At 66.1% G+C, this 55,634-nt stretch carries 53 protein-coding genes and 3 riboswitches (2 of these 56 only partly in view); of the genes, 37 read left to right on the forward strand and 16 right to left on the reverse strand.

Going from position 1 to position 55,634, the window contains the following annotated elements; genetic code table 11:
* Together I6F09_RS13705 and I6F09_RS13710 are read left to right on the forward strand one after the other, a co-directional pair.
* A protein-coding gene (locus tag I6F09_RS13705; protein ID WP_225188268.1) for an amidase family protein crosses the window boundary here: on the forward strand, window positions 1-199 show its 3' portion. 1,457 nt of this gene lie to the left of the window's left edge; 199 of the gene's 1,656 nt are visible here — the last part of the coding sequence; its start codon lies off the left edge, out of view; its stop codon occupies window positions 197-199.
* 210 nt (window positions 200-409) lie between these two features.
* Window positions 410-796 (forward strand): nuclear transport factor 2 family protein, encoded by a 387-nt coding sequence (locus I6F09_RS13710; protein ID WP_036035076.1) that lies wholly within the window; start codon window positions 410-412, stop codon window positions 794-796.
* Between the two features lie 137 nt (window positions 797-933).
* Here the strand turns inward: I6F09_RS13710 and I6F09_RS13715 are convergent, their stop codons facing one another.
* Window positions 934-1,176, reverse strand: coding sequence for a hypothetical protein (locus I6F09_RS13715; RefSeq protein ID WP_225128883.1), 243 nt, complete (start codon window positions 1,174-1,176; stop codon window positions 934-936).
* A 552-nt stretch (window positions 1,177-1,728) separates the two neighbouring features.
* On the opposite strand from I6F09_RS13715, the gene I6F09_RS13720 reads away from it, so the two are divergent.
* The gene (locus I6F09_RS13720; RefSeq protein WP_225128885.1) at window positions 1,729-2,049 is read left to right on the forward strand and encodes a hypothetical protein; all 321 of its coding nucleotides are present in this window, start codon (window positions 1,729-1,731) and stop codon (window positions 2,047-2,049) included.
* A 408-nt stretch (window positions 2,050-2,457) separates the two neighbouring features.
* On the opposite strand, the gene I6F09_RS13725 is transcribed toward I6F09_RS13720, so the two are convergent.
* Together I6F09_RS13725 and I6F09_RS13730 are read right to left on the reverse strand one after the other, a co-directional pair.
* Window positions 2,458-3,045, reverse strand: coding sequence for a hypothetical protein (locus I6F09_RS13725; RefSeq protein WP_225128887.1), 588 nt, complete (start codon window positions 3,043-3,045; stop codon window positions 2,458-2,460).
* 210 nt (window positions 3,046-3,255) lie between these two features.
* Window positions 3,256-4,212 (reverse strand): LysR family transcriptional regulator, encoded by a 957-nt coding sequence (locus I6F09_RS13730; RefSeq protein ID WP_225133545.1) that lies wholly within the window; start codon window positions 4,210-4,212, stop codon window positions 3,256-3,258.
* A 92-nt stretch (window positions 4,213-4,304) separates the two neighbouring features.
* On the opposite strand from I6F09_RS13730, the gene styA reads away from it, so the two are divergent.
* The 3 genes from styA (at window position 4,305) to I6F09_RS13745 (ending at window position 6,454) form a co-directional block, all read left to right on the forward strand.
* The gene (gene styA / locus I6F09_RS13735) at window positions 4,305-5,555 is read left to right on the forward strand and encodes a styrene monooxygenase subunit StyA (protein ID WP_225143945.1); all 1,251 of its coding nucleotides are present in this window, start codon (window positions 4,305-4,307) and stop codon (window positions 5,553-5,555) included.
* A 69-nt stretch (window positions 5,556-5,624) separates the two neighbouring features.
* Window positions 5,625-5,927, forward strand: a complete 303-nt coding sequence (locus I6F09_RS13740) for an EthD family reductase (protein ID WP_225143943.1) — start codon at window positions 5,625-5,627, stop codon at window positions 5,925-5,927.
* Window positions 5,927-6,454 (forward strand): flavin reductase family protein, encoded by a 528-nt coding sequence (locus I6F09_RS13745; RefSeq protein WP_225188269.1) that lies wholly within the window; start codon window positions 5,927-5,929, stop codon window positions 6,452-6,454. Before I6F09_RS13740 ends, I6F09_RS13745 begins: the two co-directional genes overlap by 1 nt.
* 27 nt (window positions 6,455-6,481) lie before the next feature.
* Here I6F09_RS13745 and I6F09_RS13750 read toward each other — a convergent pair whose 3' ends face one another.
* Complete coding sequence (locus I6F09_RS13750; RefSeq protein WP_225188270.1) at window positions 6,482-7,393, reverse strand: arginase family protein; 912 nt, start codon at window positions 7,391-7,393, stop codon at window positions 6,482-6,484.
* Between the two features lie 193 nt (window positions 7,394-7,586).
* Here I6F09_RS13750 and I6F09_RS13755 point away from each other — a divergent pair, with 193 nt between their 5' ends.
* Window positions 7,587-8,561, forward strand: coding sequence for a magnesium transporter CorA family protein (locus I6F09_RS13755; RefSeq protein WP_036005440.1), 975 nt, complete (start codon window positions 7,587-7,589; stop codon window positions 8,559-8,561).
* A gap of 40 nt (window positions 8,562-8,601) precedes the next feature.
* Here I6F09_RS13755 and I6F09_RS13760 read toward each other — a convergent pair whose 3' ends face one another.
* Together I6F09_RS13760 and I6F09_RS13765 are read right to left on the reverse strand one after the other, a co-directional pair.
* Entirely contained in the window at window positions 8,602-9,228 is a 627-nt protein-coding gene (locus I6F09_RS13760) for an alpha/beta hydrolase (protein WP_036005438.1), read from the reverse strand.
* Window positions 9,225-10,163: a ring-cleaving dioxygenase gene (locus I6F09_RS13765; RefSeq protein WP_225188271.1), complete on the reverse strand. Its 939-nt coding sequence runs from the start codon at window positions 10,161-10,163 to the stop codon at window positions 9,225-9,227. Before I6F09_RS13765 ends, I6F09_RS13760 begins: the two co-directional genes overlap by 4 nt.
* Window positions 10,164-10,291: 128 nt before the next feature.
* Here I6F09_RS13765 and I6F09_RS13770 point away from each other — a divergent pair, with 128 nt between their 5' ends.
* Both I6F09_RS13770 and I6F09_RS13775 read left to right on the forward strand, forming a co-directional pair.
* On the forward strand, window positions 10,292-11,221 hold the full coding sequence (locus I6F09_RS13770; protein ID WP_225188272.1) for a LysR family transcriptional regulator: 930 nt from the start codon (window positions 10,292-10,294) through the stop codon (window positions 11,219-11,221).
* Window positions 11,222-11,630: 409 nt separating this feature from the next.
* A complete protein-coding gene (locus I6F09_RS13775; protein WP_036005431.1) occupies window positions 11,631-12,107 on the forward strand; it encodes a hypothetical protein in 477 nt (158 codons plus the stop codon).
* Window positions 12,108-12,295: 188 nt separating this feature from the next.
* Here I6F09_RS13775 and I6F09_RS13780 read toward each other — a convergent pair whose 3' ends face one another.
* The 5 genes from I6F09_RS13780 to cobU all read right to left on the reverse strand — a co-directional run bounded on the left by I6F09_RS13780 (window position 12,296) and on the right by cobU (window position 18,068).
* Window positions 12,296-14,989, reverse strand: coding sequence for a hybrid sensor histidine kinase/response regulator (locus I6F09_RS13780; RefSeq protein WP_225188273.1), 2,694 nt, complete (start codon window positions 14,987-14,989; stop codon window positions 12,296-12,298).
* Window positions 14,986-16,020, reverse strand: a complete 1,035-nt coding sequence (locus I6F09_RS13785; RefSeq protein WP_036023477.1) for an ABC transporter substrate-binding protein — start codon at window positions 16,018-16,020, stop codon at window positions 14,986-14,988. The genes I6F09_RS13780 and I6F09_RS13785 overlap by 4 nt, the downstream gene beginning before the upstream one ends.
* A gap of 128 nt (window positions 16,021-16,148) precedes the next feature.
* Window positions 16,149-16,781: a 5,6-dimethylbenzimidazole synthase gene (gene bluB / locus I6F09_RS13790; protein ID WP_036034966.1), complete on the reverse strand. Its 633-nt coding sequence runs from the start codon at window positions 16,779-16,781 to the stop codon at window positions 16,149-16,151.
* 4 nt (window positions 16,782-16,785) lie between these two features.
* A complete protein-coding gene (gene cobS / locus I6F09_RS13795; protein ID WP_036023483.1) occupies window positions 16,786-17,568 on the reverse strand; it encodes an adenosylcobinamide-GDP ribazoletransferase in 783 nt (260 codons plus the stop codon).
* On the reverse strand, window positions 17,565-18,068 hold the full coding sequence (cobU, locus tag I6F09_RS13800) for a bifunctional adenosylcobinamide kinase/adenosylcobinamide-phosphate guanylyltransferase (RefSeq protein ID WP_225188274.1): 504 nt from the start codon (window positions 18,066-18,068) through the stop codon (window positions 17,565-17,567). The genes cobS and cobU overlap by 4 nt, the downstream gene beginning before the upstream one ends.
* 120 nt (window positions 18,069-18,188) lie before the next feature.
* Here cobU and cbiB point away from each other — a divergent pair, with 120 nt between their 5' ends.
* On the forward strand, window positions 18,189-19,130 hold the full coding sequence (cbiB, locus tag I6F09_RS13805; RefSeq protein WP_036023485.1) for an adenosylcobinamide-phosphate synthase CbiB: 942 nt from the start codon (window positions 18,189-18,191) through the stop codon (window positions 19,128-19,130).
* An 11-nt stretch (window positions 19,131-19,141) separates the two neighbouring features.
* On the forward strand, window positions 19,142-20,107 hold the full coding sequence (cobD, locus tag I6F09_RS13810; RefSeq protein ID WP_074448202.1) for a threonine-phosphate decarboxylase CobD: 966 nt from the start codon (window positions 19,142-19,144) through the stop codon (window positions 20,105-20,107).
* Here cobD and I6F09_RS13815 read toward each other — a convergent pair.
* Window positions 20,096-21,544 (reverse strand): cobyric acid synthase, encoded by a 1,449-nt coding sequence (locus tag I6F09_RS13815; protein WP_225188275.1) that lies wholly within the window; start codon window positions 21,542-21,544, stop codon window positions 20,096-20,098. The genes cobD and I6F09_RS13815 overlap by 12 nt on opposite strands.
* 5 nt (window positions 21,545-21,549) lie before the next feature.
* A complete protein-coding gene (gene cobO, locus I6F09_RS13820; RefSeq protein WP_225188276.1) occupies window positions 21,550-22,185 on the reverse strand; it encodes a cob(I)yrinic acid a,c-diamide adenosyltransferase in 636 nt (211 codons plus the stop codon).
* Between the two features lie 40 nt (window positions 22,186-22,225).
* A riboswitch (cobalamin riboswitch) is annotated at window positions 22,226-22,448 on the forward strand.
* Between the two features lie 93 nt (window positions 22,449-22,541).
* Between cobO and I6F09_RS13825 the strand changes: the two genes are divergently transcribed.
* From I6F09_RS13825 to cobJ, 7 genes are read left to right on the forward strand one after another with little or no spacing between them, the layout of a single operon-like run.
* Window positions 22,542-22,916 (forward strand): DUF1636 domain-containing protein, encoded by a 375-nt coding sequence (locus tag I6F09_RS13825; protein ID WP_225188277.1) that lies wholly within the window; start codon window positions 22,542-22,544, stop codon window positions 22,914-22,916.
* The gene (gene cobW / locus I6F09_RS13830) at window positions 22,913-23,962 is read left to right on the forward strand and encodes a cobalamin biosynthesis protein CobW (RefSeq protein WP_109144295.1); all 1,050 of its coding nucleotides are present in this window, start codon (window positions 22,913-22,915) and stop codon (window positions 23,960-23,962) included. Before I6F09_RS13825 ends, cobW begins: the two co-directional genes overlap by 4 nt.
* A complete protein-coding gene (gene cobN / locus I6F09_RS13835) occupies window positions 23,962-27,210 on the forward strand; it encodes a cobaltochelatase subunit CobN (protein ID WP_225188278.1) in 3,249 nt (1,082 codons plus the stop codon). The genes cobW and cobN overlap by 1 nt, the downstream gene beginning before the upstream one ends.
* Window positions 27,207-28,370 carry a precorrin-3B synthase gene (cobG, locus tag I6F09_RS13840; RefSeq protein WP_225188279.1) on the forward strand — a complete coding sequence of 388 codons (1,164 nt, stop codon included), beginning with the start codon at window positions 27,207-27,209 and terminating at the stop codon, window positions 28,368-28,370. The genes cobN and cobG overlap by 4 nt, the downstream gene beginning before the upstream one ends.
* Window positions 28,370-28,999, forward strand: coding sequence for a precorrin-8X methylmutase (locus I6F09_RS13845; RefSeq protein WP_225188280.1), 630 nt, complete (start codon window positions 28,370-28,372; stop codon window positions 28,997-28,999). Before cobG ends, I6F09_RS13845 begins: the two co-directional genes overlap by 1 nt.
* Window positions 29,000-29,001: 2 nt before the next feature.
* A complete protein-coding gene (locus I6F09_RS13850) occupies window positions 29,002-29,733 on the forward strand; it encodes a precorrin-2 C(20)-methyltransferase (RefSeq protein ID WP_036023524.1) in 732 nt (243 codons plus the stop codon).
* Window positions 29,730-30,464 (forward strand): precorrin-3B C(17)-methyltransferase, encoded by a 735-nt coding sequence (cobJ, locus tag I6F09_RS13855; protein ID WP_225188281.1) that lies wholly within the window; start codon window positions 29,730-29,732, stop codon window positions 30,462-30,464. Before I6F09_RS13850 ends, cobJ begins: the two co-directional genes overlap by 4 nt.
* On the opposite strand, the gene I6F09_RS13860 is transcribed toward cobJ, so the two are convergent.
* On the reverse strand, window positions 30,440-31,186 hold the full coding sequence (locus I6F09_RS13860; RefSeq protein WP_225188282.1) for a cobalt-precorrin-6A reductase: 747 nt from the start codon (window positions 31,184-31,186) through the stop codon (window positions 30,440-30,442). The genes cobJ and I6F09_RS13860 overlap by 25 nt on opposite strands.
* Between I6F09_RS13860 and cbiE the strand changes: the two genes are divergently transcribed.
* The 8 genes from cbiE to cobT all read left to right on the forward strand — a co-directional run bounded on the left by cbiE (window position 31,185) and on the right by cobT (window position 38,380).
* Window positions 31,185-32,366 carry a precorrin-6y C5,15-methyltransferase (decarboxylating) subunit CbiE gene (gene cbiE / locus I6F09_RS13865; RefSeq protein WP_225188283.1) on the forward strand — a complete coding sequence of 394 codons (1,182 nt, stop codon included), beginning with the start codon at window positions 31,185-31,187 and terminating at the stop codon, window positions 32,364-32,366. The genes I6F09_RS13860 and cbiE overlap by 2 nt on opposite strands.
* Window positions 32,363-32,731, forward strand: a complete 369-nt coding sequence (locus I6F09_RS13870) for a cobalamin biosynthesis protein (protein WP_036023534.1) — start codon at window positions 32,363-32,365, stop codon at window positions 32,729-32,731. Before cbiE ends, I6F09_RS13870 begins: the two co-directional genes overlap by 4 nt.
* The gene (gene cobM, locus I6F09_RS13875; RefSeq protein WP_036023536.1) at window positions 32,728-33,510 is read left to right on the forward strand and encodes a precorrin-4 C(11)-methyltransferase; all 783 of its coding nucleotides are present in this window, start codon (window positions 32,728-32,730) and stop codon (window positions 33,508-33,510) included. The genes I6F09_RS13870 and cobM overlap by 4 nt, the downstream gene beginning before the upstream one ends.
* On the forward strand, window positions 33,510-34,820 hold the full coding sequence (locus tag I6F09_RS13880; protein ID WP_225188284.1) for a cobyrinate a,c-diamide synthase: 1,311 nt from the start codon (window positions 33,510-33,512) through the stop codon (window positions 34,818-34,820). The genes cobM and I6F09_RS13880 overlap by 1 nt, the downstream gene beginning before the upstream one ends.
* Complete coding sequence (gene cobA / locus I6F09_RS13885; protein WP_036005341.1) at window positions 34,817-35,548, forward strand: uroporphyrinogen-III C-methyltransferase; 732 nt, start codon at window positions 34,817-34,819, stop codon at window positions 35,546-35,548. The genes I6F09_RS13880 and cobA overlap by 4 nt, the downstream gene beginning before the upstream one ends.
* Before the next feature lie 45 nt (window positions 35,549-35,593).
* Window positions 35,594-35,813, forward strand: a riboswitch (cobalamin riboswitch).
* 36 nt (window positions 35,814-35,849) lie between these two features.
* Window positions 35,850-36,527, forward strand: a complete 678-nt coding sequence (locus I6F09_RS13890) for an energy-coupling factor ABC transporter permease (RefSeq protein ID WP_225188285.1) — start codon at window positions 35,850-35,852, stop codon at window positions 36,525-36,527.
* A 45-nt stretch (window positions 36,528-36,572) separates the two neighbouring features.
* Window positions 36,573-37,322: a precorrin-6A synthase (deacetylating) gene (gene cobF / locus I6F09_RS13895; protein ID WP_225188286.1), complete on the forward strand. Its 750-nt coding sequence runs from the start codon at window positions 36,573-36,575 to the stop codon at window positions 37,320-37,322.
* A gap of 5 nt (window positions 37,323-37,327) precedes the next feature.
* The gene (cobT, locus tag I6F09_RS13900) at window positions 37,328-38,380 is read left to right on the forward strand and encodes a nicotinate-nucleotide--dimethylbenzimidazole phosphoribosyltransferase (protein WP_225188287.1); all 1,053 of its coding nucleotides are present in this window, start codon (window positions 37,328-37,330) and stop codon (window positions 38,378-38,380) included.
* Here cobT and I6F09_RS13905 read toward each other — a convergent pair.
* A complete protein-coding gene (locus tag I6F09_RS13905) occupies window positions 38,373-38,945 on the reverse strand; it encodes a histidine phosphatase family protein (RefSeq protein ID WP_225188288.1) in 573 nt (190 codons plus the stop codon). The genes cobT and I6F09_RS13905 overlap by 8 nt on opposite strands.
* Before the next feature lie 73 nt (window positions 38,946-39,018).
* Window positions 39,019-39,222: riboswitch (cobalamin riboswitch) on the forward strand.
* Window positions 39,223-39,336: 114 nt separating this feature from the next.
* Between I6F09_RS13905 and I6F09_RS13910 the strand changes: the two genes are divergently transcribed.
* From I6F09_RS13910 to I6F09_RS13945, 8 genes are all read left to right on the forward strand, one after another.
* The gene (locus I6F09_RS13910) at window positions 39,337-41,694 is read left to right on the forward strand and encodes a TonB-dependent receptor (protein WP_225188289.1); all 2,358 of its coding nucleotides are present in this window, start codon (window positions 39,337-39,339) and stop codon (window positions 41,692-41,694) included.
* 12 nt (window positions 41,695-41,706) lie between these two features.
* Entirely contained in the window at window positions 41,707-43,143 is a 1,437-nt protein-coding gene (locus I6F09_RS13915; protein ID WP_225188290.1) for a PepSY domain-containing protein, read from the forward strand.
* Window positions 43,144-43,606: 463 nt separating this feature from the next.
* Window positions 43,607-45,616 carry a hydantoinase/oxoprolinase family protein gene (locus I6F09_RS13920; RefSeq protein ID WP_225188291.1) on the forward strand — a complete coding sequence of 670 codons (2,010 nt, stop codon included), beginning with the start codon at window positions 43,607-43,609 and terminating at the stop codon, window positions 45,614-45,616.
* Window positions 45,613-47,193 carry a hydantoinase B/oxoprolinase family protein gene (locus I6F09_RS13925; protein ID WP_225188292.1) on the forward strand — a complete coding sequence of 527 codons (1,581 nt, stop codon included), beginning with the start codon at window positions 45,613-45,615 and terminating at the stop codon, window positions 47,191-47,193. Before I6F09_RS13920 ends, I6F09_RS13925 begins: the two co-directional genes overlap by 4 nt.
* Window positions 47,194-47,203: 10 nt before the next feature.
* Window positions 47,204-48,499 (forward strand): aminotransferase class III-fold pyridoxal phosphate-dependent enzyme, encoded by a 1,296-nt coding sequence (locus I6F09_RS13930; RefSeq protein WP_225188293.1) that lies wholly within the window; start codon window positions 47,204-47,206, stop codon window positions 48,497-48,499.
* Window positions 48,496-50,178, forward strand: a complete 1,683-nt coding sequence (locus tag I6F09_RS13935; RefSeq protein ID WP_225141396.1) for a long-chain-fatty-acid--CoA ligase — start codon at window positions 48,496-48,498, stop codon at window positions 50,176-50,178. The genes I6F09_RS13930 and I6F09_RS13935 overlap by 4 nt, the downstream gene beginning before the upstream one ends.
* Window positions 50,179-50,281: 103 nt before the next feature.
* The gene (locus I6F09_RS13940) at window positions 50,282-51,214 is read left to right on the forward strand and encodes an N-carbamoyl-D-amino-acid hydrolase (RefSeq protein ID WP_225155684.1); all 933 of its coding nucleotides are present in this window, start codon (window positions 50,282-50,284) and stop codon (window positions 51,212-51,214) included.
* 5 nt (window positions 51,215-51,219) lie between these two features.
* Window positions 51,220-51,879, forward strand: a complete 660-nt coding sequence (locus I6F09_RS13945) for a flavin reductase family protein (RefSeq protein WP_225188294.1) — start codon at window positions 51,220-51,222, stop codon at window positions 51,877-51,879.
* Here the strand turns inward: I6F09_RS13945 and I6F09_RS13950 are convergent.
* Window positions 51,876-52,538: an aspartate/glutamate racemase family protein gene (locus I6F09_RS13950; protein WP_225145911.1), complete on the reverse strand. Its 663-nt coding sequence runs from the start codon at window positions 52,536-52,538 to the stop codon at window positions 51,876-51,878. The two genes, I6F09_RS13945 and I6F09_RS13950, sit on opposite strands and share 4 nt — an antisense overlap.
* 56 nt (window positions 52,539-52,594) lie before the next feature.
* Between I6F09_RS13950 and hydA the strand changes: the two genes are divergently transcribed.
* The 3 genes in view from hydA to I6F09_RS13965 are tightly spaced (at most 16 nt apart) and all read left to right on the forward strand, a layout consistent with a single transcriptional unit that may run on beyond the window.
* On the forward strand, window positions 52,595-54,064 hold the full coding sequence (gene hydA / locus I6F09_RS13955) for a dihydropyrimidinase (RefSeq protein WP_225188295.1): 1,470 nt from the start codon (window positions 52,595-52,597) through the stop codon (window positions 54,062-54,064).
* 16 nt (window positions 54,065-54,080) lie between these two features.
* Window positions 54,081-55,055: an NAD(P)-dependent oxidoreductase gene (locus tag I6F09_RS13960; protein WP_225188296.1), complete on the forward strand. Its 975-nt coding sequence runs from the start codon at window positions 54,081-54,083 to the stop codon at window positions 55,053-55,055.
* A gap of 1 nt (window position 55,056) precedes the next feature.
* Window positions 55,057-55,634 carry the 5' portion of an SDR family oxidoreductase gene (locus I6F09_RS13965; protein ID WP_225188297.1) on the forward strand. Its footprint extends 172 nt past the window's final position, so only the first 578 of its 750 coding nucleotides appear in the window; its start codon is at window positions 55,057-55,059; its stop codon lies off the right edge, out of view.

A 55,634-nucleotide genomic window follows, 5' to 3' on the forward strand; every position in this document is an offset into this window, starting at 1 on the left:
CGCCAGGGCGGGCTATCCCAGTGTCCTCGTGCCGTGCGGCTTCGTCGCCGGCGTCGACGGCAAGGACACGCCCGATTATCCGTTCGGCGTTACCTTCGCAGGCCGCGCCTGGAGCGAACACAAGCTGCTGCGTCTGGCCTACGCGTATGAGCAGGCCTCCGCCAAGCGCAAGCCGCCACCCGGCTTGCCGGCGCTTTAGAGTGCACTGTGCATGTGCCGGTTGGTGGTGGTGGCATGCGCTGACAAATCCGTTGTCTGTTCTCACCGATATGGCGGACGTGCCGTCCTGCCCTGGGGAGGGCGCTTTGTGACCCGAAGGCGCCATCGACCAGACGTCTAATCGGCCCTTCAACTCACCTGTGTGCCCTTGTGTTATTGTATCCCTTCCGGGAACTCGATGGAGGGAAGGATGGACATTCGATCGAAATTGACGGCGCTGTGTGAAGCGTTCAACGCGCACGACTTGGATTCCATCATGGAGTTCTTTGCTGACGATTGTGTCTTGGAGATGCCGAGGGGAAGCAAGCCTTGGGGCTCCCGCTTCGAGGGCAAACGCAACGTACGAGACGGGCTCGCGACGCGCTTTGAAGGCTTACCGGATGTTCACTACGGCGACGCCGAGCATTTTGTGGATACGATGGCAAACACGGGCATTTCAAAATGGACGCTAACGGGCACGACCGGCGAAGGAAAAAAGATCGAGGTCCGAGGATGTGACTTTTACACTTTTCGCGCGGACGAGGTGATCCGCAAGGACTCGTATTGGAAGATTGTTGAAGGACCTTCGTCAGCCTAACGACGCGCATGTCCGAATGTGGCCCAGAGGTGCGGGTCCAGGCAGCGTCTCTGTTGTCGGCTCATCGGGGGAAATCGGAAGTAACCTGCGTGCCGACAATTGGCGCGCGGACGGCAAAGCGCGCAGGCAGAACGCTTTCATACATTTCCTTTCCAGATCAGCCATCGGTAGACGCCGAACACGTTGATAAGTGTCACCACCACGTTTTGCACCATCAGCGCATATTCCGCTGTTAGATAGCCGACGACGATCCAGATCACCGATGCACCGCTCAGTACGACGAAGGCCCAGCCGGTAACGAGTGGCCGCGCCCGCGCAGCTAGGATCAGCCCGGCCCCGATCGTGCCGACTGTCGCCACCCAACGCAGGATTTCATCCATGACCCGTGTGCTCCCCGAAAGCCGACGTCGGAGCGTCGCTCCGCGATTTGCCTATACGGACGCAGTCACAGGCAGGCCGCCGGAGTGGAACTTTCCGTCTCGTGCCGACCACCATGCGACCCCCGCCCGAGCGACTTGGCTCCACAGTGGCGGCGGAAGGTCAGGGCACCACTGTGGTGATCCCGTGCGGTATCAACTCCGCTGCGCCGAAATCGGAAGCTCCTTTTTTCTCATCCCCGAACCGCGTTTCCATCAACCGGCGTGCGGCACATTGCCCCGGGCTGCCGAAATGAAGTCTGAGCCAAGGACTTATCTGCGCAACGAGCTGATCGAATGAGCGCGACTTCCGCTGTTGGCCCATCTTCCGTTAGGGCGTAGCGACGAGTTGTCCGGAGCGGGGTAAACCGGAAGCGCCCCGACTGCTGGGCAAACCGGCGGCTTTTGACCCGAAGCGGACCTCGCTAGATTTCTCTCAACTGCGAGCAAAGCTGCTAACTCAACGGAAGGTTTGCCGGGTGAATGATCCACCGGCCGGATCGGATGAGTAGCAGGATGATAGATCGCGCAGCACGCGACCAGCTTTCACGAAACCTTAGACACCTGATTGCCAACTCGATTACCAACGATCAGTTTGAACGAACTATGCCGGTGAACGACGGGGACCCAGCGATCTGGGCGATTACAGACATGTCGTGGCTCCTCTACAGCGATATGAAGGAGCATCGCTTGGTCGGACGTCACAGCCTCGATCCGGTCTGGAAACGCGAAGTGCTGCGCTGGATATTGTTTCTCGACGGCGACTTTGAGTACCGTTGGCGGAAGATTTCATTGCCCGGCCTCCACCCGATGCGACGCGCCCGCCCGATGTGGTGAGTTGGCACAATCCGATTTCTCACGATCGTGCCTCCGGCTTTCTTGCGGCTGGAGATTACAATGCTTGGCCGTTCATTTCCCGATCCGAGTACAAGCATGCGTTGAGGCATCCGAGACGTCTGGCCGGAAGGCCAAGGTAAGGGCCTAGTGGTAGCGTAGAGACAGCGTTCATGAGCGAAAATCTCGACACGGCCGAGCGATGTGCTCAGATTTCGAAGGCCGCGAATGATGAAACTATCCGGTCGATATTTGCCCGGATGTCTGAGCTGTATCGTGAGTTGCACGAGCAAGAGGAGAGGCTTGCGGATTGGAAGAGGCAGCAGGGTCCTACTTCAACATTTGATTTCATAGTCAAGAAACCTCGCGATTAGCGCAAGCTTTTGACCCGATGCAGACTTCAACCGCCGATTAGCTGCTCTCACGAGGTCTGCTCTTTAAGCGATACAGAAGCACCTCGTGGAGTTCGATCTTCTGCTCTTGACGAAAAATTTGCAAGAAAAACGAAAAGGCTTCAATGAGGAGCCTGACGGCAAACACAGTCTTGTAGGGTTGATGCGCGGTTCTTCTCAGTTGCGCCAGCTTGGCGAGCTTGCCGCCGAGCAAGCCGTTTTTGTAGGATCGGTCGTACCACACGGCGGCTCTCAACTGGTTCAAACGCCCGTCTCGGGACTGATAGTGCGTCGCGAGCCAAAACTGTGCGTTCCAATTACCTTTGACAGCGAGCTTGCGAAGTTCTCGAACCCCCTCCGGGACACCGCGAAGCTGAAGGAAGCGGGCTCGATGTAAGACGCCGTTCTCCTGACCAGATGAGGCGGCACGATCAAACCAGTTCCATGCCGTCACGAGATCGGGCGCAACGGCATCACCTCGGGCATACTCCCACGCGAGGGCCAACTGAGCGTCCACGTCGCCGGACGATGCAGCAGCGATCCATTCAGGAATCTTGCTACGACGCTTAGCGAGATTGTCAGCGCGGGTCGTTAGTGAAAGCCGCATCGTTCAAAGCAATATCCCTGCGATCCTCGGATTTTGTCACACAGGAAATTAAGGAAACACCACTCTGTGGCTAACAATTGGAAGCGACGTTTGTCCGCTTCTGGCCCTGAGCCGAACAATGCTGAGGCCATCAATGTTGGCTCTCAGAGCGGCGGCGGAGCCGTGCGTACCTCGACTGCTGCTTGTGGCCCCTTTCCAGACGCCGAACACTCAACGGAACGAGCCAGTTTCCGTGGTTGCCGAAGGGGCGAGATCGGCGTTTCGAAAGCGATCAGCGAGCGCAAAGACGTCCGCACGCTCGATGATCAGATCGCGGAACAGTCGTGCCCGGTGTGACATCCATTGCGGGTCGGGATAGACGACATGCATGGGCAGCGGCGGCACGACGAAGTCGGGCAGCACATGGACGAGACGGCCGGCCGCGATGTGCTCGACGGTGCACCAGTTCGGCAGCACGGCGACGCCTATCCCCTCCAATGCAGCCAGCGTCATCACGTCCGCATCGTCGCAGGTCATCGCCGGCGCGATGTCCACGACGTAACGGCCGGTTTCGGATTCGAACGTCCACTGATTCTTCTGCGACAGGCGCGAGTAGGTGACGCAGGGCATGCGGCGCAGATGATCCGGCAACGAGGGTACCTGATGACGCGCAAGCAGCGCGGGCGCCGCCACCAGCAGGCGTTTAATGGTGCCCACCCGCCGCGCCACCAGCGAGCTCGAATTGAGGCTGCCGATCCGTATCGCAAGCTCGGTCCCGGTTTCGATGAGGTCGACGAACTGTTCCGTAAAACTGACGTCCAGCCGGACATCAGGATAGCGGCGGGTATATTCGGCGAAGATCTCACGGAAGAAGAAGCGGCCGAACGAGGTCGGCACCGTCATGCGCAACGTCCCTGACGGATTGCCGATCCGGCTTTGCGTCGGCGCGCCGGCGCTCTCGAGCAGCGCGACGATGTCTTTGGCGTATTTCAAGACGCGGTCGGCTTCCGGGGTCGGCCGCAGCTTGCGCGTGGTGCGCACGAACAGTCGGCAGCGAAACTCGGCTTCCAGCAGCGCGATGCGCTTGCTGATCGCCGGCTGACCCAAACCGAGGTCGTCGGCGGCCTGGGTGAAACTCCCTGCCTCCATCACCCGGATGAAGGTCTGCAGCGCCTCGATCCGGTCCATTCATTCCTCGCCGGAATTTATATTATTCTGACCATTCCATATACGGCATGGCTGGTCCGGTCTAGCCTTCCTGCGTTCAGGGGAGGACACGAATGAGCAAATCGATCGGCATTCTCGGGGCCGGCACCGGCGGCCTGCATCTGGCGCTCTACCTGCAGAAGCAGGGCATTGCGGCAACCGTGCTGACGGACCGCGCCCCGGAGCAGTATGCGGCGACACGGCTGATGAACACCGTCGCGCATCACAGCGTCACCATCGCGCGGGAGAACGAGCTTGGCGTGAACCACTGGGATGATCCCCAAGTGGTCTATCACCACCACGATCATTTCTTCAATTTCCCCGACGGCGGGCTCCTGTTCCGCGGTGCATTTCAGCGGCCGAGCCGCGCGGTGGATTATCGAATCTACCTGCCGGCCCTGATGAAGGACTTCGAGGATCGTGGCGGCCTGATCGAGTATGCCAGCATTCAGGATGACGACATCCCCGCGCTGGTCTCGCGCTTCGACCTTCTCGTCGTCTCCACCGGCAAGGGCGCCCTCGGGCGGATGTTCGCTCACCGGCCCGAACTCTCTCCGTACGATCGGCCGCAGCGCCTGCTTTGCGTCGGCCTGTACGACGGCGTCGATCACGGCAGCCCGGATGACGACGATCCGCGCGGCGTCACCCTGTCCGTCTCGCCCGGCCATGGCGAGATGATCGTCATCCCCACGCTGAGCTTCGGCGGCATGAAAACGGCGCTGTTGATGGAAAACATTCCCGGCGGCGACATGGCCGACCTGGTCTCGCTCAGCTACGATGCCAACCCGGCAGCATTCCGCCAGACCCTTCTGGACAAGCTGGAAAAGCATCATCCGCACACCTACGACCGGATCGACACGCATCGCTTCGGGCTGGCCCAGCCGCTCGACCTGCTGCAAGGCGCGGTGGTGCCGACGGTGCGGCAGTCCTGGGTAGCTTTCGACGGCGACAAGCTCGCCATTGCCTTGGGCGACGTTCACTCCGTCGTCGATCCCTTGATGGGCCAGGGCGCCAACATGGCCTCATATGCGGCCTTCGAGCTCGGCAAGGCGATCGCCGATGCGGTGGCATTCGATGCGCGCTTCGTCGAGGACGTCGACCGTGCGCGCGAGAACCGCGTGCTTGCCGCTGCCCGCTGGACCAACATGATGCTGCAGCCGCCATCGGAAGCCATGGGCCGGCTGATCTTCGCCATGTCGCAGGACCGGGAGCTTTGCGACGAGTTCACCGAGAACTTCAATTATCCGGAGCGCCAGTGGGATCGTCTGGCGAGCGACAAACGCATCCACGCCTGGATCGATAGAAGCGGCAGGATCGCCGCCTGACGACGAACCGCCGTACGGACTCAGTTTCGCTCCTGGGCGGATGCTGAACCATGTCTGAGAGGAACACCAATGCATTGCCTGACCGTTCTTTACCCGACGCCCGACGATCCATCGGCCTTCAGGGCCTACTACGTCGACAAGCATGCCCCCCTGGCAGCGACGCTCCCTGGTCTGGTGCGTCATCATTACGCTTTCCCCCAACGACTCGGACCGGGGGAGGCGCCGTTCTGCATCTTCCAGGCCTTCTTCCCCGATGCGGCTGCGATGGACGCGGCGCTCGGTTCGGAGATCGGCCGGAAGGTCGCAGCCGACGTGCCAAACTATTCGCCCAAGGGGGCGACACTCTGCCATTTCAAGATCGAAGGCGCGTAATGGGCCATCATGCCGAACCGGCCGGTTTTCGGGCAGCCGCATCGCGGTTCGCGACGGGCATTACCGTCGTCGCGACCGTCGATGAGGATGGCGCGCCGCTCGGCATGACCGCCAACAGCTTCACGACCGTTTCGGCAAACCCGCCGACGGTGCTTGTCTCTCTCATGCACGGGCGGACGTGGCAGGCTGTGGCCAGGTCCGGCGTCTATTCGGTCAATGTCCTGCATGCGGAAGACGCCGCGATCTGCGCGCACTTTGCCGGAAGGCCCTTGCTGCGCGACGCTCCGCCGCTCGTCGCTCGCCAAGGATTTTTCGTGCTCCCGCAGGCGATCGCGCAGTTCGCCTGCGAGGTGGTCCAATCGATCGAAATCGCCGACCACACGCTCTTCATCGGCGAGGTGCGCTGGTGCCGGCACAATGAGGGAACGCCTCTCGCATTCTACGCCAGCCGTCTTCGAAGGGGCGTCGGGATGGAAATCTCTTCCGCGGATCGTGTTTCCTATCCCGGTGACGGATGGTGGACCTGAGACGACTGTGCTCGGAAGGGTGAACCACTATACCTTCCGTCTCCCAATGCAACCCAGCGCATTGCATATGATCCGCGCGATCGCAATCGCTCCAAGATTCTGCACATCGCGCTCGGGAACGAATTCGACGATGTCCAGGCCGACTATTCTGGACTTTGCCGCGACACCCCGTATGAGATCGACAACGTCGAAATAGGACAGGCCGCCGGGCTGTGGGACGAGCACGCCGGGGATGACCGATGGATCGAGACCGTCGCAATCGATGGTCATCAGGCACTCGCCGTCATCCTCGATCGCGTCGAAAACGCTTGCGATCCCGTGATGCTGGACATGTCTTGCCGTGAAGATCTTCGCGCCCCACGCCTTTGCATCGTCGAATTCGGCGCGACCGGAGCCGCCGATGCCGCGCAAGCCGACCTGCACGATGCGCTTGACCCAGGGCAATTCGCTGGCGCGCCGCATCGTGCTGGAGAAGGTATAGCCCGATCCGTTTCGCTGATCCCGCCAATCAAGGTGGGCGTCGATCTGCACGACTGTCAGTCCCTTGCAGTCCTGGAACGCCTCGAAGAAAGGAATGGGGACGGAATCATCACCGCCCAGGAGAATCGGAACGGCGCCGACCGAAAGGACGGCCTGCGTGGCTGCTCTGATGGCATCACGGTTGCTCTCCGGCGTCATTGGGTCGGTCGGGACGTTTCCACCGTCCAAGACCCTCATTTTGCTCGGATCGAGCAGCTCGGCGTCCTGATCGAAATCCCAGCGGGTGAGATCGCTCTCATAGTGACGCAGCGCGCGACGGATGACGTCGGGCGCTCTTGCGGCATGGCTGGTCTGACCTGCGAGGTACGGGGTGGCATCCGACGCGCCGAACAGGATCGCGTCAGCCGCCGGCGGTGGGGCGGTCAGGTCGCAGGCCTCAACGCCTAGGAATGTCGTCATGTCGGGATGCACTACGCGTATCCATGGATCACCCGCGCGTCCGTCAACGTGCATCGCTCGACCGTGTTCCGGGTCGGTATCTCGATGTCCCCTGGAATGCCGCTGTCACTTGGAGGGTCTTGAACGTCTGGAACTCTCATGCGTTAGTCGGCGGCGCCATCCGGCATGACGATGCGGCCACGGAGTTCGGTTCTTGCTCAGACTTTACAGGTGGCCGTCCGACGACTGGCACGGCATCGGCGCGGAAATGCCCACGGAGGTCATCTGGGCCGATCTTCTAAACGGTACCGACGAGGAAAAGCAGTTCGTCGAGCGGCTGCTCGGCATCCGCATTCCCTCGGAAGACTCGCTCAGCGAGATCGAGGCGTCGAGCCGCCTGATCTTCGACCACGGCACGCTCTATCTCAGTTCGCCCGCGGTCCGGGTCACCGAGGCCGACGAGGCCGAGATCACGCCGGTGGGCTTCGTCATCGGTCCGCATGTGCTGGTGACGGTGCGCTTCGCAGAGCTGCCGATCTTCGACGACATCGGCAAGCGCATCGGCTCCGATGACAGCCTGGAGAACGGCATGTGCGTGTTCGTCAGCCTGCTCGAGGCCATGATCGATCGCGGCGCCGATGTCCTGGAGCATCTCGGCGGCAAGGTCGATCAGCTTTCGCGGGGTGTCTTTAGGGGCGGGCTGGTGCGCACCCAGCGCCCGGTGCGCTCCAGCCGCAGGATGCGGGAGGCCCTGGAGACTGTCGGCGAGCTGGCCGACCGGCTCGCCAAGGCGCGCGATGTCCTGCTCGGGGTGGGCCGCGTTGCCGCGTTTGCCGGCGACGTCGGCAGCGAGTGGATCACGGCATCCTCGAAGAAGCGTCTGGAAGCCGTGTCCAAGGACGTCGTCTCGCTCAGCGATTACGAGACGCGATTGTCGGACAAGATCCAGCTGCTGCTCGATGCCGTGCTCGGCTTCATCAACATCCAGCAGAACGAGCTGTTCAAGATCCTGACGATCGTCTCAGTCGTCGGCGTGCCGCCAACCATCATGGTCGGCGTCTGGGGCATGAACTTCAAGCACATGCCCGAATTGGACTGGAGCTTCGGCTATCCGCTGGCCTGGCTCGCAATCATCGCCAGCGGCCTGTTGCCGCTGATCTGGTTTAAGCGGCGCGGCTGGTTCGAGTGATGGCAGCGGCGCATCGTTCAAACGATGCGCCGCTGCTCGATCATGCGGCCTTGGCGTCCGCCTTGCTGATCCAGTCGCGGGCGAGCGTCACGTCAGCTTGCGACAATTGATGGCCTGCCGGCAGCACCTTGTGGGTGACGCTCGCACCTGCCTGCGACAGCAGTGCGGCGAGCCGTGCCGAATTGCTCGCCGGCACGATTGGATCAGCCTGCCCGGAGAGCAGCAGCACCGGCTTGCCGCCGAGCGCAGCCTTGGGCGGATCCGACAACGGCACCATCGCGCGCAGCAGGATCGCGCCGGCCAGCACGTCCGGCTGCAGCAGCAACAGCGCGGCCGCGATGTTGGCGCCGTTGGAGAATCCGACTGCGATCGGCGCGGCGAGGCCGTAGCGTTGCCGCGCCTCTGTGACGAACTCGCCCAGCTCGTGCGCGCGACGGCGCACGTCCTCCTCGTCGAACACGCCTTCGGCGAGACGGCGGAAGAAGCGCGGCATGCCGTGCTCGAGCACGCGGCCGCGCGGCGAAAGCAGGGCAGAGCCGGGCGAGATCATCTGGCCGAGGCCGAGCAGGTCGTTCTCGTCGCCGCCGGTGCCGTGCAGCAGCAGCAGAGGTGGAGAGCCCGCGTCGCCTGCGGGCTCGAAACGATGGATGAATGCAGTCTCCGTCATGACGCGGTCTCTTCCAGATTCGGCAGAACGCCCTCGATCTGCTTGCGGTGCGGTTCGAGGAAAGCAGGCAGCTTCAGCTTGCGCCCGAGGCTCGCCACGGGCTCGTCGACCGCGAAGCCGGGGATGTCGGTCGCGATCTCGAACAGCACGCCGCCGGGCTCGCGGAAATAGATCGAGCGGAAGTAGTTGCGGTCGCGCTGCTCGGTCGGGTGCAGGCCGTGATTGCTCACGAGCTTCGCGGCCATCTGGCCCTGTGCGGCATCGTCGGCGGCACGGAAGGCGATGTGATGCACCGAGCCGCCGCCCTGATGGCCCCGCAGGAAGCCCTTGGCCTCGTAGATGTCGACGACGCTGCCCTCGGCATCGCCGGGTGCCTTGAAGCGGATCACCGAGCCCTCGCGCCCGGTCTCCTTGAAGCCGAACACGTCGGTGAGGATGGCCGCCGTCTTCGCCGCGCTGTCGAGCAGCAGGGTCACGCCGTGGAAGCCGCGGATCGCATGCTCGGCCGGCACGTCGCCATTGCTCCAGCCCGGCTCGTTTTCGGCACCGGGAATGCCGACCAGCGCGAGCGCCATGCCATCGGGATCGGTGAACGGCAGCACGGACTCGCCGAAGCGCTTCTCCAGCGCTTCGTACCGAATGCCCTTCTCGGTGAAGCGCTGCGTCCAGTAACCGAGCGAGCGCTGCGGCACGCGGAAGGCGGTCTGATGGGTCTCGCCGACGCCGCGGCGGCCGGCCGAGGCGCCGGCCCACGGAAAGAAGGTCAGGATGGTGCCGGGGCGGCCGGTCTCGTCGCCGTAATAGAAGTGGTAGGTGCCGGGATCGTCGAAATTGACCGTCTTCTTGACGAAGCGCAGGCCGAGATCCCGCGTGTAGAAGCCGAAATTGCGGATGGGATCGCCGGCGATCGCGGTGACATGGTGCAGTCCAGACATTGTCGTCCTCCAGATTCGGGGAGCGGTCTTGCTCTGGCCGGAAATATCGTTCCGCTTTGGATTGGAGACAATCCATGCAAATATGACGGCTATGTCTACGATTTGGAAACAGTTGACGGGGCGATCCCTTGGATAAGCTCGGCAGCCTCCGGGCCTTCGTGAAGGTGGTGGAAAGCGGCAGCTTTGCCGAGGCCGGCCGGCAGCTGCGGCTGTCGCGCTCGGCGATCAGCAAATACATCGCCGACCTCGAGGAGAGCCTCGGGGTCCAGCTTCTGAAGCGCACCACAAGGCACGCCAGCCCGACCGAGAACGGCCAGCGCTATTTCGAGCGCGCGGTCGTGATCCTCTCGGAGATCGAAGCGGCGGACCAGGCGGTGACGCAGGCGCAATCGGCGCCGCGGGGACTGCTCCGCGTCAACGCGCCGATGTCGTTCGGCACGATGCGCCTCGGGCCCGTGCTCGCCGATTTCATGGCGCGCTTCCCGGAGCTGCAGCTCCAGATCGTGCTCAGCGACGATCTGCTCGATCCCGTGCAGGACGGCTTTGACGTGACCTTGCGGATTGCGGAGCTGGAATCGTCCAGCCTGATCGCGCGCAAGATCATGCCGGTGGCGCGCATGATCTGTGCGTCGCCGGATTATCTCGCCCGGCACGGCACGCCAAAACATCCGCAGGATTTGCGCGAGCATGCTTCGCTGACCTACGGCTTCCTGCTGACAGGCAATCAATGGAAGCTCACAGGCCGCGACGGCGATCACTGGATCCAGCCGGCCTGGTCGCTCTGCGTCAACAATGCCGAGGTGCTGCGCGACGTCGCAGTCAAGGGCAGGGGGCTGGCGCTGCTGCCGGAGTTCATTGCGGCCGATGCGTTGCGGAAAGGCGAGTTGCGGACAGTGCTGGATGATTATTCCGCGCCGCCGCTAGCGCTCTATGCGGTGTATCCGCCGACGCGGCATCTGTCGGTGAAGGTGCGGCTGTTCATCGATTTTCTGGTCGAGCGGTTCGGGCGGGAGGATGAGGAAGTTGGCGGGCGCAGACGTGCGGAGGCTGGGTCGTGAAGCCACGAATCTGCCGGGGCAACGGCTCGCAGCGCCAGTCTAGGGACTCTGCCGCTGAAATTGTGAGTGGCATGGGTTCTCCCATTGTCAGCGTTGTTGACAGTGATTCCTCGGAATTACTCTTGCGCGAATGATAAGATGAAGTCCGGCAACCAGCAGAGGCCATGATGATTGTGCCTCTGCTGAGAGTCCCGCGCAGTGGCTGGATACGATTATATCGCAACGGAGACTTGAACTTTCTTCCCGTGGCTTGGGACTCATATTCGCGTCCCGACTTCGCCTCAGGACAGAGAGAGTTCAGCCGCTGTCGGGCGTTGCCGAGGGCTCTCTTCCGTGCCACCGCGAAGAGCCTGGCTCGATGAGTCGCCCGCACTTCTCGACTTGGTTTCAACAAGCGCAGGAGGAAGCTATGCGGAAGTCTCTCACCTTTTTCCTTTCTGGTGTGGCATTGGCCGTCGCGGCGTCAACCGCCGTAGCCGGTGAGCGGGTGCTCGAGTTCAAGCTCGTCACCAAGCCGCTCGACCTCAAGGTCATAGAGGCCGCAAACGTTGAAGGACAGACGGTCGTGTCCGGGAAATTCTTCGGAGTGGCCGTCTTCAGCGATGGCCGTATCGGCGTGAAAGAGTTCGTCAACAGTTCGGACCAGCTCAAAGGGTCTGGCCCCTTCTTCGGCTATAGCACTTACACGTTCGAGGAAGGCTCGATTACGGCGCGCTACACCGGATCGGCCAAAGACGGCAAATCGACGGGCGAATACACGATTCTGTCGGGCACTGGTGCCTACGCGAATGCAACGGGTACGGGAACCATCGAAAGCGCGCCGAACCCATTCAAGGGTGTCAACCTGCTCAACATAAAGCTGGTCGTTAAAACTTCGGGCTCGTGATAGCGAATGCTAACAGGTCCCGCACGAAGGTAGTTGATCTCTTGGGGGGCGCGCTGCCCCGGCCGGAAACACAGCGCCGGCCGGGCGACCTGCTGAAGAACCGGCTGGAGTCGTGGGATTGATCTTTCCGCTTGGCCAGCCGCTGGTGCCGCAGGAGAGAACGCTTGGGAGCTCCGACCTGCGCAAATCTAGCTGACAGATTGCTGTCCGGCAGGTTCAAGCAGATCATTCAGCGCTTGCATCGACGCCTGTCGAGTCTCGGCGAGTTCGCGTGCGGCACTGTCGAGTTCGGCAGGTGACATCGCGGGTGCCGCCAGCTCGACGTCGCGGCTGCGCTCGAACAGGCGGACGAGGCCGAGCGCACTTGCCGCGCTGCCAAGTTGATGCGCGGATCGTGCGAGGTGCTTGTGATCGCCCGCCGCCACGGCGTCGGCGATGTCGTGGATCAATCGTTCTCCCGTCTGCTGGAGCAGATGGTGGAGCTTGTCGATTTGCGCGGCGCCCAGCAGCTCCCGCTGGTCGTCGAGGAAAGGCCGATCGATCAGTTCGGTCGCCGGGCGTTGCGCGGCTGCCGGCTCGGCCACCAGATCATCCTCGATCGCCTCGCGCAGCGCGTTGACCAGGATCGGCTTGCTGACGACCTTGGCGATGCCGGCGCCGGCAAGCCGATCGCGGGCGCGGCCGGAGACGTCGGCGGTCACGGCGATGAGGCGCGGCATCTTGGCAAGTCCGAGCTCGCCGATCCGGAAGGCCGCCTCCACGCCGTCCATGTCGGGCATGTGCAGATCCATCAGGATGACGTCGAAGGCCTGATCGCGGGCGAGCTCGACGGCTGCGGCGCCGTTCCTGGCGATCGTCGTGTGGTGGCCGAGCCGCTGCAGGATGGCCGCACCGACCTCGCAATTGATGGGGTCATCGTCGACCAGGAGCACGCGGAGCTGCCGCGATGCCGGCGCAAGCGCGCCTTGCGCCACGCTGCTTCCGGCAAGCCCGAGCGGCACTTCGAGCGTGAACGTGCTGCCCGCGCCGGGCGCGCTCTCGACCTTGAGCTCGCCGCGCATCAGGCGGGTGAGACGGCGCGCGATCGCAAGGCCGAGGCCGGTGCCGCCGAAGCGACGCGCGATACTGTCGTCGGCCTGGACGAAATCCTCGAAAATCCGCTCGTGCAGCTCGGGCGCGATGCCGATGCCGGTGTCGCGCACGATGATGCACAGCAGGAGGTGATCGCCGCGCCGCTCGGTTGCCGCGCTCACGCCGATGCCGCCGCTCGGGGTGAACTTGATCGCATTGCCGATCAGGTTGAGCAGGATGCGGTTGAGCCTGACGGGATCGCCATGCGCGGCGGTGTCGACCGTGTCATCGCAGGCGAGATCGAAGCTCAGGCCCTTGTCGAGGGCTTGCGGACGCATCAGGTCGCCGGCGGCTTCGATGAGCTGGTCGAGACGGAAGTCGCGCGTCTCCAGCATTTCCGTGCTAGCCTCGAGGCGCGCATATTCCAGCACCGCATCGACCAGCGCGATCAGCGTTTCGCCCGACGCCGCCGCGGTGGCAAGATGGCGGCGCTGGGCCTCGCTGAGGCTGCCGTCGTCCAAGAGTTGCAGCACGCCCATGACGCCGTTGAGCGGCGTGCGCAGCTCGTGGCTGACGACGGCGAGGAAGCGCGACTTGGTCTCATTGGCCGCGACCGCCGCGCGGCGCGCGCGCTCGGCGGCGTCGTGCTCGGCGAGCGCGTGGTCGCGGGCCTTCTCCAGCTCGGAGGTGCGCTCGATCACCTTGCGCTCGAGCGTGGCGTAGGATTCGCGCAAATGCGCCGCCATGCGGTTGAACTGCTCGCCGAGCGCCTCCAGCTCGTCGCCGGTCTTGATCGCGAGCCGCGAGTTGAGGTCGCCGCTGCCGATCCGCCTGGCTCCTTGGGTCAGCAGCTGGATCGGCACGGTCATGCGCCGGCTGAGAATGAGCGAGACCAGCACCGCGCACGCGAGCAGGATCACGAGCAGGAAGGTCGAGCGGCCGATCGAGGCATAGATCGGCGCGTAGGCTTCGGTAAGCGGCAGCTCGACGAACACCAGCCAGCCGAGCGAGGGCACGGTCGCATAGGTCGACAGCACGCGCTGGCCGGAGAGATCCTCCTTGACGAGGCCGCCCGAAGGCGGCCCGATGCCGTCGAGCGCGGCGCGGACGTCGGCATGGCCGGAGAGATCGCTGCGCTGGAGCGCCCGCCATAAATCGGGATGCGCGATCAACACGCCCATGCGGTCGACGACATAGGCCTTGCCGGTGTTGCCGACCCTGATTCCCGTGACGAGGTCCCAGATGAAGCGCAGATTGACCTCGGCGACGATCACATCGGGAGCGCGCCCGGTGCCGCGCGTGGCGAGCGTCATGAAGGGCTCGGTGTCGCCGAAGAAATAGACGGGACCGTAATAGGCCCGGCTGTCATTGGCACCGCGGAAGGCGGCTGAAGCGGAGAGATCGGCGTTGCTGCCGACCTTGTCGGCGATCCGGCGCGATACGCGCAGCTGCTCGCGGCCTTCCGAATTGAGCTGGGCGATCTCCGCGATCGCAGGCGAGAGGCGCAGGAGGCGGATGGCGTTCAGCCGCTCGTCCTCGTGGGTCGACAGCTCCGGCGGCAGGCGCGCGAGCCACCTGATCTGGTTCTCGATCTGGCCGATGAACTGGCCGATCTGAATCGCTGCGGAGGCGGCCTGTTCGCGCTGGGTCGCCGCCAGCAGCTGCTTCTGCTCGCGATAGGAGAACCAGACGTCGAAGCTGGTGTTGATGGCGAGCGCGGCGAAGGCGAGGGCGACGATCGAGTAGAGATATTTCCTGAACAGCCGGCCGGAAGGCGTGCGCGAAGGTTCCTGGTCGCCGGGATCGTTCACTCGCGGATCTCGTCGGCGCGCGCGAGCAGCGTGAACGGGATCGTCAAGCCGAACGAGCGGGCGACCGTGCGGTTGATCAACAGCTCGTATTTGCGCGGCGATTGCACTGGAAGGTCGCCGGGCTTGGTGCCGCGCAGGATCAGGTCGACGTAATCGGCCGAGCGCACCTCGAGCGTTGGGCCGTAGCTCATCAGCCCGCCGGCATCGATGAAGTAATGGAACGGATAGATCGTGGGCACGCGGTATTTGGCGGCGGCCGCGACCACCGCCTTGCGGTTGACCACGAGGAAGCTGTCGACCAGCGCCACCATCGCCGCCTTGGGCAGTTCGGAAAAGCGCTTGACGGCGTCGTCGATCTCCGCGGGCGCGTTGACGGGCGCGGGGATCACGGAGACGCCGGATGCGGCAGCCTCCTGCTCGATCGATTCGAGGAAGAAGCGTCCGCCGCGCGGGGTGGTCGCGGGGTTGAACAGGATGCCGACCCGCGCGACGTCGGGCACGGCCTCGCGGATCAGCTGGAGCCACTTGCCGCCCATCTCGGCGCTGCTGTTGGTGAAGCCGGTGGCGTTGCCGCGGGGATGCGCGAGGCTTTCGACGAAGCCGTTGCCGACCGGATCGTTCGCGGTCGCAAACACGACCGGGATGGCCTTGGTGGCGGCAAGGACGGCGGCGGTCTCGATCGTCGACCCCGTCAGGATCACGTCCGGTTGGAGGTCGAGCAATTCCTGGACGGCCATCTTCAACCTGTCCGGCGCGCCGAAGGTGGAACGGAGCTCGAGGCGGAAGTTGACGCCTTCGACCCAGCCGCGCTGCCGCAAGCCGGCGACGAGGTTGCCCAGGCGAGAGCTTGCGCTGTCGATCATGCCGCGTCTGGTCAGCTCGTCGTCGAGCGGCAATGCGGTGAGTGAGGCGACGATCCGCATGCGATTGTCGGTTGCGCCGAGCGCGATCCATCCCGCGACCGACGCAGTCGCGAGGCGAATGAAGCCGCGGCGATTGACCGCCGAGGAAACGAAAGATCGCCCCGTCATGGACTAAGTTGCACGATCGCCTTGCTTTGCTCGATGCTTAGCGCGAAAGCGGGGGGCCCACAATCGGCGAAAGGCGCATGTGAATGTTCGTTCGCAGGCTTTCGATCCGGCGCCCGGCGCCCGGCGGCCTAGCGCCGCAGCGTGAACGCGTCCGCGCTGCGCCGTTGCTCCCATTTCGCCTGCTCCAGCTCGGGCCGGTCGCACTCGATCTCGGGATAGCCGATGCAGAGATAGGCGATGAACTTCCAGCTGTCAGGCACGTCGAGAACAGCGTGCATGCGCGCAGGGTTCAGTATCGACACCCAGCCGAGGCCGATGCCCTCGGCGCGGGCGGCGAGCCACATCGCGGTGATGGCGGCGACCACGGAATATTCCGTCGTTTCAGGCATGGTCGCGCGGCCGAGGCCGTGGCCGATGTCGCTGCCCTTGTCGGCGAACACGGCAAGATGGCCGGGCGCCTGCTCGAGGCCGGACAGTTTCAAGGTGGCATAGCGTGCGGCGCGGTCGCCGGAGTAGCAGCTCAGCGCGTCGGCATTGCACGTCCTGAAATCTTCGACCACGGCGCGGCGCGTTGCAGTATCATTGACGATCACGAAGCGCCAGGGCTGGCTGAGGCCGACCGAAGGCGAGAGGCAGGCGGTCTCGATCAGGCGATCGATCGCCCCCTCCGGCAGCGGATCGCTGCGGAAGCGGCGCACGTCGCGGCGCCACACGAACAGCTCGCGTAAGTGCTGGCGGAAGCTATCGTCGAACTCGACCATGAGGTCATCGCCCCATTTGGAAGGACGCCGCCACCAGCAGGATCAGGATCTCGCCCGTCTGCTCGAACGCGCCGAGGATGTCGCCGGTCTGCCCCCCGATTTGGCGGATGGCAAGCCGCGCCAGCAGCAGGCCGGCCAGTGACAGCAGGATCAGGCCGACCAGCGCCTTGCCCGGCCCCAACGTCAGGGCAAGCGCAAGCGTTCCAAGCGCGAAGGCTATGGCCACGCTGCGCCCGGGCGGCGCCCCGGCGCCGGCAGAGAGGCCATCAGGCCGCGCCGACGGGACTAGCGACATGAAGGCCGGCAGGCCGGCACGGGCAGCAACGTGCGCCGCGCACAGCGCGAGCATGACGGCCCATGGATTTGCGATCGTCGCAAGCGCGCTCCAGCGTAGGCCGAACGATAGGATCAGGGCGCAGACGCCATAGGTCCCGATCCGGCTGTCGCGCATGATCTCGAGCTTGCGCTCGCGCGTGCGGCCGCCGCCGAGGCCGTCCGCGGTGTCGGCAAGTCCGTCCTCGTGCAGCGCGCCGGTGATGAGGGCGGTCGTGGCTAGCACGAGGAGGGCGGCAAGGCTCGGCGTCAGTCCGAAGCGAATGGCGATCTTGTAAGTGAGGGCGCCGGCGAGGCCGACCAGCAGTCCCGCGACCGGCAGCGCCCACATTGCCCGCGCAACGGCGCCGTCGCCCGCAGGCTTCGAGAATGCCACCGGCAGGATCGTCACGAACGATGTCGCCATCTTAAGATCGGCGAGGATGTCCTTGAGGTGCTCGGCGCGCGGGATCATTTCAGCTTCAACGGCAGGCCGGCGACGACGAACTCGACCTCGTCGGCGACACCGGCAATGATCTGGTTCATGATTCCGGCGGCATCGCGGAAGCTGCGCGCCAGCGCGTTGTCGGGCACTATGCCGAGGCCGACCTCGTTGGTGACGAGCACGACGGGGCCGTTGAGGCGGGGCAGCGTGTCGGCGAGCTCTCTCACCTCTCGCTCCCAATCGCGCGCCGCATGCATCAGGTTGGAGAGCCACAGCGTCAGGCAGTCCACCAGCCTCGCGCCGCCACCTTCGGTCGAGAGCAGCGCGGGCACGAGATCGAGCGGCACCTCGCGCTCGATCCAATCGGCTCCGCGCCGCGCGCGATGTCTTGCGATGCGTTCCTGCATTTCGCCGTCGAGCGCCTCGGCCGTCGCGACGTAGACGGGCTGGCCGGCAAAGCTGCGCGCGCGCGCCTCCGCCCGGGTGCTCTTGCCCGATCGCGCCCCGCCGGTGATCAAGATGATGGCCATAAAGGTCTCCTGCCGCAGCACTAATCATCAAACGCGGCCAAAGACAAAGCCGAAATCAGGCAGCGAGGGGCTTGCGCTCGGCCGCCGTCTTGCGCAACAGGGGCGGGACAGGAGCTGGATGTGGACTTTGCGGGCGCGATGGTGGTGGCGATGGCGGTGGATGCCCTTCTGGGCTGGCCGGCGTGGCTGTTCGCGCGGATCGGGCATCCCGTCACCTGGCTGGGCGGGCTGATTGCCGGCATCGACACCGCCTTGAATCGCGCGTCCGATCCGCCGGCGTTGCGCCGAGCCGCGGGCGTCGCCGGCGCGCTTGCGGTGATCGCGCTCTCCGCGGCGCTCGGCTGGGCGCTGCAATCACTGCTTCCTTCGGGCTGGATCCAGATCGTGCTGATTGGCATCCTGGCCTGGCCATTGGTCGCGCTGCGCTCGCTGCACGATCATGTCGCTGCCGTGGCCACGCCCTTGCTGGCCGGCGACGTCGCCGCCGCGCGCGAAGCGGTCTCGCGCATCGTCGGCCGCGATCCCGCAAGCCTCGATCAAGCCGGCATCGCGCGCGCGGCGATCGAGAGCCTTGCCGAAAACGCCTCCGACGGCATCGTCGCGCCGGTGTTCTGGGGCGCACTGTTGGGCTTGCCCGGCATCCTCGGCTACAAGGCGATCAACACGCTGGACTCCATGATCGGCCATCGCAGCGAACGCCACGAAGCCTTCGGCTGGGCGGCAGCGCGCATCGACGACGTCGCCAATTTCGTCCCGGCGCGGCTGACCGGATTCCTGTTCGTGCTGCTGGCACCGCAGCGGTCGGAATCATTGGCCTGCATGACGCGCGATGCGCGCCGGCATCGCTCGCCCAATGCCGGTTGGCCGGAAGCGGCCATGGCCGGCGGACTCGGTGTGCGGCTCAGCGGTCCCCGCATCTATCACGGCAGCGCGACCGAAGAGCCCTGGCTGAACGAAGGCGCGCGCGATCCGCGCGCCGCCGACATCGTCGAGGCGCTGACGGTCTATCGCCGCGCCATGCTGCTGGTCGCAGGCCTGCTTGCGATCCTGGCTTTCGCGTGAAACAACGGGGCATGCGCGAGCACGGTGGAAATCTGGACCAGGCCCAGCGGCGTTTCGGCGGACGCGCAGAGGATTGGATCGATCTGTCGACCGGGATCAACCGGCTGCCGTATCCCGTGGGCGAGGTGAGCGCGCGCGCGTGGAGCGCGCTGCCATCACGCGCCGAGATCGAGGCATTGCATCAGGCGGCGCGGCACGGCTACCGCACGAGCGCACCGATCGTTGCGATGGGCGGTGCTCAGGCCGCCATTCAATTGCTGCCGCAACTCGCGGCGCCCGGGCGCGCGCGTATCCTCGCGCCGACCTACAATGAATATGCCGGCGTCCTGTCGGCCGCCGGCCGGGACGTCCAGGAGGTTGCCGAGCTCGATGCGCTGGCGGGTGCGGACCTCGCCATCGTCGTCAATCCCAACAATCCCGACGGGCGGTGCCATTCGCGCAAGGATCTGCTCGCGCTGTTGCCGCGCGTCGGCCGTCTCGTCGTAGACGAGAGCTTTGCGGACCCGATTCCGCAATTGTCGCTTGCACCCGACGCGGATCGACCGGGACTGTTGATCCTGCGGTCGTTCGGAAAGTTTTATGGCTTGGCCGGCCTGCGGCTCGGCTTCGCCATCGGTCATGCCGCCGACATCGACAAGCTTGCCGCCGTGTCGGGTCCATGGCCTGTTTCGGGCGCGGCGATCGAAATCGGCTGTCGTGCCTTGCGCGATCAGACTTGGGCCGAGGCGACGTCGGCGCGGCTCGCGCGCGACTGTGTTCGCCTCGATGCAATGGCGCATTCGCGAAGCTGGCGGCTCATCGGCGGCACACCGCTGTTTCGCTTGTACGAAACGGCCGACGCGGTGGCTGCGCAGGAGAGGCTCGCGCGCAGCCACATCTGGTCCCGCGTGTTCGCGCAACAGCCGACATGGCTGCGCCTCGGGCTCCCCGGCAGCGAAGCCGAATGGACGCGCCTTGCCGAGGCCCTAGCGCGCTAGCGCGAGCAGGCCTTCGACGTCGAGATGCTTTTCGATGTGATCGGCCAGCGCCTCGAGCGCGCTTTCGACGCTGGCGTGATAGGGCTCGTCGCCTGCGGGAATGTCGAGTTTGGCGAGGTAGGCCTTGCGGAAATCATCCGACGTGAACAGGCCGTGCAGATAGCTGCCCTGCACACGACCATCCCTTGAGATCGCGCCTTCCGGCTCGCCGTCGAGCTTTGCGAAGGGGCGGGCGCGATCCGGGCCGTCGGTGCGGCCGATGTGGATCTCGTAAGCCTGGATCGGCTGATCCGTCGCCGCGTGCACGGCCGCAACGCGCGTGAGGGTCTTTTGCGGGCTCATCACCGTCTCGATATCGAGAAGCCCGAGGCCCGGCGTGTCGCCCGCAGGCCCCTCGATGCCTTCGGGGTCGGCGACGCTGCGTCCCAGCATCTGATAGCCGCCGCAGAGGCCGAGCACATGGCCGCCCCTGCGGTAATGCGCGAACAGGTCGACGTCCCAGCCCTGCGCGCGCAGGAAGGCGAGGTCGCCGCGGGTGGATTTTGAGCCAGGGATGATCACGAGCCTGGCATCGCCGGGAATGGCTTCGCCCGGACGCACCATCACGAGATCGACACCCGGCTCGAGCTTGAGCGGATCGAGATCGTCGAAATTGGCGATCCGCGACAGTGCGAGGCAGGCGATCTTGCATTGGCCCGGCTTGCGCGCATCGCGCAGGCCGAGCGCATCCTCGGCCGGTAGCTCGCCGGCACGCGGAAACCAGGGCAGCACGCCGAAGCCGCGCCACGACGTTTTCTGCTCGATCAGCCTGTAGCCGTCGTCGAACAGCGTGGGATCGCCGCGGAACTTGTTGATGACGAAGCCAGAGATCATCGCGGCATCGTCGGGCTCGATCACCGTCTTGATGCCGACGAGCTGGGCGATGACGCCGCCGCGATCGATGTCGCCGACCAGCACGACGGGCACATCCGCCTTGCGGGCAAAGCCCATATTGGCGATGTCGGACTTGCGCAAATTCACCTCGGCCGGACTGCCGGCGCCTTCGACCAGCACCAGATCGGCGCGCGCCTTCAGCCGTTCAAAGCTCTCCAGCACCGCGCCCATCAGCGACGGCTTCATCGCCGCGTAGTCGCGCGCGCGTGCGGTCGCGATGCGCTTGCCGTGGACGACGACCTGCGCGCCGACATCGGTCTCGGGCTTGAGCAGCACCGGGTTCATGTCGGTGTGCGGCTCGACACCGGCGGCGAGGGCCTGCAGCGCCTGGGCGCGGCCGATCTCACCGCCATCGACGGTGACCGCGGCGTTGTTCGACATGTTCTGCGGCTTGAACGGCAGCACGCGCAGACCACGGCGCGTAAAGGCGCGCGCGAGGCCGGCGACGATGAGCGACTTGCCCACGTCCGAGCCGGCACCCTGAATCATCAATGCGCGTGCCATTGAAGCTAGAACTCGACGCCGGCCTGCGCCTTGATGCCGGAGCGGAAGGGATGCTTGACCAGCGTCATCTCGGTGACGAGGTCGGCGACCTCGATCAGCTCGTCCTTGGCGTTGCGCCCGGTGAGCACGACATGCGTCATCGCAGGCTTTTGCGTCGTCAGGAAATCGACGACTTCGGCGATGTCGAGATAGTCGTAGCGCAGCGCGATGTTGATCTCGTCGAGCACGACCATGCGCAGCCGCTCGTCGAGGATCAGCTCCTTGGCTTTCTCCCAGCCGGCGCGCGCGGCAGCGATGTCGCGGGTGCGGTCTTGGGTCTCCCAGGTGAAGCCTTCGCCCATCGCGTGGAACTGACAGAGTTCGCCGAAATGGCCGGTGAGCAGGCGCCGTTCGCCGGTATCCCAGGCGCCCTTGATGAATTGCACCACCGCACAAGGAAAGCCATGCGCGACGCAGCGGACGATCATGCCGAAGGCCGAGGAGGATTTTCCCTTGCCCGCGCCGGTGTGGACGATGATCAGGCCTTTTTCACCGCTCTTGGTCGCCATGATCTTGTCGCGAGCGGCCTTCTTCTTCGCCATTTTGGCGGCGTGGCGGGCGTCGGTTTCCTCGGTCGTGTGGGTTTCCGGTTCAGGCGTCATCGGTCCCGGTCCTTCGGCTTGACAAGTGGCGGCCACCGGCAAATGGTGGCCTGGCGTTGGTTCCTGTCCTATGACAGGCGAAGAGGGAATGCGATAGGGTCCGAATCCGCAAAGATTTGGGTCCAAACTGCAGCCGCCCCCGCGACCGTGACCGGAGAGATGCCCGAAGCCACTGATTCCTTTTGGAATCGGGAAGGCGGGGATCGAAGGGCCAAAACCCTGCTCCGCAAGCCGGGAGACCTGCCAGCGCGGACGAGTTTTGGACCGGCGGACGGGGTGTTCCGCGACGGGGAAGCGGGCCTTCAGGAGAATGGTCCGTGCGCCTCATCGCCTCCCGCTGTTATCTGGAAGAGGCGATGACCGTCACACTTCATGTCTGCATCACCTGCCGCGCCGGCCAGACGCTTGGCGAGGGCGAGACGACGCCCGGCAAGCGCCTGCATGGCGCGATTATCGAGGCCGGCGTGCCCGAGGGCGTCAGCGTGGTTCCCGTCGAATGCCTGTCGGCGTGCAGCCAGGGCTGCTCGGTCGCGCTCAGCGCGCCCGGCCGCTGGTCCTATGTCTATGGCCGCCTGTCCGATGCGAATGCGCAGGACGTGGTCGCAGGTGCTGCGGCCTACGCGGCGACGCCCGACGGAATCGTGCCCTGGCGCAGCCGTCCCGAAATCTTCCGCAAGCAGTCGCTTGCCCGTATTCCCCCTGTTACCGTCGTGCCGGAGGCCGCTGAATGAACTCGCTCGCAAAAGTCCCGGTTACGGTGGTCACGGGTTTCCTGGGCTCCGGCAAGACGACGCTGATCCAGCATCTGCTCAGCAACGCCGGCGGCAAGAAGCTCGCGGTGCTCGTCAACGAATTCGGCAGCGAGGGCGTCGACGGCGAGATCCTGAAGTCCTGCGCCGATGCGAACTGCCCGGAGGAGAACATCGTCGAGCTCGCCAATGGCTGCATCTGCTGCACCGTCGCCGACGATTTCATTCCGACCATGGAGCAGTTGCTGGCGCGGCCGGTGCGGCCCGATCACATCCTGATCGAGACCTCGGGCCTGGCGCTGCCAAAGCCGCTGCTGAAGGCGTTCGACTGGCCGGAGATCCGCTCGCGGATCACGGTCGACGGCGTGATCGCGCTGGCCGACGCCGAGGCTGTCGCCGCCGGCCGCTTCGCGCCGGATCCGGCTGCGGTGGAAGCGCAGCGCGCGGCGGACGACAATCTCGATCACGAGACGCCGCTGTCAGAAGTGTTCGAGGACCAGATCGCCTGCGCCGACATCGTGCTGCTGACCAAGGCCGACCTTGCGGGCGCAGCCGGAATCGAAGCCGCAAAGGCGGCGATCACAGCCGAGATGCCGCGCCGCGTGCCGATGCTGCCGGTCACCGATGGCGCGATCGACGCGCGCGTCATCCTCGGCCTCGGTGCGGCCGCCGAGAATGATCTCGCCGCGCGGCCCTCGCATCACGACGGCGAGGAAGAGCATGAGCATGATGATTTTGCGTCGGTCGTGATCGACCTTCCGGAGGTGGCGGATATCGATGCGCTGGTCGCATCGGTCCAGAAACTGGCGCGCGAGCAGAACGTGCTGCGGGCCAAGGGCTACATCGCGGTCGCGGGCAAGCCGATGCGCCTGTTGTTGCAGGCGGTCGGTGAGCGCGTGCGCCATCAGTTCGACAAGCCATGGGGCGCGGGTCTCAGACAGTCGAAGCTCGTCGTGATCGGCGAGCATGGCGATATCGACGAGGCCGCCATCAAGGCAGGACTTGGTCTTTCAGGATCTGGCATCTGATGCACGTCGTCTTCCGCGAGAGCCGCGGTCTCGAGGAGACCCCGACGCCAAGAGACATCGGCCAGGACCCGGCCGATCTCGTGGTGCTCTCGTATTCGGATTCCGACCTTGCCGCCTTTGCGGCCGGCTGGCGCCGCGGTCGGGGCAGCCTGCCGTCGCTGCGGCTGGCCAATCTCGCGGAGCTGCGTCATCCGCTGTCGGTCGACACCTATATCGAACGGACGCTGTCGCAGGCGCGGGGCATATTGGTGCGCCTGATCGGCGGGGAGTCCTATTGGGCATACGGGCTCGCGGCGCTCCAGCAACTCGCGCAAGAGCGCAACATCGTGCTCGCCGTGCTGCCGGCGGACGGCCGCGACGACGCGCGGCTGGATGCGTACTCGACCCTGCCGGTCTCGACGCTGCGGCGGCTCAAGGTGCTCTGCGACTCCGGTGGCCCGGTCGCCGCGCAAGCCGCGATCGCGCAGCTCGCGCTGGCCTCGGGCCTCTATGCCGGCCCGGTCATCGGCGAGATGACCGTGCCCGAGATGGGATTCTACGATCCCGCGCGCGGCGTCATTGCCGCGCCGGCGGGCGGCGAGGGCAAGCCGCGCGCACTCGTGACGTTCTATCGCTCCTATCTCACCGCCGCCGATACGGGGCCCGTCGACGCCTTGATTGCGGCGCTGCGCGAGAAGGGATTTGACGCCTACGGTGTGTTCGTCACCTCGCTGAAGGCGCCGGGCGTTGCCGACTGGCTGCGCGCGCATCTGGCGCAACATCCTGCGGCGGCGATCGTCAATGCGACGGCGTTCTCGGCCCTTGGCGACGACGGCACGACGCCGTTCGATGCCGCGTCCTGTCCGGTGTTCCAGGTCGCGCTCTCGACGGCGCGGCGCGAGGATTGGGCGGAATCGCTGCGCGGCCTGTCGCCCGGCGATCTCGCGATGCATGTGGTGCTGCCGGAGGTCGACGGCCGCCTGTTCGCAGGCGTGGTGAGCTTCAAATCGGCCGGTCAGCGCGATCCCGATCTGCAATTCGCGCATCTAGCGCACAGGCGCGACGAAGAGCGCGTCAACGCCGTTGCCATGCGCGTCGCGGCTTGGCGTCGCCTCGCGGAGAAGCCCGCCGGCGAGAAGCGGTTGGCAATCGTGCTCTCGAATTATCCGGGCCGGCCGCATCAGATCGCGCACGCCGTCGGGCTCGACGCGCTGGCGTCGGTCGAGGCGTTGATCTCCGATCTCGCGGAGGTCGGCTTCGACGTTGCGCCGGTCGATGCGCTCGGCGCAAAACTATTGAAGCAGAGCTTGACCTGGAGCGTCGCCGAATATCGCACGGGGCTGGCGCGCCTGCCGCAATCCTTGCAGGACGATCTCGTGCAGGCCTGGGGCGCACCGGAGAACGATCCGAGCTGCTGCGACGGCGCGTTCTACTTCGCTGCGATCCAATGCGGCCGGTCGATCATCGCAGTCCAGCCCGAGCGCGGCGATGCGGCCTCGCGCGATGCCGATTATCACGATCTCGCCCGCACGCCGCGCCAAGCCTATGTCGCGTTCTATCTCTGGCTCCGGCAGCAAGGCTGCGATGCCGTCGTGCATATGGGCGCGCACGGCACGCTGGAATGGCTGCCCGGAAAATCCGTGGCGCTGTCGCAAGCGTGCTGGCCGGAAGCGCTGATCGGCGATCTCCCCGTCATCTATCCCTTCATCGTCAACGATCCCGGCGAGGCCGCGCAGGCCAAGCGGCGCATCGGCGCGGTCACGATCGGCCATCTGCCGCCGCCGCTTGAGACATCCGCGGTGCCGGAGGGCCTGCGCCGGCTCGAACGCCTGCTCGACGAATATTCGACCGCCGATGGTCTCGATCCCGCGCGCCGCCAGCGGCTGATCGCGGCGATCCGTGACGAGGCGCGGGCGGCGGGTCTCGAAGACGATCTCGGCCTCGATGCAATGGCCGCACCGGCCGAAGCCATCCCGCGGATCGACCGCTTCGTCTGCGATCTCAAGGAAAGCCAGTTCGGCGACGGCCTGCACGTGTTCGGCCGCGGCACGTGCGGCGATCAGGAGCGGGACGCGTTGCGTTCCGCGCTCGCCGGCAAACGCGTTGCCCCCGGGCCGTCGGGCTCCCCGTATCGCGGGCGCCAGGACGTGCTGCCGACAGGGCGCAACCTCTTTGCCGTCGACCCGCGTGCCGTGCCGACGCCATCGGCGCATGCGCAAGGCATCAAGCTTGCCGAGGAGCTGTTGCGCCGTCATCTGCAGAATCACGGCGACTGGCCGAAGGGCCTCGTGGTGGATCTCTGGGGCTCGGCGACGATGCGCACCGCAGGCGAAGAGTTCGCGATGGCGTTGCATCTGGCCGGCCTCGCGCCGCGCTGGGATCACGCTTCCGGCCGTGTCACCGGTTACGACATCATCGCCCCGGCCGAGCTCGGCCGTCCGCGCATCGACGTCACGCTGCGCGTATCCGGCCTGTTCCGCGATGTCTTCGCAGGGCTCGCGCAATTGTTCGAAGCCGCCGCCGAGGCGCTCGCCGCGCGCGAGGACGAGGGCGATGAGAATCCCTATCGCCAGCGTGCGTCCCGCGTGTTCGCGCCGCGGCCCGGACAATACGGCGTCGGGCTCTCGGCGATCCCGGATGCCTTCACGCCGGAGACGCGCGAGGCCGCAGGCGAAGCGTGGCTGTCGGCATCGTCCTGGGCGTTCTCTGCCGATGGCGCGATGCAGCCGGATCGCGCAGGTATCGAACAGCGTCTCGCGTCCGCCGACGCTTTTGTCCACGTCCAGGACTTGCCGGAAACCGATCTGCTGCTCGCCGCCGATTATGCCGCGCATGAGGCAGGCATCGCCGCGGCTGCCGTGCACCTCGGGGCAGGCGTGCCGTCGCTCTATCACCTCGATGCGACGCGGCCCGGCGGGCCGCATGCGCGCACGCTGACGGAAGAGATCTCGCGCGTCGTTCGTGCCCGCGCGGCCAATCCGGCCTGGATCGCCGGCATGATGCGCCACGGTTTCCGCGGCGCCGCCGAGATCACCGCGACGCTGGAGCACATGGCCGCCTTTGCGTATCTCGCCGGCGCCGTGCCGCCGCATCTGTTCGACCTCTATTACGACGCGACACTCGGCAACGACGACGTCCGCGCCTTCATGGCGCGCGAAAATCCGTCCGCACTCGCCGCAATGGAAACCTGCTTCACGCGCCTGCACGAGGCCTCGCTCTGGCGAACACGTCGCAATTCGATTGCGGCAGCGCTGCGGGAGGCCTCATGAGCGCGACCACGGTCAAGGGTTGGTGTCCCGGCGCGCTGCGCCCGATGCAATCGGGCGACGGGCTCGTGGTGCGCGTGCGTCCGTTCGGGGGACGCCTTGAAGCACCACAAATCTCCGGGCTTGCGGAACTCGCCGAGCGCTTCGGCAACGGTCTGATCGACGTCACGAGCCGGGCCAATCTGCAGATCAGGGGCGTCCAGGAGGACGGCCATCGGCCGCTGCTCGATGGTCTTGCGCAGCTCCAGCTGCTCGATCCCGACGCCGACATCGAAGCCAGGCGCAACATCCTGGTGACGCCGTTCTGGAGTAACGGCGACGAAACGCAGTCGCTCGCCGCGGAGCTCGAGGAGGCGCTTGCCGATTCTGGCCTGGCGCTTCCCACCAAGTTCGGCTTCGCCATCGATGACGGGCGGTCGCGTGTTCTCGCTGGCGATTCCGCCGACATCCGCCTCGAGCGCGACCGCTCGGGCGGTCTCCTGGTGCGGGCCGATGGCGCCAAGCTCGGTCGTTCCGTTGAACGCGGACAGGCCGTGAGCGCGGCGCTGGCGCTCGCAAGCTGGTTCATCATCTCCGGCGGTGCAAACGGCGGGCGAGGGCGCATGGCAGCCCACATCGCATCCGGCGCCGTGTTGCCTCAATCGTTGCGCGGCGAGACCGAGCCGGCGCCGGTGATGGCCGCGGTGCGTCCCGGGCACTATCCGCAAGGCGCGATGGTTGGCGTTGCGTTCGGGCAGATGCTGCACGCGACCCTGCATCAATTCTCTGCTTGCGACCATGCGCTGCGCATGACCCCCTGGCGGATGGTGCTGAGCGAAGGCAAGCGCGAGATGCCGAACGGGACGGGGCTCATCACCGAGCCGTTCGATCCGGCCCTACGCGTCATCGCCTGCAGCGGCGCGCCGCGCTGCCGCGAGGCCCATGCCGATACGCGCGCGCTGGCCGCGGCGCTGGCGCCGCGCATCCCCGCCGACGCGCGACTCCACGTCTCCGGCTGCGGCAAGGGCTGCGCCCATTCCGGCGCGACTGCGGTTACCCTGATTGCGACGCGTGCCGGGTTCGATCTCGTCCGCGACGGCTCGACCCGCGACGCGCCGGTGCTGCGCGGGTTGAACGGCGCCGACATCGTCAGCGATCCCTCCATCCTGGTCGGAGGGAACTGATGCCGCACACCTACGAGACCGACGGCGCTGTGATCTACCGGCAATCCTTTGCCACCATCCGGGCCGAGGCCGATCTCGCGCGCTTCACGCCGGACGAGGAGCCGGTGGTGGTGCGGATGATCCATGCCGCCGGCATGGTTGGCCTCGAGGCGCATATCCGTTTCACCCCTGATATGGCGATTGCCGCGCGCGCGGCCTTGCAGAAGGGCGCGCCGATCCTGTGCGACGCGCGCATGGTCTCCGAAGGCATTACGCGCGCGAGGTTGCCCGCGGCCAATGCCGTGATCTGCACGCTCGGCGATCCCGCCGTGCCCGCGCTGGCGCAGTCCATGCGCAACACGCGCTCGGCCGCGGCGCTGGAGCTGTGGCGGCCGCATCTTAATGGTGCGATCGTCGCGATCGGCAATGCACCGACCGCGCTGTTTCATCTGCTCAACATGCTGGAGGACCCGGCCTGTCCGCGGCCGGCGGCGATCATCGGCTGTCCCGTCGGCTTCGTCGGCGCGGCCGAATCGAAGGCCGCGCTGATGGCCGATCCGCCGGCACCGGCGCTCACCGTCGAAGGCCGCCTCGGCGGCTCCGCCATCACGGTTGCTGCCGTGAACGCGCTGGCAAGCCGGAGCGAATAGCCATGGGACGCATCATCTGCTGCGGTCTCGGCCCCGGCGATCCTGATCTGATGAGCGTGCGTGCCGATCGTACGGTGCGGGGCGCCAGCCACGTCGCCTATTTTCGCAAGAAGGGCAGGCCCGGTCAGGCGCGCCGCATCGTCGATGGCATGCTGGCTGCGGGCGTTACCGAATATCCCATGGAATATCCTGTTACGACGGAGATCGCTTTCGACAGCCCCGAATATGTCCAGCTGCTCGCTGGCTTCTACGACGAATGGGCCGAGCGCCTGGCGCGGCTTTCGCGCGCCGTCGACGTCGTCGTGCTCTGCGAGGGCGATCCTTACTTTTACGGATCGTTCATGCATCTGCACACGCGCCTGCAAGGCCGCGTCGAGATCGAGGTGATCGCCGGCATTCCCGGCATGGTCGGTTGCTGGAACGGCGTCGGCCGGCCGATCGCGCTCGGCGACGACGTGACGACGGTGCTGATGGGCACGCTGCCCGAGGCCGAGCTCGAACGGCGCATGCGCGATTCCGATGCACTGGTCGTCATGAAGACCGGCCGCAATCTCGCAAAAGTGCGCCGCGCGCTCAGCTCCGCCGGGCGGCTCGCCGATGCCTGGCTGGTTGAGCGTGGCACCATGCCAGGCGAGCGCGTGGTGCGGCTCGCCGAGATCGATGCGGCCGACTGTCCCTATTTCGCGATCGTGCTCGTGCACGGCAAGGGCCGGCATCTGGATGCCGCCGAATGACAGGCACACTGACCATCGCGGGCCTCGGGCCGGGCAGCGACGCGCTTGTGACGCCGGAAGTTTCCGCCGCGCTTGCGACGGCGACCGACATTCTGGGCTATGCGCCCTATGTCGCGCGCGTGCCGCCGCGGCCTGGGCTCACTCTGCATCCATCCGACAATCGCGAAGAGCTGCAACGCGCGAGCGAAGCCCTGCGGCTTGCCGCCGAAGGCGGTCAGGTCGTCGTCGTCTCTTCCGGCGATCCCGGCGTGTTCGCGATGGCATCCGCCGTGTTCGAGGCACTCGAGCAGGCGCCGGAATTTCGTGAGCTTTCGATCCGTGTGCTGCCCGGCGTCACCGCGATGCTGGCGGCCGCCGCGCGTGCCGGCGCGCCGCTCGGCCATGATTTCTGCGCGATCAACCTCTCCGACAATCTCAAGCCGTGGGCAGTGATCGAGAAACGCCTGCGACTCGCGGCGGAAGCCGATTTTGCCATCGCGATGTACAACCCGCGCTCGGCCAGCCGCCCGGAAGGATTCGGCCGTGCGCTGGCGCTGCTTCGCGAGGCCGGCTGCGGCGAGCGTCTCATGATCTTCGCGCGCGCGATCAGCGCGGCTGATGAAAAGATCGAGATCGTGACGCTGAACCAGGCGACGCCCGAGATGGCCGACATGCGCACGCTTGTCATCGTCGGCAATTCGCAGATGCGCCGCATCGGCCGCTGGGTCTATGCGCCGAGGCGCGCAGAATGACCGAGCCATTGCATCACGTCAGTGACACTCTCGACCCTTTGGCGCTCGGGCAGCTCTGGTCGCGAGATCATGATTACGGGAAGGCCGAGCATGCGCGCCGCGTCGATCTTGGCGCGCGCGCCGTCGCCGCCGGAATTGCGGGCGACGATCCAGGCGATGCCGCGCGTGTGCAGCATCGCCAGCTCACTATGAAGCGTGAACGGTCCGCGCGACACGATCACATCGGCCGCGAAGGGCAGGGGCGCGTCGGGCGGGTCGACGAACCGCAGCGTGTAGGCGTGCTGCGGCTTCGTCGCGAATGGCGCAATGTGCTGGCGGCCGATGGCGAGGAACACGTTTGCCGGGGCGTCGGGCAGCGCGGAGACGGCAGCATTGACATCCGCCACCTCGATCCAGTTGTCGGTGGACGCCTTGATCCAGGGCGCGCGCTCCAGCGCAAGCAACGGCGTGCCCGTCTCGGTGCAAGCCGCAACGGCGTTGCGGCTCATTTCCGCGGCGAACGGATGCGTTGCATCGATCACATGCGTGATGCCTTCGGCGCGGATGTAATCCGCAAGTCCGCTCACGCCGCCGAAACCGCCGATGCGGGTCGGCAGCGGCTGACCGGCCGGGACGCGCGTGCGGCCGCCATAGGAATAAACGGCGTCGATGCCGGCGCGCGCGATCTCCGCGGCGAGCAGGCTCGCATCGGCCGTTCCGCCCAGAATGAGGGCGCGAATCATGAATGAGCCCTGGCTGACCATCATCGGTATCGGCGAAGATGGCCTTGCCGGGCTGTCGGAGGCAAGCCGAAAGGCGCTTGCCAAGGCCGAAACCGTGTTCGGCGGCGAGCGCCATCTTGCGCTTGCCGAAATTGGCAGCCGCGGTCGTCCATGGCCGGTGCCGTTCGATGCGGATGTCGTGCTGAGCTGTCGCGGCAGGCCGACGGTGGTGCTCGCCTCCGGCGATCCGTTCTGGCATGGCGCCGGCGCGAGCCTTGCCGAGAAGCTCGGTGGCGACGAGTGGATCGCGCATCCTGCTCCGTCCACCTTCTCGCTCGCCGCCGCGCGGCTGGGCTGGCGACTCGAATCCACCGTCTGCCTCGGGCTTCACGCCGCACCGTTCGAGCGTCTCGGTCCGCATCTGGCGCGAGGGGCGCGCATCATCTGTCTCGTGCGCGATGGGAAAGCGGCTGGCGATCTGGCTAGGTGGTTGAGCGAGCGCGGGTGGGGCGCCTCGGCCTTCTGGATGCTCGCCGCCCTCGGTGGCCCGCGCGAAAGCGTCACAGAATATCGCGCCGATAGTCTTGCCGGTGATCTCGCCGGAAACCTGGTCACCGTCGCCGTCGAGGCGAAGGGCGGACAGGGGATGCCCCGCAGTTCGGGATTATCGGACGACCTCTTCATGCATGACGGCCAGATCACCAAGCGGCCGGTACGTGCGCTCGCGCTCTCGGCGTTGGCGCCGCGGCCCGGCGAACGGTTGTGGGATATCGGCGCAGGTTCAGGCTCGATCTCCGTGGAGTGGGCGCTGTGTGGTGGGACGGCGAGTGCAGTCGAAGCGCGCGAGGATCGCGCCGCGAACATCCGCAAGAATGCAGCCGCCTTCGGTTTGGCACATCGGATCACAGTCGTCACGGGCAGGGCACCGGAAGCTCTTGCCGGGTTGGAAGCGGCGGATGCCGTCTTCATTGGCGGTGGTCTCGACGAAGTGTTATTTGATGCGATCTGGACGCGGCTTTCGCCTGGAGCACGGCTCGTCGCACATTCGGTCACGCTGGAGACGGAAGCGCTGCTCGGCGAGCTGCATCAGCGTCACGGCGGCGAACTGATGCGGGCCGAAATTTCGCATGCCGCCCCGCTCGGCCGCTATCGGTCTTGGGAGGCAGCACGCCCCGTGGTGCAGTGGAGTGTGGTTCGATGAAGGTCGCCGGACTCGGCTTCAAGCGCGATGTGACGCTGGCTTCGCTGCGTGAAGCGCTGCTCGCTGCGGGCGGTGCGGAAGGGCTTGCGGCGATGGCAACCGTCAGCGATAAGGCCGACATCGAGGCGCTGAAGCAACTCGCACGTGAATGCGGCGTGCCGATCAGGGCCGTTCCGGCCGCGACACTGGCCGGCATCGACACGCCCACGCAATCGAAGCTCGTCGCGGAGAAATTTGGCACCGGATCTGTAGCCGAGGCTGCTGCGCTCGCGGTCGCCGGTCCGCGCGCGCGGTTGATTGCAGCACGGGTTGTCTCGCAGGATCGCACCGCGACCGCCGCGATTGCCGAAGGAGACGGCCCATGACGGTGCATTTCATCGGCGCAGGGCCGGGCGCACCCGATCTGCTGACGTTGCGCGGCCGCGATCTGATCGCGGCCAGTCCGGTTTGTCTCTATGCCGGCTCGCTGGTGCCGGAGGGCGTGCTGGCGCATTGCCCGCCCGGCGCACGTATCGTCAACACCGCGCCAATGTCGCTCGACGAGATCATCGCCGAGATCGCAGGCGCGCATGCGGCAGGCCTGGATGTCGCGCGGCTGCATTCCGGTGATCTCTCAATCTGGTCGGCGATGGGCGAGCAGCTCCGCCGTTTGCGTGCGCTCGGGATTCCCTACTCGGTGACACCCGGCGTTCCCTCGTTCTCGGCTGCCGCGGCCGCGCTGGAGGCCGAGCTGACGCTGCCCGGTCTTGCTCAGACGGTCGTGCTGACGCGCACGCCGGGCCGTGCCAGCGCGATGCCCGAGGGCGAGAAGCTCGCCGCGTTCGCCGCGACCGGCGCGGTGCTCGCGATCCACCTGTCGATCCATCTGCTCGACCAGGTCGTCGCCGAGCTGACGCCGCACTACGGCGCGGATTGCCCGGTCGCGATCGTCTGGCGCGCGAGCTGGCCGGAGCAGCGCATCGTGCGCGCGACGCTTGCAACGCTCGGTGCGTTCGTGGGTGGCGAGATGGAGCGCACGGCGCTGATCCTGGTCGGCAAGACGCTTGGCGCTGCCGATTTTGACGAGAGCCGCCTCTATGCCGCCGACTACGACCGCCGCTACCGGCCGGTCGGTGCCGAGCCGCGCTTTCCGGAGGCGTCGTGATGCCGGCGAGCCTTGTCATCTCCGCGCCGGCCTCCGGCGTCGGCAAGACCACGCTGACGCTGGCGCTCGCCCGCGCCTGGCGCAAGCGCGGCCTGAACGTGCAGTGCTTCAAGAGCGGCCCCGACTATATCGATCCCGCCTTCCACGCCGCAGCCACGGGACGCGCCTCGGTCAACGTCGACAGCTGGGCGATGGATCGCGGCACCATCGCGCATCTCGTCAGCCGTGGCGGCAATGCAGATGTCGTTCTCGCCGAGGGATCGATGGGCCTGTTCGACGGTGTCGCCGCGCGCGGTGTCTCCGGCACCGGAGCGACCGCTGATATCGCGGAGATGCTGGGCTGGCCGGTGGTTCTGGTGATCGATCCCTCCGGCCAGGCGCAGACTGCGGCAGCGATCGCCGCCGGCCTTCGCGATTACCGCGCCGGCGTGCGCCTTGGCGGCGTCGTGCTCAATCGCGTCGCCAGCCCCCGCCATGAGGATCTGGTGCGGCGCGCGCTGAACGAGGCCGGTATCAAAGTGTTCGGCGCGCTGCCGCGCCATGCCGAGATCAGCCTGCCGAAGCGGCATCTCGGTCTCGTGCAGGCCGAGGAGCAGGCCGAGATCGGCAAGCTGATCGACGAGGCCGCGCGCTTTGTCGCCGAGCACGTCGATCTCGATGCGGTGCTCCACTCGGCAGGCCAATGGTCGCCGCAAGCTGCGGCGAACGGCTTGAACGTGACGCCGCCCGGCCAGCGCATCGCGCTGGCGCGCGATGCGGCGTTCTCCTTCGTCTATCCGCATATGCTGGAAGCTTGGCGCGCCGCGGGCGCCGAGATCGTGCCGTTCTCGCCGCTGGCCGATGAAGCGCCCGATGCGAGCGCCAACGTGTGTTGGCTGCCCGGCGGCTATCCCGAGCTTCATGCAGGAAAGATCGCGGCCAATGCGCGCTTTCGCAGCGGCTTGCGCGCTTTCGCCGAGACGCGGCCGGTGCATGGCGAATGCGGAGGCTATATGGTGCTGGGCGCAGGCCTGACCGACGCCGACGGTATCAGCCATGAGATGGCGGGGCTGCTTGGCCTCGAGACCAGCTTTGCCAAGCGCCGCATGCATCTCGGCTATCGTCTTGCTGAACTGGCTGCGCCGATGCCGGGGCATCAGCCTGGCGCGCGCCTGCGCGGCCACGAGTTCCACTATTCGACCATCCTCGCCCAGCCCGATACGCCGCTCGCGGTCGTGCACGATGCCACCGGCGCGGCCATTGCCGAAACCGGCTCGCGCCGTGGCCATGCCACCGGCACGTTCTTCCATCTGATCGCGGAGGACCGGTGAGCGGTTTTGTCTCTTTCGTTTCCGCCGGTCCGGGCGATCCCGAGCTCCTCACGGTGAAGGGCGCCACGCGGCTGCGCGAGGCCGACGTCGTGCTTTATGACGATCTTGCCTCCGGCGCGATCCTCGATCTCGCACGGCCCGGCGCCAATCTCGTCGCGGTGGGAAAGCGGGCCGGGCGTCCTTCGACCAAGCAGCACCACGTCAACCGTCTCCTGGTCGACTATGCCGCAACCGGCGCGCGCGTGGTGCGGCTCAAGTCCGGCGATGCCGGCATTTTCGGCCGGCTGGAGGAGGAAATCGAGACGCTGCGCGAGGCCGGCATCGGCTACGAGATCGTTCCCGGCGTCACCTCCGCCTGTGTCGCCGCCGCCCAGGCCGGCATTCCCCTGACCCGCCGGTATACCTCCCGCCGGGTGCAGTTCATCACCGGCGCTGACGTCACGGGCGAGCTGCCGCCCAATCTGAATTGGGCGGCACTGGCCGACCCCGAGGCCACGACCGTGGTCTATATGGGCCGGCGCACCTTTCCGGCGCTTGCCGCAAAATTGATCGCGCACGGCCTCGCTCCCAGCACTCCGGCGCTGTTCGCCGAATCTCTCGGGCGTCCCGACGAACGGCTGGTCCGCACCACGATTGCCGAGCTCGCCGAGCAGCTTGGGCGCGGCGGCGCCGCTTCCACTGCGGCCGTCATCCTGTTCGGCGCGCTGGCGGGAGAATATCCGGCATGACGGCTCCGGCAGCGGTTCGCCCCTTGACGCCCGCGATACGAAAGGGGCACACAAGAGCGGCATGGTGCTCGACGCGGCGCAAAGCGCCGGAGCATAATCGGGAATGGGGATGGGCGGACCCAGTTGCGGCGCCCAAAACCCCAGCCGCCCCCGCGACTGTAAGCGGTGAGGGCCTCCGAACCGCCACTGGACCGCAAGGTCCGGGAAGGCCGGAGAACCCAGTGAACCGCGAGCCAGGAGACCGGCCGTGCACGTTTTGAGGCCAAGGCCGTCGGGTGTGACGGCGGAAAGGAATTGAGCCATGCATATCGAACCCGGGATCGTGACGGGCGCCAAGCTCGTGTTGAGTTACGCAACCGGCATCGCCGCAGGCGGCGTTGCCTTGAAGCTCGCGGTCGAGACCGTGCGCGAGCAGGGCGCCGGCTCGTTCGCGGCGCGGACACTGGCCACCACCGCTCTCGTCTTCGTCTTCTTCGAAATCCTGCCGCACTTTCCGGTTGGGGTATCAGAGGTGCACTTCATCCTCGGCTCGACCTTGTTCCTGCTCTTTGGTGCTGCGCCCGCCGCCTTCGGCCTTGCATTTGGCCTGCTGCTTCAGGGCATGCTGCTGGAGCCAGTCGATCTGCCGCAATACGGCATGAACGTCACCACGCTTCTGGTGCCGCTGTTCGCGATCCAGGCGATCGCCAAGCGGATCATTGCCCGCAACACCGCCTATGTCGATTTGAAGTACGGTCAGGCGCTGGCGCTTTCGACGACCTACCAGGCCGGCGTGATCGCATGGGTGGCGTTCTGGGCGCTCTATGGCTCCGGCTTTGCGATCAGCAATCTCGCCAGCGTCGGGACGTTCGCTGCCGCTTATGCGCTGGTGATCGTGATCGAACCGCTCGCCGATCTCGCGGTGCTGGCGCTGGCGAAGTCGCTGCGCGGCGTCACCGCGCCCGGCCTCGTCACCCCGCGCCTGCACAACGCGGCGTAAGAGATCAGCGATGGGCGGCCGGTGTGGCCGCCCATCGCGCTCGCGATGCTCACGCTCTCTCTGATCGGCATCGGTTGCGGCGATCCCGCGCAGCTCACGCGCGCCGCCGTTGACGCCATCAACGCCGCCGATCTCATCCTGATCCCGCGCAAGGGGACTGCGAAATCCGATCTCGCCGATCTCAGGCGAACGATCTGCGCCGGTGTGCTCACCAACAAAGCGACGCGCATTGCCGAGTTTGACCTTCCCGTGCGCGATGCGACCGAGTCGGACTACCGCAAGGGCGTCGACGATTGGCACGATGCGGTGGCCGCGACCTGGTCGCAGACGATCGCTGGGCATCTCGAAGATGACGGCAAGGTCGCGTTGCTGATCTGGGGCGATCCTTCGCTCTATGATTCTTCGCTGCGCATTGCGCGGCGGCTCGATCCATTGCCGACAATCGAAGTCGTGCCTGGGATCACCTCGATCCAGGCGCTGTGCGCGGCGCATGCGCTGCCGCTCAACGACATCGGCGAGCCGTTCCTGGTCACGACGGGGCGGCGCTTGCGCGAAGGCGGCTGGCCGCAGGGCGTCGATACCGTCGTCGTGATGCTCGATGGCGGCACGGCGTTCCAATCGCTGGATCCAGAAGGCCTGCAGATCTGGTGGGGTGCCTATCTCGGCATGCCCGATCAGATCATCATGTCCGGCGCGCTGGCCGAGGTCGGCCCGCGCATCGTCGCGTTGCGGCAAGAGGCGCGCGAGCGGCACGGCTGGATCATGGATAGCTACACCATCAAGCGCAGGCGTTGAGCAGCATGCTTCCCGAATGGGTTACCCAGAACTGCCCCGAGGTCTCCGCTGTTCATCGCGAGGCGGCCATTGCGCGGCAGGGGCAACTGACGAAGCCGACCGGCGCGCTCGGCCGGCTCGAGCAGCTCGCAATCGAGCTTGCGGGCCTGCAGGCCACCGAGCAGCCGCGCGCCGCGCGGGTGCCGATCATCATCTTCGCCGGCGACCACGGCATCGTCGCGCAGGGCGTGTCGGCCTATCCGCAAGCCGTCACCATCGCGATGATGGCGAATTTTGCTGCCGGTGGCGCCGCGATCTCGGTGCTGGCGCGCGAGCTGGGTTCGAGCCTCGAGGTGGTCGACGCCGGCACGCTGACCGAGGCGCAGATCGCGGGAATCGTCACCGACAAGCCGCGCAGCGGCACCCGAGATTTCAGTGTCGAGGCCGCGCTCACGCCCACGGAATTGGCCTTCGCCTTCGAGGCCGGCCAGCGCGCGGTGGCGCGCGCCGAGGCCGGCCGGCCTGATCTCTTGATCTTCGGCGAGATGGGGATCGGCAACACCACGACCTCAGCAGCGATTGCTGCGAGCCTGCTCGGTGTGAGTGCCGACGAGATCGCGGGCAGCGGCACCGGCGTCGATGCGTTGGGCCGCGCGCACAAGGTGCGGGTGATCGATGCGGCGATCGCGCATCACGGCGTTGCGGGGGCGTCACCCGAAAAAATCCTGTGCGCCGTAGGCGGCCTCGAGATCGCGGCGATCTCGGGGGCGATCATTGCGGCTGCGCAACGCCGCATTCCCGTGTTGCTCGACGGCTTCATCGTCTCGGTGGCGGCGCTGGCAGCAGTGCGCCTCAACCCGTCCTGCCAGCCGTTCCTGTTGCCCTCGCATCAATCGGCGGAGCAGGGACATCGGCTGGTGTTGCGCGCGCTGAACGTGCAGCCGCTGATCAGCCTCGATCTCAGGCTCGGCGAGGGATCGGGTGCCGCGATCGCGCTGCCGCTGGTGCGCTCGGCCTGCGCACTTCACAACGGCATGGCGACGTTCGCGCAGGCCAACGTGCCGGATCGGCCTAGCTGATGCGTTGATTGACCGAGACGACACGCCAGCCGCCCGCGAGCCGGTCGATCCGGCTCAGCGACAGCGGATCTATCACGAAGCGCAGCGCGGCGTCCGGTGTGAGATCGAGCGCGATGCAGAGCGTGGCACGAATGGTGCCGGAATGAACGACCAGCGCCGCGGAGCCTGCGCCAATCTGCGCCAGGCCCAGGCGGACGCGGGCGACCTGATCCGCAAAGCTCTCGCCGTTCGGCGGCCGTCCGTGCGCCGGATCGCGCCAGACCTGCGCGTAGGCCTCGCCGCCGGTCGCGGCGAGCTCGTCATGCCGATGGCCGGTCCAGTCGCCGAAATCCTGCTCGCGAAACTCGCTGATCAGCTCCGGTTCGAGCCCCAGCGCGCGCGCCGTCTCGACCGTGCGCCGCGACGGGCTGGCATAGCCGGCGAGATCCGCGGGCAAGAGGCGCCTCAGGGCCGCCAATGCCGCGTGATCGCCGAGGTCGGCCCGCGCATCGGCCGCATGGATCGTCCCGGGCATGCCCACGACGGCCGCATGCCTGATCAACCAGAGGAAGGTCTCGCCTTCCATGCTCATCTCCAGGGAAAGTTGGTTGCTGTGGCCATAACGCCGCAACTGGCACATTGACTCTGTCTTGGCGGTAATCCTAGATGCTCGCGACGGTTTTCCCGAGAGGGAATGAAAAGGGAATGCGGTGCGGGGAAAATTGTCCCCAATGCCGCGGCTGCCCCCGCAACTGTAAGCGGTGAATCCTTCGTCACGAGCCACTGGGTCCTCGGTCCCGGGAAGGCGACGAAGCGGTCACGACCCGCGAGCCAGGAGACCTGCCGTCAGCCGTGGTCACACGCGAAGATGTCGGTCGGGGAGTACAGACATTCGGCTTCATCGGACGGCTGCAAGGCCAAAGGTGAGACCTCGTTCGCTGTGACGTGCCACTGACGTCATACCGAGGTTTTGACCTGTGTCTTCCATCCGTATCGCACGACCGCGCCGCGTCCTGCTTGCCTCCGCCGCGTTCACGTCCTTTGCCGCTCTTGGTCTGCCGGCCGCTCTGGCGCAGCAGGCCCGAGAGTCGCTGCCACCCGTCGAGGTGTCGCCCGCCCAGGCCCGCAAGCCGGCCAAACCGGCAGCAGGAACGGCGCAGGGCGCGCGCCGCGCGGCAGCGCGCAGGCCGGCGGCTGTATCCGCAGCGCCAAGACCCGTCACGCCGGATTCAACGCCGCAAACGCCGCTCAACTCCAACGCCGTTGCCGAAAGCGCCTCGCGGCTCGGCTTGACGGTGCGGCAGACGCCCGCGACCGTCGAGGTTGTCTCCGCCGAAACCATGCGCGAGCAGGGCCATCGCACCGTGTCCGAGGTGGCGCAGGGCGCCGCCGGCGTCACCTCGGGCGACAACCCGGCCGAACCTTCGGCCTTCTCGATGCGCGGCTTCACCAACAGCCAGATCAACACGCTCTACAACGGCATCAAGATCGGTCCGCAGAACATGACCTCGCGGATCGTGGACACCGCCAACCTTGAGGCCGTGGAATTCCTCAAGGGCCCGGCCTCGCTGATTTCGGGCGAGGGCGCCGCGGGCGGCGCGATCAACTTCGTCACCAAGCAGCCGCACACCGGAGCTGTCCGTAACGAGGCCGATTTCTCCTGGGACTCGCTGAACTCGTTCCGTGCCCATTACGGCTCCGGCGGCAGCACCAATGTGCAGGGCCTGGACTATCGCTTCGACATCAGCCGTTCCGCCCTCAACGGCTTTGCCGATGACACCAATGTCAAGACGTTCGGCACGTCCGGCCAGCTCAACTACCGTGTTTCCGACAGCCTCAGGATCTGGGGTGCGGTCGAATATCGCGAAGACCGCTCGAAGGCCTATTGGGGCGCGCCGCTGGTGCCGGTGGCCTTCAGCGGTTCGCATGCGACGACGGGGATCGTCTCCGGCAATTACGTCTCGAATTACAACGGAACCAATCTCGGTGCCGTCACCATCGACGACCGCACCTTCAACACCAATTACAACGTTCTCGATAACCGCAACGTGGCGCAGGAAGTGTGGCTGCGTGGCGGCTTCGAGCTGAAGCTCGCGCCTGACCTCACGCTGAAAAGTCAGGCCTATGGCTATGGCGCGGAACGGACCTGGTTCAATAACGAGATCGAGGCGTTCAATTCCACCACGAACCTGGTCGATCGCGAGCGTTTCTATGTCGCCCACAGTCAGCGACTGGTCGGCAACATCACCGACCTGATCTGGGATACAAATATTGCGGGCTTCGACAACCGGCTGGTCACGACGCTGTCGTCGAGCTATCTCGATTTCGTCAGGCCCGGCGCGGCAAACTTTCCCGGCGATTCCGTCTCGCTGGTCGACCCCAACCGCGGTTTCTACGGCCTGCTCACGACGCAGCAGCAGACCGCGCGCATAGACAACGAGGCGCTGTCATTCGAGGACAGGCTCAAGCTGACGCGCAGCTTCGCGCTGATCGGCGGCCTTCGTGTCGAGCACATCGGGCTCGACCGCAACTCGACCGACAAGAACGGTGTGGAGAAGGTGGGCTTCCCATTCAGGAAAGACTGGGCGCCGGTGACGGGCCGCATCGGCTACACCTGGGAGGCCGTTCCCGGCCTGACCTTCTTCAGCCAATACGCCACCGGCGCCGACGTCGCAGCCAACAACATCTTCCTGCTCTCGCCCACCCAGCCGCTCGACCTGACCACCGCGCGCACCTATGAGACCGGTGTCAAGCACCTGTTCTGGGACAATCGGGCGGAGTGGTCGTTCTCGGCCTATGACATCCTGCGCAAGAACGTCTATGCGGCCGCCGGCGGCATGCAACTCAACATCGCCGGACGACAGGAGTCGAAAGGCGTCGAGCTTGCCGCCTCGATACGCCCGATCGAGCCGCTGCGGCTGTGGGGCAACATCGCCTATGTCGATGCGCGCTATGCCGACTACAATTTTGCCGGCGGCTCGTTCTCCGGCAACACGCCGCCAAACGTGCCGCGTATCGTCGCCAATGCCGGCGCGTCGTATCGCTTCTTCACACCATGGCCGGTGGAGCTTGGCATCACCGGCCGTCATGTCGGCGACCGCTACAACACCGACGCCAACGTCGTGACGATGAAGGCTTACACTGTGGCCGACGTCTACGCCTTCGTCGACATCCCCAAGACGGCGTTCAATGCGGTCGACCAGGCCCGCCTGACCTTCCGTGTCCGCAACATCACTGATAAGCGCTACGCGATCTGGGGCGATCCGTTCTATCCGGACCAGATCCTCCTGGGCGCGCCGCGCACCTATGAAATATCGGCCGCGTTCAAATGGTGAGGCCTTGAGCGCATGATGAGCGCGATCGTCCTCACGCATCGCTGGCTCGGCATCGCGTTCTGTCTGCTGTTCGCGATGTGGTTCGCGAGCGGGATCGTCATGCACTTCGTCCCGTTTCCGTCGCTGACGGAAGCGGAGCGATTTGCCGGACTTGTGCCGGTCGATCGCGACGGGACGAGGATCTCGGTCGCGGACGCCGTTGCGGCGAGCGGGATTGCCGATGGCAGGCGTGTTCGGCTGATCCAGCGGAGCGATGGACCGGTCTACGTCGTCTCGGGCTCCATAGGTTCGCGAGCGGTTCGCGCCTCCGATGGAGGAGACGCGTCGGTGACATCAGCCGATGTCGCGCTCACCATCGTGCAAGCTTATTCACGTCAGCGCGGGCTTGAGGCGGTGCGCGCTGCGATCGTCGCGCGGTCGGATTACGATCAATGGAGCGTGCCGAACGGTTTTGATCGCCATCGCCCCTTGTTTCGCGCCGCTCTCGGCGATGCCCCTGGAACGGAGGTCTACGTTTCGTCGCTGACCGGCGAAGTCGTCCTGGATACGACGCGCAGCGAGCGCGCGTGGAACTGGGCCGGCAGCGTGCTGCACTGGATCTATCCGACAATTCTGCGCAGCAGCTGGGCGCTGTGGGATGGCGTGGTCTGGACGCTGTCGCTGCTGGCCCTAATCGCGGCATTGCTTGGTGCGGTGCTCGGAATGGTGCGTGTGAAGATACGGGGACGCCAGCTCTCGTCGCCCTATCGTGGCTGGCACGCCCTGCATCACATCATCGGTCTCGTCGCGACCGTGTTTGTGCTGACCTGGATCTTCAGCGGCTGGCTGTCGATGGATCACGGCCGCCTGTTCTCGCGCGGGCAACTGACTCCGACAGAGGCCGGCGTGGTCGATGCCGCCCCGGATTGGCGAGACGCGTCGTCGCTCGATCCGCAGCCAATATCGCCGTTGGCCCGCGTGGTCGAATGGTTCGCCTTCAACGGCCATGTCTATCGGCGCGACCGGGTTGGTCTCGGCCGTCAGGCGTTGATCAGGGCAGGGGACGCGCCGCGCGATGGACCGGCGTCATACCTGGATAGGCAGGAGATCGGCGACCTGACGGCGCGCCTTGGCACCGGCTGTGCCGCACCGTTCCTGCTCGCCGGCAACGACGACTATCCGGCGCAATCCGCACTTCCGGGGGCCCCCGTCTACCGGACGACCTGCGGCGATCTCTGGTTCGATGTCGATGCTGCCGATGGCAAGCTGCTGCAAAGACTGGACCCGTCGCGCCGCGCCTATCGCTGGCTTTACAGTGCGCTGCACACGCTTGATTTCCCGATTCTGCTGGCTCATGCGCGGCTGCGTGACGCTCTCATTGTCGGGCTCTGTACGCTCGGGCTGATGTTCTCCATCACCGGCATCGTCATCGGTTGGCGGCGCTTGCGGGCATGGCTGGCGAGCGCATAGCCAGTCGCGAAATCTCCGTACCCGGCGCGACCCGTTCGGCGCGCCGGGTTATCCACCAGCGGCCGGTGATGTCCTCGCTTACTGACCGTACAATAAAGAGAGGCTGAGCCGACCTGCGTGCATAGCTCTTGGTCAGTGCTGTCTCCCGCACCGCCGACCGATCGCCTGCAAATTAGACAAACGGCCTTGTGCGATCCGATTGCAGTGCAACGGGCGCTTCTATTTGCCTCGAAGAATCCAAGGGTGCGCTGCACATTTTGACTTCGCGGCCTTCTGCTCTCTGCGCGAGCAGCGCTGCACGGAAACGTGCAGCCGATGCTGCGCCGCGCAAGGCCGGTGGCTTGCTAGCGCTTTGGTTTGCGACAACTCTGACCCTATCCCGCGGCCATCGCTCTGTCGCACGCTCGCACGTGATGGCATGACAGGGAATGATGATGAACGTCACGCGTAGCTGACTGTGCAGATGAGCGATTCCGGCAATCACTGGGAGGTCGGCACCGATATCGGTGGCACCTTCACCGACATCATCGCGATACGGCGCGATTCCGCGGAGGCGCGGATTGCGAAGGTGCCGTCGCGCCCCGACGCACCGGTGCAGGCGATGCTGGAGGCGATCGAGGCGGTCGGCCTGCGCAAGAGCGAGGTGAAGCGCTTCGTCCACGGCACCACGCGCGTGACCAACGCGATCGTCGAGAACCGGCTGCCGAAGGTGGCGCTGGTCGCGACCGAAGGCTTTGCCGACGTGCTCGAGATCGCGCGCTATCGCCGCCGAGACCTCTACCGGCTCGACGTTCCGCCGAAATCGCCGCCTCTGGTGCCGCCTGAACGCTGCTTTGGGCTCGCCGAGCGCCTCGATCATGAGGGGCGGGTGCTGAAGGCGCTCGATGAAGCGGAGGTCGAACGCCTGGTGGCGTGGCTGAAGGGGACCGGCGTGCAGAGCGTCGCGGTTGCCCTGCTTCACGCCTATGCCAATCCGGTGCATGAAAAGATGCTGGGCGAGCGGCTCAGGGGCGTCGTCGCCCACGTCTCGCTCTCGCACGAGGTCAATCCCGAGGCGCGCGAATATGAGCGAACCTCGGCAACCGTGTTCAACGCGGCCGCGATGCCGATCGCGGTGGAATATCTCAGCGAGCTGGAGCAGCGGCTGCCGATCGGGCCCGGCCTGCAGGTGTTTCACTCCGCCGGCGCCATGGTGCCGATTTCGGCGGTGAAGCAGCGTCCGCTGGTGATGGCGATGTCGGGCCCGGCGGCCGGCGTCTCGGCGTCGGTCAGCATTGCGCGCCAGCTCGGCTGCGCGCGGATGCTGACCTTCGACATGGGCGGCACCACGACGGATGTGTGCCTGATCGTCGACGGCCAGGCCGAGATGACCGACGGCCGCATGCTCGGCGACAAGCCGCTGCGCCAGCCGATGCTCGCGGTGCATTCGATCGGCGCCGGCGGTGGATCGATCGTGCGCAACGGTCCCGGCGGGCTGACGGTCGGGCCGGAGAGCGCCGGCTCCGAGCCGGGCCCGGCCTGCTATGGCCGCGGCGGCACGGAGCCGACCATCACCGATGCCAATGCGGTGCTCGGCTATCTCAATCCTGAGACCAAGCTTGGTGACCGCATCGGCATCGACATCGCGGCCGCAAAGCGCGTCATCGCGCCGATTGCCCGCGCGCTCGGGCTGAGCCTGACGGAGACGGCGCTCGGCATCATCAAGGTCGCGAACGCGACCATGGCCCGCGCGCTCCGCCGCGTCACGGTCGAGTGCGGCATCGACGGGCGCGATTGCACGCTGCTGGCCTTCGGCGGCGGCGGCCCGATGCATGCCGCGGGCCTTGCCGATCTCTACGGCATTGCGGAGGTGGTCGTGCCCAGTGCCTCGAGCGCATTCTCGGCGCTGGGCTGCCTCACCGCCGATTTCAGCTTCCTGCAGCAGCAGACCCTTCGCGCCGCCCTCGACGACATCGATCTCGCCCGCGCCTCGGAACGGATCGAGGCCCTGATTGCCGATGCCTCGGCGCCGCTTCTCGCCAACAATGTTGCGAAGGCGGAGATCCAGGTCGAGCCGGTGGCCTTGATGCGCTACGCGGCGCAGAACGACGCCATTCCGGTATCCTTCACGCTGCCGCTCGACGTCGCCAGGCTGAAGCAAGACTTCCTGACGCGGCATCATGAGCTGTTCGGCTATGCGACCGGCGAGCCCTGCGTCATCGAATTGGTGCGGGTGCAGGCGCGTCGCCCGTCAACGACAATTGTCAGCCGGCCGGCGACCGCGGCGAGGGCAGTGTCTATGAGCACGCGCACCTGCTCGTTCGACGGCTTCCACGACATCGCAACCGCGATCGTCGACCGCGCCTCGCTCACGGAGACCATCATTGGTCCCGCCATCATCGAAGACGCCTGGTCGACCGTGGTGGTGCCGCCGGGCTGGCAGGCGAGGCCCGATACATCAGGCAATCTGTTCCTGACGCGGAGGGCGGCATGAAGCTCGATCCGTTCGTCGTCGAGGTCATCAGGCACGGGCTCTCCGCCGCGGCCGAGGAGATGAGCCTCGTCATGACGCGCTCGGCGCGCTCGCCGCTCTTGCGCGAGGCCGGCGACCTCTCGTCGGCGATCACCGACGGCCACGGCGGCCTGGTCGGGCAGGGCCGCGACATTCCGATTCATCTCGGCGCGATGGCCTACACCATCCCCGAACTCTTGAAGGTGATGCCGCGCGATGGCCTGAACGACGGCGACGTCGTCATCTACAATGTCGGCGCGCTCGGCGGCAATCATCTCAACGACGTCAAGGTCGTGCGTCCCGTCTTCTTCGACGGCGAGATCGTCGCCTTTGCAGTCAGCCTCGCGCATTGGCCAGACATCGGCGGCACCTGGCCTGGCAGCTATTTCGCCAAGGCGGTCGATACGTTCCAGGAGGCGATGCGGATTCCGCCGGTGCTGATCGCAACCGCAGCCGGCCTCAACGCGCCGATCGTGCAGCTGCTCAAGGCCAATGTCCGCGATGCCGAATCCTGCGAGGGCGATCTTCTTGCCCAGATCGCGGCGACCAAGGCCGGCGAGAAGCGCATCGTCGAGCTCTGCCGCGAGCATGGCAAAGCCGTCTTCATGGCGGCGCAGTCGCGCCTGCACGACCTCTCCGAAATCGAGATGCGGGCGGCGCTGCGCGATCTTCCGGATGGCGTCTACGAGGGCGAGGATTATCTCGACGACGGCAGCGCGAACAATGCGCCGGCGCGCATCCATGTGAAGATCACCATTCGCGGGGATGAGGCGACCTTCGATCTCTCCGGAAGCTGCGATCGCGTCTCAAATTTCTGCAACACGACTCCCTTCATGGCGCGCTCGGCTGTCGCCTATGCCGCGCGCATCATGAGTGGGCGCGACATGCAGCAGAATGCCGGCGCGCTGCGGCCGCTGACCATCATCACGCGCCCGGGCTCGATCCTCGAGCCCGGCTGGACCGCCTCCGTTGCCGCCGGCAATCACGAGACCTCCATGCGCATCGTCGATGCGATTTTCCGTGCCATGCAGGACACCATTCCCGAGCGCCTGTCCGCGGGCGGGGCAACCACCGCGGGTGTGCTGTTCTTCGCCGAGCCGCGGCCGAACGGGTCGTGGAAGATGCTCTATGAAGTCCATGGCGGTGGCGAAGGCGCGCGGCACGATCGGGCCGGCACGTCCGCGACCCGCGTGCATCTGTCCAACACCTCGAACACGCCGGTCGAGGTGATCGAGGCGAACTACGCGATCCGGCTCGAGCAGCAGGCCATCCGCCGGAATTCCGGCGGCGCGGGCGCGCATCGCGGCGGTGACGGCTCGGTCCGCACCTACCGCATCCTGGCGCCCTCGATGCACCTGACCACCTGCGTCGAACGCATGGTGATGGCGCCGTGGGGCATGCAGGGCGGCGAATCGGGCAAGGCCTGCCGCATCTCGCTGGTCCGGCAGGGCGCCAACGTCGCCATCGACGGCAAGTCGAACCTGGTGTTGCAGCAAGGTGATCTCGTCACGATCGAGATGTGCGGTGGCGGTGGCTACGGCGCCGTTCCGGCGGAGTGAGGCAGTGGCGATGAGCAGATTGTTGCGAACCGGGCTGAATGCGGGCGAGGCCGCGCCGATGGCCGTGGTCGGCGGGGAGGGCGTCTACTTTCATCTTGCGGATGGCCGCAAGCTGATCGACGGCAGCAATACCGGCGGCGGTCTCGGCCATCGCCATCCCGCCATGGTGGAGGCGATTCGCCGTGCGGCCGATACGCCCGTCGTCAACGAGGGGTGGACCTGGGTCGGCCGCGAGCAAGCCGCCGACGATCTGATGGCCACCGCCTTCAAGGGCGAAGAGGACTGGGTCGGCGCGGTGCGCTTCTGCATCAGCGGCAGCGAGGCCAATGACATGGCGCTGTCGCTCTGCCAGGCGCTGACGCAGCGCTCGGCGCTGGCAACGCGCGAGCGCGCCTATCACGGCATCACCGGGCTGTCGCGCAGCATGACGGTGCAGCCGCAATGGCACGGTGGCCTTGCGGTGCACGCCGGCGGCTCGAAACTACCGGCACCGATGGCGCCGGTGCGGATCCTGCCGGCGCCGGATGGGGCGATCTATGGCGCGCCGGCCATCAACACCCCGCCCAGCGAATATCTCGCGGACGCCCCGCGCCTGCTCTCGGACACGGCGGCGACGATCATCGACTATACGCAAGGCGGCATCTATTACGACGGGGCCTATCAGGACGAGGTCGCGCGCTGCGGGCGGCAGGCCGGCTCTTACTGGATCGCGGACGAGGTCGTCACCGGCGCGGGCCGCGCGGGGCGCTGGTTCGCGTTCCAGGGCGCGCAGAGCCGGCCCGATATCGTGACGCTCGGAAAGTCGCTCGGCGGCGGCGCGGCGGCCGTTGCCGCTGTCGTGGTGTCCAAAGACATCGTCGAGCGGCTGAAGGGCACGAGCTGGCAGAACTACGGCACGCTGCGTGGCCATCCGATCAGCATGGCGGCCGTCAGCGCCTATCTGAAGGTCGTCAGTGAGGACAGGATTCTGGACCACGTGCAGAATCTGGAGAAGCTGTTCACCCGCCGCCTCCTCGCAATAGCGCAAAAGCACCCCAGCGTGCAGCGCGTGGCCGGGCAGGGGCTGCACTGGACGGTGGAGCTGCATGGCCCGGATTGGCGCAGCTGGCATGCCGACACCACCGAGGTGCCGATCGCTTCGCGCGTCGCGGAGCGCGCACTGGAAGCCGGAGCCGTGATCGGCACCAGCGGCGAGCAGACCTCGCTGTTCCTGGCGCCGCCGCTGGTGATCTCCGAGCGCGAGGCGACGCTGCTGCTCGATGCGCTCGACCACGGCCTCGAAATTGCCGATAAGGAGCACGGGTGATCGCGGACCACGCAGCACCTCGTCGTTCGCCGGCCTGGCCGGCGGATGAGCCGTGGCATCTCGCGATGCCGGAGGGGACGCTCTACGACGCGCTGGCGCGCGCTGCAGGTGAACGGCCAACGCATCCGGCCACAATGTTCTACGGGGCGAGCCTGAGCTACGCCGAGCTGCGCGACCGGGTCGATGCCATGGCCGGCTTTCTGCAAGGCGTTTGCGGAGTGAAGCGCGGCGACCGCGTCATGATCGCGCTGCAGAATTCGCCGCAATACGTCATCGCTTACTATGCGACGATGCGGGCGAACGCCGTGATCGTGCCGGTCAATCCCATGAACAAGACCGCCGAGATCGCGTATCTCGCCGTGGACAGCGGCGCCAGGGTTGCAATCATCGGCAGCGAGCTAAGCGATGTGTTTGCACCGCTGGTGGGCGAGGCGATTACGCATGCGATTGTCGCGCAATACCGCGACGAAGTTCCAGCCGCGACGCCCGACACACTGCCATCATGCGTGACCGAGGCGCCGTTGGAGCCGCCGTCATCGCCGGGCTGGTATTCGTGGTCGCCCGCGATAGTGCAGGGCCTGCAGCCGGGTGCGATGGAGGCGGGGCCGGCGGATCTGATGATCCTGCCCTACACGTCCGGCACGACGGGCAAGCCCAAGGCGTGCATGCACACCCATCGCAGCGCGCTGTTCACCGCCGTGTTGCAAGCGCGCTGGTATGGGCTCAATGGCAGCGACGTGATGACCGGCTTCATGCCGCTGTTCCATGTCGCGGGCATGCAGGGCTCGATGAATGCCGCCATCGTCTCCGGCGCCACGCTGCTGCTGATGGCGCGCTGGGACAAGGATCTGCTGCCGGATTTGTTCGAGACCTATGGCGTCACGTTCTGGAACGCTGCGCCGACCATGATCGTGGATGTGCTCGCCAGCGCCAGCTTCCGCGACAAATGTTTTGCGAAGCTCAAGGTGCTGACTGGTGGCGGCGCGGCGATGCCGACAGCCGTCGCGGAACGGCTGAAGGGGCGGTTTGGGCTCGATTTCGTCGAGGGCTACGGCATGACCGAGACGATGTCTCCGACGCACCTCAATCCGATGGCGGCGCCGAAGCGGCAGTGCCTCGGCATCGCCGTGCACGAGATCGACGCCAGGGTGATCGATCCCGAGAGCCTGATCGAGCTCGACGACAATGTGGTCGGCGAGATCATCGTGCACGGGCCGCAGGTGCTGCAGGGTTACTGGAATAGGCCGGAGGCGGATGCCGAAGCCTTCATCGAACGGGACGGCAAGCGGTTCCTGCGCACGGGCGATCTCGGCTATCGCGATGCCGACGGCTATTTCTTCGCCGTCGACCGCCTCAAGCGCATGATCAATGTCAGCGGCTTCAAGGTGTGGCCGGCCGAGGTCGAGGCGGCGATGTACCAGAACCGCGCCATCCGGGAATGCTGCATCGTTTCCGCGCCGGACGGCTATCGCGGTGAGACCGTCAAGGCGCTAGTGGTGCTCGATGACGCCGCGCGCGCGACGACGTCGGAGGGCGACATCGTCGGCTGGGCGCGCAGCGCGATGGCGAGCTACAAGGCGCCGCGCGCCGTCGTCTTCGTCGAGTCCCTGCCGCGCACCGCCAGCAACAAGATCAACTGGCGGCTGTTGCAGGATGCCGAATGGGGGCGGACGGCATGAAAGCTGCTTGGCTGGAATATCGGCACGGAGCCGCGTTATGCTCGGCGCCGCGGAAGATCCTGCAAGCCGACGCTTCCCCCCAGACATCACCAGGAACTCGCTGATGCGCATCGTCAATGTCGCCGCCGCCCAGATGGGCCCGATTCAGAAAGCCGACAGCCGCGAGGCGGTGGTCAAGCGCATGATCGCGCTGATGGACGAAGCCAAGAGCAAGGGTGCCGACCTGATCGTCTATCCCGAGCTGGCGCTGACGACGTTCTTCCCGCGCTGGTACGTCGAGGACCGCGCCGAGTTCGACATCTGGTTCGAGCGCGAAATGCCGAACGCGGCGACCAGGCCGCTGTTCGAGCGCGCGGCGCAGCACGGAATGGCGATGAATTTCGGCTATGCCGAGCTGACGCCCGATGGCCACCACTTCAACACCGCGATCCTGACCGACAAAACCGGCAGGATCGTCGGCAAATACCGCAAGGTGCATCTGCCTGGCCATGTGGAATACGACAGCAAGCGCTCGCATCAGCACCTGGAGAAGCGTTACTTCGAGCCGGGCGATCTCGGCTTCAAGGTCTGGCGCGAACTTGGCGGCATCATCGGCATGGCGATCTGCAACGACCGCCGCTGGCCCGAGACCTATCGCGTCATGGGCCTGCAGGGCGTCGAGATGGTTCTGATCGGCTACAACACGCCGTCCGTGAATGCCGAGAAGAGCGAGGAGGGCATCGAGAAGCGCCTGTTCCACAACCGCCTCTCGGTGCAGGCCGGCGCCTATCAGAACGCGACCTGGGTGGTCGCGGTCGCCAAGGCCGGCGTCGAGGACGGTCATCCCCTGTTCGGCGGCAGCCTGATCGTCGATCCCAATGGCGAGATCGTCGCCGAAGCCAAGAGCGAGGACGACGAGGTGCTGGTCCACGCCTGTGACCTCGATGCCACCTCCTTCGGAAAGACCACCATCTTCGATTTCGCCCGGCATCGCCGCATCGAGCATTACGGTCTGATCACCAGCCAGACCGGCGCGGTGCCGCCGCCGGAGAAGTGACGCCGATGGCCGACAAAGGCATTTCCTTGCGTGAACTCGATCCGCGCGATCGCTACAAGCTGCTGTGCGGCGTGGTGGTGCCGCGGCCGATCGCGCTGGTGACGACGCTGGATGAGAACGGGGCGGTGAATGCCGCGCCGTTCAGCTTCTTCAACGTGTTCTCCGAAAGTCCCGCGCTGATCGTGCTCGGCCTGCAGCACAAGCCGGATCACTCGCCGAAGGACACCACCCGCAACATCCATCGCGACGGCGAGTTCGTGGTGCACATGGTGGACGAGGCGCTGTCGGGCGCAATGAACGACTGCGCGGTCGATTTCCCCTCCGGAGACAGCGAGGTCGCCGCGACGGGCCTGGCGACGCTACCTTCGGTCGACGTGAAGGTGCCGCGTCTCGCCGCGGCGCCCTTCGCGCTGGAATGCCGGCGCCATGTCGTGCTGACCTTCTCGCCGGATCGCGAGCTGCTGGTTGGCGAGGTCGTGCGGGTTCACGCCCGCGAGGGCCTGGTCGATACCGCCAGCATGTATGTCGATCTCGACGCCTATCGGCCGATCGGCCGCATGTTCGGCAATCTCTACACCACGCAGCGGGACACGTTTGCTCTTGTCCGCGAGAGCCATGCGCAATGGCTCGCGCGCCAGGATACCAAAGAGCTGAAGGACGCCTAGTGAGCCGAGAACTGCACCGTACCCAGCGCCATCGTGACGGCCGCCTGCGTCGGGTCGATGACGGGAATCCGCAGCGCGTCTTCCAGCGCACGGCGGTGGCGGGCCATGCCGGCGCAGCCCATCACGATGGCGCGGGCGCCGTCCTCGTCGCGCAGCGCGCGGCCGACCTCGATCATCTTGGCGAGCGTGCCTTCGCCGGAGGCGGTTTCGGCGACGCTCATGTTCAGCGGCCGCTCGCCGGAAAAGCGGTCGGTCAGGCCCATCTGCCTGAGATAGCGCATGTGCCGCGGGATCGAGCGCTGGGCGATCGCGATGACGCCAAAAGTCTCCGCGCGGGAAAGCGCCGTCAGCACGCCGCACTCGGCGATGCCGAACACGGGGCGGTCGGTGCCTTCCCGGCAAACTTGCAGCCCGGGATCGCTGTAGCAGGCGATGACGAAGGCGGCCGAGCTGTTGTCGCTTTCGACCAGCTTTCGCAGTGGGATCGCAACGCTGTCTGCGTCCGCCTGGCTTTCAATGCCGAACGGACCTTCGGCCAGCGTCTGGCAGACCACTTCCGGCCCGCCCTCGAAATCGAGCGGCTTCAACGCGTCCTCCAGCCCCTGCGTGACCTTGTGGTTGGAGTTCGGGTTGATGACGAGAATGCGTGGCCGGGACATGATGGACTTCCTGCGAGATCTAGCGAACGTGCCTCAAGCCTATCACGGAGTGCCTCATGACTGAACCCGCTTACGACATGATCATTCGCGGCGGCCGCGTCGCCACCACGACCGACGTCTTCGAGGCCGACGTCGCCATCTCCGGCGAGACCATTGCGGCCATCGGCCGCGGGCTTCCGCCCGCAAAGCGCGAGATCGACGCGCGCGGCAAGCTGGTGCTGCCCGGCGGCGTCGACAGCCACGCCCATATCGAGCAGCTGTCGGCCGCCGGCATCATGAACGCCGACACGTTCGAGAGCGCGACCGTCTCTGCCGCTTTCGGCGGCACCACCACGGTGATTCCGTTCGCGGCTCAACATGTCGGCATGAAGCTACCTGAGGTCGTCGCGGACTATCACGCCCTGGCGAAGAAGGGTGCGGTGATCGACTACGCCTTTCACATGATCATTGCGGACGCGACCAAGGAGACGGTCGAGGAACACATTCCCGCGCTGGTGAAGCAGGGCCATGCCTCGATCAAGATCTTCATGACCTATGACCGCCTCAAGGTCGATGACGAGCCGCTGCTCGACATCCTGCTCGCGGCGCGCCAGTCCGGCGCGATGCTGTGCGCCCATGCCGAGAACCACGGCATCATCGCTTGGATGGTGAAGCGGCTGCTCGCACGTGGCTACACGATGCCGAAATACCACGCCGTCAGCCACGCCCGCGTGTCGGAAGCCGAAGCCTTCACCCGGCTGATCGGCATGGCCGCGCTGATCGACCAGCCGATCATGATCTTCCACGTCTCGACCGCCGAAGGCGCCAAGGTGATCCGCGACGCGCGCGGGCAGGGGCTCAAGGTCTTTGCCGAGACCTGTCCGCAATACCTGTTCCTGACCGCCGCTGATCTCGACAAGCCCGGCGCCGAGGGGGCGAAGTGGATGTGCAGCCCGCCGCCGCGCACGCATGCCGACCAGGAGGCGCTGTGGCAGGCGCTCTCGCTCGGCGATCTCCAGACCATCTCGTCGGACCACGCGCCGTATCGCTATGACGAGACCGGCAAGCTGCGCGCCGGCCCCAATCCCAACTTCAAGCAGGTCGCCAACGGCCTGCCGGGCCTGGAGCTGCGGCTGCCGCTGTTGTTCGACGCGATGGTGTCGAAGGGACGGCTGGGCCTGGAGAAATTCGTCGAGCTGACCGCAACGGCGCCGGCAAAGATCTACAACCTGCATCCGCGCAAGGGCTCGATCGCCGTCGGCGCCGACGCCGATATCGCGATCTGGGATCCCAACCGCGAGGTCACAATCGCGGACGAGATGATGCACGACCTTGCCGGCTACACGCCGTTCGCGGGTCGCAAGCTCAAGGGTTGGCCGGTGTCGGTGCTGTCGCGCGGCCGCCTGATCATCGAGGGCGACAAGTGCCTCGCGAGCGCCGGCAGCGGAAAGTTCCTCGCGCGCAGCGGCGGCGAGGCGGCCAGGCCGACCGGCCGGCTCGTCGCCGACATGGATCCCGAACGGAATTTTGGGGCAAAGCTGCTGTGACGGTGGATCGCGCGCGATGAAGATCGTCATCTTCGGCGGCACCGGGTTTGTCGGCCTCAATCTCGCCGAGGTGCTGCTCGCGCGCGGGCATGAGGTGACGCTGCATGATCGTGCGGCGTTGCCGGCGAGTGCACAAAGATCTCTGGCTGACTACGGCGCGCGGATAAATGCCGTGCAGGGCGATATTAGCGACACAGACACCATCGACGCCCTGATTGCAAAGGGCTGCGATGCGATCGTACTGGGTGCCGCGGTCACCGCCGGCGATGACCTCGAACGGGCATCGCCCGCGCGCGTTCTCGAGATCAACGTCATGGCCCAGATCCCGATCCTGCAAGCCGCGATCCGCCATGGCGTTCGCCGCGTCGTGAATCTGTCGTCGGCGTCGGCCTACGGCGCCGCGGGTGCGCGGGTCGACATTCTGGACGAGGAGACGCCCTGCGATCCCGTCTCGTTCTACGCCATCAGCAAGTTCACCTCGGAACGATCGGTGGCACGGTACGCCGAACTTTTTGGCGGTGATTTTCTGAGTGTGCGGTTGACTGCGGTCTTCGGGCCGTGGGAGCGCCCCGGTTCAGTGCGCGATACGCCGAGCCTCCAATATCAGATATTGGCCGCATTCGCGCGCGGCGAGCCGGCGCTGCTGCCGACGCCGGGTGTCAAGGATTGGACCTATGCTGTTGACGCCGCCGAGGCCGTGGCCGTGCTGATCGAAGCCGAGCGGCCGCGCCATCGGCTCTACAATATCTCCAGCGGCGCGGCCTGGTCGGCGCTGCAATGGGGCGAGGCTTTTGCGGCCCTGCATCCCGGGCTGGAGTGTCGGCTGGCGGAGCCGGGCGAGAAGACCTTCATCAAGCTTCATGGAGGCGATCGCGCGCCGCTCTCAGTGACGCGAATGGCCGACGAATTCGGTTGGCGCGCGCGGTTCGGCTGTGCGGAGTCAGCTGCCGCGATGAGCGCCTGGTGGATGCAGCACAGGGAGGGGATCTGACATGCGGCTGCAGGGGCGCACGGCCATCATCACCGGCGCGGGCTCGGGCATCGGCCGCGCCAGCGCAAATCTGTTTGCGGAGGAGGGCGCACGCCTTGCGCTGGTCGATCGCGACGCCGCTGGGCTTGAGGACACGCTGAGGCTGGTCGGCGAAGCGACGGTGCATCTTGGCGACGTCGGCGATGGCGCATTCGCCGAAACCGTCGTCGGCGACGTCGTGGCCCGGCATGGCCGGCTCGATATCCTCATGACGGCGGCTGGCTTCTCCTGTGGTGGCACGGTGCTGACGACGAGCCTGGACGACTGGGATGCGGTGTTCCGCGCCAATGTCGGCGGCACCTGGCTGTGGGCGCGGGCCGCGGTGCCGCAGATGCAGCGGCAGAACAGCGGCTCGATCATCACGCTGGCATCGCAGCTCGCCATTGCCGGCGGCAAGGGTAACAGCGCCTATATCGCCGCCAAGGGCGCGATCGTGAGCCTGACGCGCACCATGGCGGTGGATTTCGCCGCCGACGGCATCCGCGTCAACGCAATCGCTCCCGGCGCGATCGACACGCCGATGCTTCGCCGCAGCTTTGC

It is taken from the genome of Bradyrhizobium sp. IC3195, from assembly GCF_020193585.1.
Lineage (GTDB): Bacteria > Pseudomonadota > Alphaproteobacteria > Rhizobiales > Xanthobacteraceae > Bradyrhizobium > Bradyrhizobium yuanmingense.

What these genes read in the sequence shown, in the direction of transcription:
- I6F09_RS13710 (WP_036035076.1), top strand. Translation starts at nt 410, where the DNA reads ATGGACATTCGATCGAAATTGACGGCGCTGTGTGAAGCGTTCAACGCG.
- I6F09_RS13715 (WP_225128883.1), bottom strand. Translation starts at nt 1,176, where the DNA reads ATGGATGAAATCCTGCGTTGGGTGGCGACAGTCGGCACGATCGGGGCC.
- I6F09_RS13720 (WP_225128885.1), top strand. Translation starts at nt 1,729, where the DNA reads ATGATAGATCGCGCAGCACGCGACCAGCTTTCACGAAACCTTAGACAC.
- I6F09_RS13725 (WP_225128887.1), bottom strand. Translation starts at nt 3,045, where the DNA reads ATGCGGCTTTCACTAACGACCCGCGCTGACAATCTCGCTAAGCGTCGT.
- I6F09_RS13730 (WP_225133545.1), bottom strand. Translation starts at nt 4,212, where the DNA reads ATGGACCGGATCGAGGCGCTGCAGACCTTCATCCGGGTGATGGAGGCA.
- styA (WP_225143945.1), top strand. Translation starts at nt 4,305, where the DNA reads ATGAGCAAATCGATCGGCATTCTCGGGGCCGGCACCGGCGGCCTGCAT.
- I6F09_RS13740 (WP_225143943.1), top strand. Translation starts at nt 5,625, where the DNA reads ATGCATTGCCTGACCGTTCTTTACCCGACGCCCGACGATCCATCGGCC.
- I6F09_RS13745 (WP_225188269.1), top strand. Translation starts at nt 5,927, where the DNA reads ATGGGCCATCATGCCGAACCGGCCGGTTTTCGGGCAGCCGCATCGCGG.
- I6F09_RS13750 (WP_225188270.1), bottom strand. Translation starts at nt 7,393, where the DNA reads ATGACGACATTCCTAGGCGTTGAGGCCTGCGACCTGACCGCCCCACCG.
- I6F09_RS13760 (WP_036005438.1), bottom strand. Translation starts at nt 9,228, where the DNA reads ATGACGGAGACTGCATTCATCCATCGTTTCGAGCCCGCAGGCGACGCG.
- I6F09_RS13765 (WP_225188271.1), bottom strand. Translation starts at nt 10,163, where the DNA reads ATGTCTGGACTGCACCATGTCACCGCGATCGCCGGCGATCCCATCCGC.
- I6F09_RS13775 (WP_036005431.1), top strand. Translation starts at nt 11,631, where the DNA reads ATGCGGAAGTCTCTCACCTTTTTCCTTTCTGGTGTGGCATTGGCCGTC.
- I6F09_RS13785 (WP_036023477.1), bottom strand. Translation starts at nt 16,020, where the DNA reads ATGACGGGGCGATCTTTCGTTTCCTCGGCGGTCAATCGCCGCGGCTTC.
- bluB (WP_036034966.1), bottom strand. Translation starts at nt 16,781, where the DNA reads ATGGTCGAGTTCGACGATAGCTTCCGCCAGCACTTACGCGAGCTGTTC.
- cobS (WP_036023483.1), bottom strand. Translation starts at nt 17,568, where the DNA reads ATGATCCCGCGCGCCGAGCACCTCAAGGACATCCTCGCCGATCTTAAG.
- cobU (WP_225188274.1), bottom strand. Translation starts at nt 18,068, where the DNA reads ATGGCCATCATCTTGATCACCGGCGGGGCGCGATCGGGCAAGAGCACC.
- cobD (WP_074448202.1), top strand. Translation starts at nt 19,142, where the DNA reads ATGCGCGAGCACGGTGGAAATCTGGACCAGGCCCAGCGGCGTTTCGGC.
- I6F09_RS13815 (WP_225188275.1), bottom strand. Translation starts at nt 21,544, where the DNA reads ATGGCACGCGCATTGATGATTCAGGGTGCCGGCTCGGACGTGGGCAAG.
- cobO (WP_225188276.1), bottom strand. Translation starts at nt 22,185, where the DNA reads ATGACGCCTGAACCGGAAACCCACACGACCGAGGAAACCGACGCCCGC.
- I6F09_RS13825 (WP_225188277.1), top strand. Translation starts at nt 22,542, where the DNA reads ATGACCGTCACACTTCATGTCTGCATCACCTGCCGCGCCGGCCAGACG.
- cobW (WP_109144295.1), top strand. Translation starts at nt 22,913, where the DNA reads ATGAACTCGCTCGCAAAAGTCCCGGTTACGGTGGTCACGGGTTTCCTG.
- cobN (WP_225188278.1), top strand. Translation starts at nt 23,962, where the DNA reads ATGCACGTCGTCTTCCGCGAGAGCCGCGGTCTCGAGGAGACCCCGACG.
- cobG (WP_225188279.1), top strand. Translation starts at nt 27,207, where the DNA reads ATGAGCGCGACCACGGTCAAGGGTTGGTGTCCCGGCGCGCTGCGCCCG.
- I6F09_RS13845 (WP_225188280.1), top strand. Translation starts at nt 28,370, where the DNA reads ATGCCGCACACCTACGAGACCGACGGCGCTGTGATCTACCGGCAATCC.
- I6F09_RS13850 (WP_036023524.1), top strand. Translation starts at nt 29,002, where the DNA reads ATGGGACGCATCATCTGCTGCGGTCTCGGCCCCGGCGATCCTGATCTG.
- cobJ (WP_225188281.1), top strand. Translation starts at nt 29,730, where the DNA reads ATGACAGGCACACTGACCATCGCGGGCCTCGGGCCGGGCAGCGACGCG.
- cbiE (WP_225188283.1), top strand. Translation starts at nt 31,185, where the DNA reads ATGAATGAGCCCTGGCTGACCATCATCGGTATCGGCGAAGATGGCCTT.
- I6F09_RS13860 (WP_225188282.1), bottom strand. Translation starts at nt 31,186, where the DNA reads ATGATTCGCGCCCTCATTCTGGGCGGAACGGCCGATGCGAGCCTGCTC.
- I6F09_RS13870 (WP_036023534.1), top strand. Translation starts at nt 32,363, where the DNA reads ATGAAGGTCGCCGGACTCGGCTTCAAGCGCGATGTGACGCTGGCTTCG.
- cobM (WP_036023536.1), top strand. Translation starts at nt 32,728, where the DNA reads ATGACGGTGCATTTCATCGGCGCAGGGCCGGGCGCACCCGATCTGCTG.
- I6F09_RS13880 (WP_225188284.1), top strand. Translation starts at nt 33,510, where the DNA reads ATGCCGGCGAGCCTTGTCATCTCCGCGCCGGCCTCCGGCGTCGGCAAG.
- I6F09_RS13890 (WP_225188285.1), top strand. Translation starts at nt 35,850, where the DNA reads ATGCATATCGAACCCGGGATCGTGACGGGCGCCAAGCTCGTGTTGAGT.
- cobF (WP_225188286.1), top strand. Translation starts at nt 36,573, where the DNA reads ATGCTCACGCTCTCTCTGATCGGCATCGGTTGCGGCGATCCCGCGCAG.
- cobT (WP_225188287.1), top strand. Translation starts at nt 37,328, where the DNA reads ATGCTTCCCGAATGGGTTACCCAGAACTGCCCCGAGGTCTCCGCTGTT.
- I6F09_RS13905 (WP_225188288.1), bottom strand. Translation starts at nt 38,945, where the DNA reads ATGGAAGGCGAGACCTTCCTCTGGTTGATCAGGCATGCGGCCGTCGTG.
- I6F09_RS13915 (WP_225188290.1), top strand. Translation starts at nt 41,707, where the DNA reads ATGATGAGCGCGATCGTCCTCACGCATCGCTGGCTCGGCATCGCGTTC.
- I6F09_RS13920 (WP_225188291.1), top strand. Translation starts at nt 43,607, where the DNA reads ATGAGCGATTCCGGCAATCACTGGGAGGTCGGCACCGATATCGGTGGC.
- I6F09_RS13925 (WP_225188292.1), top strand. Translation starts at nt 45,613, where the DNA reads ATGAAGCTCGATCCGTTCGTCGTCGAGGTCATCAGGCACGGGCTCTCC.
- I6F09_RS13930 (WP_225188293.1), top strand. Translation starts at nt 47,204, where the DNA reads ATGAGCAGATTGTTGCGAACCGGGCTGAATGCGGGCGAGGCCGCGCCG.
- I6F09_RS13940 (WP_225155684.1), top strand. Translation starts at nt 50,282, where the DNA reads ATGCGCATCGTCAATGTCGCCGCCGCCCAGATGGGCCCGATTCAGAAA.
- I6F09_RS13945 (WP_225188294.1), top strand. Translation starts at nt 51,220, where the DNA reads ATGGCCGACAAAGGCATTTCCTTGCGTGAACTCGATCCGCGCGATCGC.
- I6F09_RS13950 (WP_225145911.1), bottom strand. Translation starts at nt 52,538, where the DNA reads ATGTCCCGGCCACGCATTCTCGTCATCAACCCGAACTCCAACCACAAG.
- hydA (WP_225188295.1), top strand. Translation starts at nt 52,595, where the DNA reads ATGACTGAACCCGCTTACGACATGATCATTCGCGGCGGCCGCGTCGCC.
- I6F09_RS13960 (WP_225188296.1), top strand. Translation starts at nt 54,081, where the DNA reads ATGAAGATCGTCATCTTCGGCGGCACCGGGTTTGTCGGCCTCAATCTC.